The sequence below is a fragment of the Streptomyces clavifer genome, assembly GCF_036345975.1.
Classification (GTDB): Bacteria; Actinomycetota; Actinomycetes; order Streptomycetales; family Streptomycetaceae; genus Streptomyces; species Streptomyces clavifer.
Map to the genome: position 1 here is coordinate 172478 of NZ_CP107793.1, position 57671 is coordinate 230148.

37 protein-coding genes (2 of these 37 running past the window's edge) are annotated in these 57671 nt (G+C 70.0%); 19 read left to right on the forward strand and 18 right to left on the reverse strand.

Translation table 11 applies throughout. From position 1 onward, the window contains the following. The 3 genes in view from OG927_RS00725 to OG927_RS00735 are tightly spaced (at most 2 nt apart) and all read left to right on the forward strand, a layout consistent with a single transcriptional unit that may run on beyond the window. Nucleotides 1-256: the 3' portion of a response regulator transcription factor gene (locus OG927_RS00725; protein ID WP_056790040.1), read on the forward strand. 428 nt of this gene lie to the left of the window's left edge; the window shows 256 of its 684 coding nt (coding positions 429-684); the start codon falls outside the window, past its left edge; its stop codon occupies nucleotides 254-256. A gap of 2 nt (nucleotides 257-258) precedes the next feature. Then, entirely contained in the window at nucleotides 259-1779 is a 1521-nt protein-coding gene (locus OG927_RS00730) for a sensor histidine kinase (RefSeq protein WP_056790037.1), read from the forward strand. Beyond that, nucleotides 1776-2444 carry a hypothetical protein gene (locus OG927_RS00735; RefSeq protein ID WP_330319497.1) on the forward strand — a complete coding sequence of 223 codons (669 nt, stop codon included), beginning with the start codon at nucleotides 1776-1778 and terminating at the stop codon, nucleotides 2442-2444. The genes OG927_RS00730 and OG927_RS00735 overlap by 4 nt, the downstream gene beginning before the upstream one ends. 307 nt (nucleotides 2445-2751) lie before the next feature. Here the strand turns inward: OG927_RS00735 and OG927_RS00740 are convergent, their stop codons facing one another. After that, nucleotides 2752-6096: a S8 family peptidase gene (locus OG927_RS00740; protein ID WP_056790034.1), complete on the reverse strand. Its 3345-nt coding sequence runs from the start codon at nucleotides 6094-6096 to the stop codon at nucleotides 2752-2754. A 326-nt stretch (nucleotides 6097-6422) separates the two neighbouring features. Here OG927_RS00740 and OG927_RS00745 point away from each other — a divergent pair, with 326 nt between their 5' ends. After that, nucleotides 6423-6779, forward strand: a complete 357-nt coding sequence (locus OG927_RS00745; protein WP_056790033.1) for a hypothetical protein — start codon at nucleotides 6423-6425, stop codon at nucleotides 6777-6779. A gap of 32 nt (nucleotides 6780-6811) precedes the next feature. Here OG927_RS00745 and OG927_RS00750 read toward each other — a convergent pair whose 3' ends face one another. After that, the gene (locus OG927_RS00750) at nucleotides 6812-7189 is read right to left on the reverse strand and encodes a hypothetical protein (protein WP_242424420.1); all 378 of its coding nucleotides are present in this window, start codon (nucleotides 7187-7189) and stop codon (nucleotides 6812-6814) included. Between the two features lie 175 nt (nucleotides 7190-7364). On the opposite strand from OG927_RS00750, the gene OG927_RS00755 reads away from it, so the two are divergent. After that, the gene (locus OG927_RS00755; protein ID WP_056790026.1) at nucleotides 7365-7919 is read left to right on the forward strand and encodes a YciI family protein; all 555 of its coding nucleotides are present in this window, start codon (nucleotides 7365-7367) and stop codon (nucleotides 7917-7919) included. Nucleotides 7920-8288: 369 nt separating this feature from the next. On the opposite strand, the gene OG927_RS00760 is transcribed toward OG927_RS00755, so the two are convergent. The 3 genes from OG927_RS00760 to OG927_RS00770 form a co-directional block, all read right to left on the reverse strand. Further along, nucleotides 8289-8894: a GOLPH3/VPS74 family protein gene (locus tag OG927_RS00760; protein WP_124283349.1), complete on the reverse strand. Its 606-nt coding sequence runs from the start codon at nucleotides 8892-8894 to the stop codon at nucleotides 8289-8291. A gap of 265 nt (nucleotides 8895-9159) precedes the next feature. Beyond that, nucleotides 9160-11586, reverse strand: a complete 2427-nt coding sequence (locus OG927_RS00765) for a SpoIIE family protein phosphatase (protein ID WP_056790023.1) — start codon at nucleotides 11584-11586, stop codon at nucleotides 9160-9162. Beyond that, nucleotides 11583-15899 (reverse strand): HAMP domain-containing protein, encoded by a 4317-nt coding sequence (locus OG927_RS00770; protein WP_330319498.1) that lies wholly within the window; start codon nucleotides 15897-15899, stop codon nucleotides 11583-11585. Before OG927_RS00770 ends, OG927_RS00765 begins: the two co-directional genes overlap by 4 nt. 631 nt (nucleotides 15900-16530) lie before the next feature. Here OG927_RS00770 and OG927_RS00775 point away from each other — a divergent pair. Continuing rightward, entirely contained in the window at nucleotides 16531-16860 is a 330-nt protein-coding gene (locus OG927_RS00775) for a hypothetical protein (RefSeq protein ID WP_330319499.1), read from the forward strand. 554 nt (nucleotides 16861-17414) lie between these two features. Here the strand turns inward: OG927_RS00775 and OG927_RS00780 are convergent. The 4 genes from OG927_RS00780 to OG927_RS00795 all read right to left on the reverse strand — a co-directional run bounded on the left by OG927_RS00780 (nucleotide 17415) and on the right by OG927_RS00795 (nucleotide 21503). Next, nucleotides 17415-18662 (reverse strand): DUF6357 family protein, encoded by a 1248-nt coding sequence (locus tag OG927_RS00780; protein WP_056790021.1) that lies wholly within the window; start codon nucleotides 18660-18662, stop codon nucleotides 17415-17417. A gap of 337 nt (nucleotides 18663-18999) precedes the next feature. Beyond that, nucleotides 19000-19653 carry a DUF6357 family protein gene (locus tag OG927_RS00785; protein ID WP_056790018.1) on the reverse strand — a complete coding sequence of 218 codons (654 nt, stop codon included), beginning with the start codon at nucleotides 19651-19653 and terminating at the stop codon, nucleotides 19000-19002. 185 nt (nucleotides 19654-19838) lie between these two features. Beyond that, a complete protein-coding gene (locus OG927_RS00790) occupies nucleotides 19839-20318 on the reverse strand; it encodes a hypothetical protein (protein WP_241192011.1) in 480 nt (159 codons plus the stop codon). A gap of 600 nt (nucleotides 20319-20918) precedes the next feature. Beyond that, the gene (locus OG927_RS00795) at nucleotides 20919-21503 is read right to left on the reverse strand and encodes a hypothetical protein (RefSeq protein ID WP_199862892.1); all 585 of its coding nucleotides are present in this window, start codon (nucleotides 21501-21503) and stop codon (nucleotides 20919-20921) included. A gap of 587 nt (nucleotides 21504-22090) precedes the next feature. On the opposite strand from OG927_RS00795, the gene OG927_RS00800 reads away from it, so the two are divergent. Together OG927_RS00800 and OG927_RS00805 are read left to right on the forward strand one after the other, a co-directional pair. Next, entirely contained in the window at nucleotides 22091-23296 is a 1206-nt protein-coding gene (locus tag OG927_RS00800) for a glycosyltransferase (protein WP_330319500.1), read from the forward strand. A gap of 172 nt (nucleotides 23297-23468) precedes the next feature. Next, nucleotides 23469-23726: a hypothetical protein gene (locus tag OG927_RS00805; RefSeq protein ID WP_206431872.1), complete on the forward strand. Its 258-nt coding sequence runs from the start codon at nucleotides 23469-23471 to the stop codon at nucleotides 23724-23726. A 170-nt stretch (nucleotides 23727-23896) separates the two neighbouring features. Here the strand turns inward: OG927_RS00805 and OG927_RS00810 are convergent, their stop codons facing one another. From OG927_RS00810 to OG927_RS00820, 3 genes are all read right to left on the reverse strand, one after another. Beyond that, on the reverse strand, nucleotides 23897-24787 hold the full coding sequence (locus OG927_RS00810) for a TauD/TfdA dioxygenase family protein (protein ID WP_330319501.1): 891 nt from the start codon (nucleotides 24785-24787) through the stop codon (nucleotides 23897-23899). Between the two features lie 73 nt (nucleotides 24788-24860). Continuing rightward, complete coding sequence (locus OG927_RS00815; RefSeq protein WP_330319502.1) at nucleotides 24861-34334, reverse strand: amino acid adenylation domain-containing protein; 9474 nt, start codon at nucleotides 34332-34334, stop codon at nucleotides 24861-24863. Further along, complete coding sequence (locus tag OG927_RS00820; RefSeq protein ID WP_330319503.1) at nucleotides 34334-38356, reverse strand: non-ribosomal peptide synthetase; 4023 nt, start codon at nucleotides 38354-38356, stop codon at nucleotides 34334-34336. Before OG927_RS00820 ends, OG927_RS00815 begins: the two co-directional genes overlap by 1 nt. Before the next feature lie 423 nt (nucleotides 38357-38779). Between OG927_RS00820 and OG927_RS00825 the strand changes: the two genes are divergently transcribed. Further along, nucleotides 38780-39322, forward strand: coding sequence for a GNAT family N-acetyltransferase (locus OG927_RS00825; RefSeq protein ID WP_056789998.1), 543 nt, complete (start codon nucleotides 38780-38782; stop codon nucleotides 39320-39322). A 445-nt stretch (nucleotides 39323-39767) separates the two neighbouring features. After that, the gene (locus OG927_RS00830; protein ID WP_056789995.1) at nucleotides 39768-40469 is read left to right on the forward strand and encodes a 2-phosphosulfolactate phosphatase; all 702 of its coding nucleotides are present in this window, start codon (nucleotides 39768-39770) and stop codon (nucleotides 40467-40469) included. A gap of 331 nt (nucleotides 40470-40800) precedes the next feature. On the opposite strand, the gene OG927_RS00835 is transcribed toward OG927_RS00830, so the two are convergent. Next, complete coding sequence (locus OG927_RS00835; protein WP_056789992.1) at nucleotides 40801-42378, reverse strand: hypothetical protein; 1578 nt, start codon at nucleotides 42376-42378, stop codon at nucleotides 40801-40803. Nucleotides 42379-43110: 732 nt separating this feature from the next. Between OG927_RS00835 and OG927_RS00840 the strand changes: the two genes are divergently transcribed. Further along, complete coding sequence (locus OG927_RS00840; RefSeq protein WP_056789988.1) at nucleotides 43111-43386, forward strand: GlsB/YeaQ/YmgE family stress response membrane protein; 276 nt, start codon at nucleotides 43111-43113, stop codon at nucleotides 43384-43386. 196 nt (nucleotides 43387-43582) lie between these two features. Here OG927_RS00840 and OG927_RS00845 read toward each other — a convergent pair whose 3' ends face one another. The 3 genes from OG927_RS00845 to OG927_RS00855 all read right to left on the reverse strand — a co-directional run bounded on the left by OG927_RS00845 (nucleotide 43583) and on the right by OG927_RS00855 (nucleotide 46587). Further along, nucleotides 43583-44005, reverse strand: a complete 423-nt coding sequence (locus OG927_RS00845) for a hypothetical protein (protein WP_330319504.1) — start codon at nucleotides 44003-44005, stop codon at nucleotides 43583-43585. A gap of 165 nt (nucleotides 44006-44170) precedes the next feature. Then, a complete protein-coding gene (locus OG927_RS00850) occupies nucleotides 44171-45028 on the reverse strand; it encodes a glycoside hydrolase family 16 protein (RefSeq protein ID WP_330319505.1) in 858 nt (285 codons plus the stop codon). Between the two features lie 503 nt (nucleotides 45029-45531). Further along, on the reverse strand, nucleotides 45532-46587 hold the full coding sequence (locus OG927_RS00855; protein ID WP_330319506.1) for a LacI family DNA-binding transcriptional regulator: 1056 nt from the start codon (nucleotides 46585-46587) through the stop codon (nucleotides 45532-45534). 112 nt (nucleotides 46588-46699) lie between these two features. Between OG927_RS00855 and OG927_RS00860 the strand changes: the two genes are divergently transcribed. From OG927_RS00860 to OG927_RS00875, 4 genes are all read left to right on the forward strand, one after another. After that, complete coding sequence (locus OG927_RS00860) at nucleotides 46700-47551, forward strand: phytanoyl-CoA dioxygenase family protein (RefSeq protein ID WP_330319507.1); 852 nt, start codon at nucleotides 46700-46702, stop codon at nucleotides 47549-47551. A 278-nt stretch (nucleotides 47552-47829) separates the two neighbouring features. Beyond that, on the forward strand, nucleotides 47830-48441 hold the full coding sequence (locus OG927_RS00865) for a hypothetical protein (RefSeq protein WP_330319508.1): 612 nt from the start codon (nucleotides 47830-47832) through the stop codon (nucleotides 48439-48441). A gap of 612 nt (nucleotides 48442-49053) precedes the next feature. Next, nucleotides 49054-49290 carry a hypervirulence associated TUDOR domain-containing protein gene (locus OG927_RS00870; protein ID WP_056789968.1) on the forward strand — a complete coding sequence of 79 codons (237 nt, stop codon included), beginning with the start codon at nucleotides 49054-49056 and terminating at the stop codon, nucleotides 49288-49290. After that, nucleotides 49287-49628: a DUF3140 domain-containing protein gene (locus tag OG927_RS00875; RefSeq protein WP_056789966.1), complete on the forward strand. Its 342-nt coding sequence runs from the start codon at nucleotides 49287-49289 to the stop codon at nucleotides 49626-49628. Before OG927_RS00870 ends, OG927_RS00875 begins: the two co-directional genes overlap by 4 nt. Nucleotides 49629-50129: 501 nt before the next feature. Here OG927_RS00875 and OG927_RS00880 read toward each other — a convergent pair. Beyond that, nucleotides 50130-51074 (reverse strand): SDR family NAD(P)-dependent oxidoreductase, encoded by a 945-nt coding sequence (locus OG927_RS00880; RefSeq protein ID WP_079100706.1) that lies wholly within the window; start codon nucleotides 51072-51074, stop codon nucleotides 50130-50132. Nucleotides 51075-51125: 51 nt separating this feature from the next. On the opposite strand from OG927_RS00880, the gene OG927_RS00885 reads away from it, so the two are divergent. Continuing rightward, a complete protein-coding gene (locus tag OG927_RS00885; RefSeq protein ID WP_330319509.1) occupies nucleotides 51126-51770 on the forward strand; it encodes a TetR/AcrR family transcriptional regulator in 645 nt (214 codons plus the stop codon). A gap of 595 nt (nucleotides 51771-52365) precedes the next feature. Here OG927_RS00885 and OG927_RS00890 read toward each other — a convergent pair. After that, nucleotides 52366-54027, reverse strand: a complete 1662-nt coding sequence (locus tag OG927_RS00890; RefSeq protein ID WP_056789958.1) for a catalase — start codon at nucleotides 54025-54027, stop codon at nucleotides 52366-52368. A gap of 308 nt (nucleotides 54028-54335) precedes the next feature. Here OG927_RS00890 and OG927_RS00895 point away from each other — a divergent pair, with 308 nt between their 5' ends. The 3 genes from OG927_RS00895 to OG927_RS00905 all read left to right on the forward strand — a co-directional run. After that, the gene (locus OG927_RS00895) at nucleotides 54336-54620 is read left to right on the forward strand and encodes a DUF5133 domain-containing protein (RefSeq protein ID WP_124283421.1); all 285 of its coding nucleotides are present in this window, start codon (nucleotides 54336-54338) and stop codon (nucleotides 54618-54620) included. A gap of 524 nt (nucleotides 54621-55144) precedes the next feature. After that, nucleotides 55145-56119 carry a LacI family DNA-binding transcriptional regulator gene (locus tag OG927_RS00900; protein ID WP_056789953.1) on the forward strand — a complete coding sequence of 325 codons (975 nt, stop codon included), beginning with the start codon at nucleotides 55145-55147 and terminating at the stop codon, nucleotides 56117-56119. A 358-nt stretch (nucleotides 56120-56477) separates the two neighbouring features. Next, nucleotides 56478-57671 carry the 5' portion of an ABC transporter substrate-binding protein gene (locus OG927_RS00905; RefSeq protein ID WP_209471217.1) on the forward strand. Its footprint extends 189 nt past the window's final position, so only the first 1194 of its 1383 coding nucleotides appear in the window; the start codon lies at nucleotides 56478-56480; its stop codon lies beyond the right edge, outside the window.

Genomic DNA, 57671 nt, shown 5'->3' on the forward strand with positions numbered 1-57671 from the left:
CGTCTCCACGTCGGGCGAGCGCATCGCCCTCGCGCCCTCCGAGTTGAAGCTGTTGCTGTACCTTTCCGCGGTACCCGAACAGGTCTTCAGCCGCCAGCGGCTCCTGGAAGAGGTCTGGGGGCACAGCTACCACAGTGACGTCCGTCTGGTGGACGCCTGTGTACGCCGGCTGCGCACCAAGATCGAGGATCCGTCCTCCGGTCCTCGGTACATTCAGACCCTGCGGGGCTTCGGCTACCGCTTCGGTCCGCTGTGAGGATGCCTGGAGCGACAGCCGCGTTCGGGCTGCGCACCCGGCTGGTGATCGCGTTCCTGCTGGTGGCCGCGGTCAGCGCCGTCACGACGGCTGCGTTGACCTATCGGGAGGCACGGAGTGCGGTCCTCGTGCGTGCGCAGGACACGGCCGTCGCCTCCTTCCGCGAGGAGGTCGAGCAGTTCGTGCCCAGCCTGCCCCTGGACCCGGATTCGCTGCGGTGGTACCTCTACGACATCGCGGCGCGCGCCAAACCCCACCCATGGATCGTCTTCGCCGAGTACGGCTCGTTGCGCGCCTCCTCGGGTGACCGTCCCGTCTCCGGCGTCCTGACCCAGGAGCTGCGCCGCACCACGCTCACGTCGCCGCACGGCAGCTTCGAGCGGGTCGTCAAGGACGGGAGCGCGTATCTGACGATCGGGATGCCGGTGATGACCCGGGTGGTCGCGGGTGGCGACGCGGTGCCGAGCGGACTGGTCCTCTTCGCTGTGATGCCCATGACGAACGAGGAGGTGGACATCAACGCCCTGGTGACCGCTGCCCGCGACGGCGCACTGCCGGGGCTGGCCGTGGCCCTGGTGCCCGCACTGCTCGCGTCGCGCAGCGTGTTGCGCCCCGTCCGTGAGCTTCGGCGGGCCGCGCGCTCCATGGGCGGTGGGCAGCTCGACACGCGCATCCCGGTACATGGCCGGGACGAGATGGCCGACCTGGCCAGGACGTTCAACGAGTCGGCAGCCCGCCTCGAACGCTCCGTCGAGGAGTTGCGGGAGGCGGGGGCGCGGGCCCGGCGCTTCGCCTCGGACGTCTCGCACGAGTTGCGCACCCCGCTCGCCGGTATGCTCGCCGTCACGGACGTGGTGGACGAGGACGCCGGGACGCTCGCCCCGGACACCGCTCGGGCGGTGCGCCTGATCAGTGCCGAGACCGGCAAACTGGCCGTCCTCGTGGAGGATCTGATGGAGATCTCCCGCTTCGACGCCCGCGCGGCGGAGCTCAACGCCGACGAGGTGGATGCGGCCGAGGCCGTGCGCAGCACCCTGTCCGGCAGGCAGTGGCTCGGCCGGGTCCGTGCCGAGCTGCCTGACGGTTTCCGTATCCGCCTCGACCCTCGCCGGTTCGACGTCATCGTGGCCAACCTGGTCGGCAACGCCCTTCGCCACGGCGCCGAACCGGTTACTGTGCGGCTGTCGGTGCGCGGCGACGTGTTGATCACCGAGGTCCACGACAGCGGCCCCGGGATCGCCCCGGACGCGCTGCCGCACATCTTCGACCGTTTCTACAAGGCGGATGCCGCACGTACCCGCTCCTCCGGCAGTGGCCTGGGGCTCGCGATCACCGTGGAGAACATCCAGCTGCACGGCGGCACGATCAGCGCGGAGAACGCACCCGGCGGTGGCGCGCTGTTCACTGTGGAGCTGCCCTTCGACGGGCCCGCGTCCGGGTGCGGCGCGCCGGGCGGCCCCCTGTCTGCGCAGAGTGGCAGGAGGCCGGCGGCCGGCCGCGCCCGGAAGGAGACCACCGCGTGAGCGAGTGGGTGTTCCGGGCGCGCCGGGCGGTCCGGCTCACCGCGGTGCTGGTGCTCGTCGGCGGGCCGCTCGTGGGCTGCGGTATTCAGGAGACGGACGTGATCGAGGCCGGCAAGCCGGCTGTGGCCGATCTGCTTCCCCCGCGCGAGGGCCGTGTGTTGTTGTTCTTCCTCTCCCCCGACGACGAACTGCGGCCCGTTCCACGGACCGTCGATACACCGTGGCGGGGTGGTTCCCTCGAGGGCTCAGCCGGGCCGGGTGATCCCTCGGCCCTCGCGGACGAGCCGGACGGGCATGACGGCCTTGGCGGCGGTTCGCCCTCGTCGAGTGGGGGGATGAGCGAGAACCTCTCGCCGCTCGCCGCCGTGAGGGCCCTGCTCGCCGGGCCGGACAAGGCCGAACGACGGGCCGGGTTCCGCAACGCTCCCTCACTGCCCCGCGTGGCGGAGGACGCGGACCGGATGGTGAGGGGTGACCGCACCGTCGAGGTCGGGCTGGACCTGCGGGTGGCACGGCTGACCGCCGCCGCCCGCGACCAGATCGTCTGCACGGCCGCGTACGCGGCGCATGCGCAGGGGGCCGTGTCCGTGAGCCTGGTCGGGCAGGAAGGCCGCCTTGCCCCAGCAGAGTGCCCCGTTCGCGCGGTCCCGGTCCCCGCACGCTGAGCCGTGGCGGAAGGCCCGCGAACACCCGATCACCAGGCGCGGAGGGCCCGTGCGCGAGCGGTGTCGCCCGGGCTGCCTTCGGCCTCGCCGGGCCCGGGTACGCAGCCGGCCGATGGACACGGGGAGGGCCCCGCGTCCTGACACCCGGCAGCGTCGACGGGCTTCACGGTGGGCCCGCGCGGGAGGGCAGTGGCCCGCCGGAACCTCCGTTCCGGCGGGCCACTGCCCTCGACTCACCCGGGACCGTGTCCCGCAGGCCGCGGTCGCCCGCACTCGTGCGCCCCCGTCGGTTCCGATTCCGAGCGCCTCACCTGCCGAAGAAGGCGTCGTGGATCGTCACCGTCGACTGGTTGCCGTCGTTGTCGGTGACGACGGCCTTCAGGGATATCGCCTTGCCCTTCTCCGGGGCGCGTACCGTGATCCTGTCCGCCTTGACCGGGGCGGGCAGCCACTTCGTGTCGTCGTACGACACCAGGACCTGCAGGTCCTTCAGGTTGGTGCCGGCCGCCGCACCCTGCACCTCGACGGGGACGGTCTGCTTGCCGCCTGCCGGAACGGTGGAGTCCAGCGCGAGCCGGGGAAGGAAACGGACCGTGGACACCGGGAGCTTGGTCGGGCTGTCGGTGCGGGCCGAGTTGAAGGTCCACGAGGCGTCGATCCGGGTCCCGGTGCGGTTGAACGTCGGGTTCCGGTGAATCGTGGTCGCCACCGTGTACGCAGCGGCTTCCGACGGCAGTGTGAAGGGTTCCTGGTCGATGGCAGCGTCCTTCTGTACGTACAGCCGGCCGTTGCGGTGGATGGTGGTGCTCGCACCCGAGTACCGGGCGACCCCGAAATGGCCCGAGCCGTCACTGACCAGAGGCAACGCGCCGTAGATGTCGTCGCCGTCGCGCACGAGTGCGTCGTCTGCTTTCATCCGCGGCCCCATGACACCGACGTTGAAGTCCTCGGTGTACGTCTCCCCCGCCGCGAACCGCCGCGGCTCGTCGAACTGGTAGGCCGAGTCGAAGCTCCAGTAACCTTCCGGGTCCGTCTCGCCCACGACACCCGCGACGATGTTCCATGCGGCCCCGTCGGCCGTGGACAGATACACATTGCGCGTTCCCGGTGTCGACCGCACCGTGTAGGCGGCCTCGACGCCCCCTCCGTAGTCCAGGATGCCGTGTGCCGCGAGGGCACCGTCGAGGCCGGGTACGGACGACCCGGTCCTCGCCTTCACCAGGGCCATGTCCTTGAGCGTGTAGGTCTTGCTGTAGCCGGTGGCCAGTTCCCGGACCGGGCCGCCGGTGAGGACGTTGTACTCGCTGGTACCCCGCTCCCAGTGCGCGGACCACTGCTGGGCGAGGGCGCCGTCGTCCATCGCGGAACCCTGGTACGCGGTGCGGAGGTTGTCGAAGCTGCTGAACTCGCCCCCCTCGATGATGAACGTCTCGGGTGTGTCCAGCGTGTACATCATTCCGGCGCGCGTGGGGCGTGCGGACGCGTCCGGCACCTCGAAGGAGACGGGCCGGGTGGTCCGGGCATCGAGGGTGACGGTGGTGGGACCGGTCACCGCGAGCTGCGGATTGTTGATCAGGTCGGCGCCCTTCCGCGGGGCCGCAGGGTCGACCAGCATGTCGGCAGCGAGGCTGTAGGTACCGCGCGGCAACCGGACCGTGGTGGTGCCCGACGACAGGTCCGGGAAGAACCGCTGGCCAGCGGCGGACCCGCGGTAGCCCTTCAGGTCGGCCTGCCAGGTAGTGCTGGCTGCGCCGTCCCGTCCGACGGTCTTGAAGGTGACGTCGTACGACTCGCTCTCACGCTCCACCGCCGCAGCGGTGCGCACGGTCTGGCCGTCTCCGGATGCGACGACCGTGGTCGAGTACGAGCCGTCGACCGTACCGCCGAGCCGGGTGTCGGCCGTCAGGTCCACGACGGTGTCGCCGCCCGCCGGGACCGTGATCCGCTGCGCCCCCAGGGTGAAGAAGCCGGTCGGGGCGGGTTGTCCGTCGCCGCTGGTGGGCGCCGCCAGCGACAGGTCCAGCGTCACGTCGGCGGTCCCGTTGTTCCGGTACCTCACCTGCTTGGTGACGGGTGTGTCGTCGGTATGGGGCCACGCCTGGGTTCCCAGGACGACCGAGCCCGGTTCGGAGACGAGCGTCTGGTCGATCGCCTTGTCGACGGTGAGCCGTCCTGCGCCCTGCTGGAACACCGAGTGGGAGCCGTCCTTGGCCGAGCCGGTCAGGACAGCCTTGATCTGGGAACCCGTCCAGGTGGGGTTCTTCTGCTTGAGGATCGCCGCGGCACCCGCGACGTGCGGGGTCGCCATGGACGTGCCGCTCAGACTCACGTATCCGGGAGGGTTCTGCCCCGAGGTGCCGGTCGCAGCGGCCGCCGTGATCTCCACGCCCGGCGCAGTGATGTCGGGTTTCACGGCGCCGTCCCCGGTGCGGGGCCCCACGCTGGAGAAGTCGGCCATCAGGCCGTCGTCGTCGACGGCGCCGACCGTCAGGGCTGCGTCGGCGCTGCCCGGTGACGCGACGGTGCCCCGCCCCGGCCCGCTGTTGCCTGCGGCTATCGCGAACAAGACGCCCTTTTCGGCGGAGAGCTTGTTGACCTGCGCTTCCAGTGGGTCGATCCCGAGGGTATCGGGGCTGCCCAGACTCATGTTGATGACGTCGGCACCCTGCGCGACGGCCCAGTCGACCCCCGCGAGGATGCCGGAGTCGTCACCGACGCCCCGGTCGTCCAGCACCTTGGCGTTGATCAACTGGGCTCCGGGTGCCACTCCCTTGAACCGGGCGTCCTTGGACCCCGCGCCTGCCGCGACCGAGGCGACGTGCGTGCCGTGTCCGACGCGGTCCCGGGCGTCCGGGGAACCGCTGAAGTTCCGCTCCGCCACGACCCGGCCCGTCAGGTCCGGGTGGGTGGCGTCGATCCCGGTGTCCACGACGGCGATCTTGACACCGGATCCGTCGTAGGAGCGGGCCCAGGCCGCCGGGGCGCCGATCTGGGCGGTGCTGCGGTCGAGCGACGCCTTCCGCGAGCCGTCCAGCCAGATCTGCGCGATACCGGAAGTCGTTGCCGCCGAACCGTCGTTCTGCTCACGGGTCAGGGCGTCCCACAGCGAGCCCTTGCTGTCGGTGGCGGCGGCACTGGTGACGGCATCGGCGTCGAGGGCCGACAGGGTCCGGCGGAGAGTGGTGCCGTCGGAGGAACGAACCCCGGCACGGGCGGACTTGGCCGCCGATCCCCGGTAGCCCACGATCACCTTGAGCCCGGCCCGGTTGGCCTTGCGGGCCTCCGGTTCGGCGAGTTCTGTGACGTCGAACAACCGCTGGTCCAGCGTGCCGTCGGCGATCAGCCGCCGGGCGTCACGTGGCACCGCATAGGTGTGGCCGTTCTGGGTCCGAGTGAAGAAGGGCATGTCCTCCCGGCCCTTCGCCCGCTCGATACCGCCGACCCGGCCACGGGAGTCCACGTCGACCCGGTCGCCGGTGATCAAGGTGACGGTGTGCACGGTCCTGCCCGCTGTCCCCAAGTCCTCGGCCTCGACAGGGGATGGCGTGTCCGGGCTGGTGGTCGTCGACGATGCCGGGCCGGTCATGCCCGCCGTCAGGACGACGGCTGCCGCGGCGACGACGGCGTACGCCTTCTTTGATCGTTTACGCAAGATTGTCCCTGCTCAGGAGTGAAGCGGGCGGGCGAAGGCCCAGCCCGCACGGGGACGTGTTCGAATCCGTACGTCCCTGGGCCATGAAGTATTCCGGGGTCGCTCAGACGCACTCAATGATCGTTGTGTAACAGCCGTTCGAGCGTGACTGCGAACACCGGAACCCCTGGTGATCGCCGAGCACGCGATGGGTGGCAGCGATGAGCAGCCGGAGCTCTCCCACCCGGTCGGGTCCGGTGCCATGGTTCGGGTCACGCGCGAACAGTGCGACGGGAGCTCATCGTTCAGGGCGCAAAAGTCCGTTTCGGCAGGGTCGTTGCGTCTCGATGAGGTACACGCCCTGGGCGAGTTCCGTCAGCTGCTGCGGGCGCACAAGGTCGACCAACCGCACGCCCTGGGGGTGGGCCGACACCGGCTGTCGGACCGAGGCCGTCGACCAGGGCGCCGGCCTCGGCATCGACGTCGAGGTCACCCGCCGCGAATCGCGCCAGAAGGGATTCGAGGGCATTTCTCGGCGCCGGGTCGTCGAGAGGACCACGGCCCGGCTCATGAACGACCGTCGCCCCGCCGGCGACTACGAAACCCACCCGCACTGCTCCGAGGCCACGATCCACCTGGCGATGGCCGCCCTCACGAGCCGCGGACTCACCCGCGAACCAACCCGGAACCGGCGAAACAGCTGAACGCCGGCGGAGTCGATTCGCCCTCGTGTGCGTCACAGCAGGCAGGGATACAGGCTCACGCTGTCGCGCTCGACGCTGATCTCGACCCACGTCCCGTCAACCGCAATGGGTGGCGGCGGATCGGCGACGTCGAACAGGATCTGCGAGCCATCCACGTCCAGCACCACCCCGCCGTCACCCGTGAGTCTGAGACGACCTCGGAAGACGACCTGACGGCCGTTCACACTCAACGCGGGCGAGGGAAATTCCGCTGGTCGAGTGTTACCACCCCAGGCCACGTCGTCATCGACGGTCCACTCCACATGACGCTCGCAGCCCACATCCGTCGGGGCTCCGCACCAGAGCGCGACGGCCACACCCGCCTCCGAGCGCACCCGAACCATCGCAGCGCCGCCGGAGATCTGGCGCACTGCTTCTATGTGGACCAACACCCCGCAATCATCCATGCAGGGCCGCCGCACCAAACACCCCCCGTCAACACCACAGAACGCTCTTGGGCTCAGGCCCCATGTCGCCGCTGCCCCGGGCCGGCCGGGGCAGGGAAACCCGCTCGACCTGACCACGTCCGTGTGGAGATCATGGGGCATGGAATTCCTCTGCTACCACCGCGACCGGCCCGGCTCGCTGCCGCTGCGCGACGCACTTCTGGAAGAGCACTGGTCATTCATGGACCGGTACGCGGAGGAGATGATCGCTCGGGGTCCGACCCTCGCCGACGACGGCGACACACCCACCGGAAGCGTGCACATCGTCGACCTGCCCGATCCCGCCGCTGCCCGCGCGTTCGCCTTCGACGAGCCGAATTACCAGGCCGGCGTCTACCGGGACGTGCTGCTGCGACGGTGGCGCAACACGCTGAGGAGCACCATGTGGGACTTCCCCGGCGGCCGGACCGGCGGCAACCGATACCTGGTGCTCGGCCTCGGCACGGGGCCGGCCGCCGACCTCGTGGTACCGCCCGACCACCGGGACCGGTTGATCGCGTACGGGCCACTGCTGTCCGACGACGGCACCACCTGGCTCGGCACGGCCGTGTTGGCCAGGGCACCGGACCCGGACACGGCTCGCGCCATCCTCACACCGGACCGGTACTCCACCATAGAAGTGCACAACTGGCAGTTCGGTGGGCGCCCTTCATAGCCACGGCCTTCACCTGGCGCCACCGCCGAGGACATCCGGATCCCTCGGCCTCCCCGTGCCGCACCGGAATTCACGGCGACATGGACCTGGTGCACACCGGTGGGCTCGTGGGCTCGCGCTGAAGAACCTTCAGTCCGCACGAGAGAGCGGAGACCGCCGTGCAGCGCGCGGCGGGCCCAGGTACCGGGCACGCAGCGCGCGAGCAACGTACACGTTCCTCATTCCGCGCCCGGACGGCGGAGCTCGCGTGCAGTCCTCGTGACCCGGCCGGGGCCGGACCACGGACGTGCGGGGAGGCGTGGTCGGGTCCAACGGCTCACTCCGGCCGTCGGACCCGACCACGCCCCCGAACCCCGGTCCGAGCCGGGTTCACGGTCCGCGCCAGAGATTGGCGAACGCCGAGTTCTCGATGGACCGCCTCTGGCGCACGGCCTCCAGCTCCATCACCGCGTCGTGGACAACGGCCACCACCGTCGTCACCGCCTCATCATCGAGGTCGGACTCGTCCTCGGATCGCTCACCGTCGATCCCCACGACCGCGGCGAGGGCTGCCAGGACGGGTTCCCGCTCCTCCCAGCGCTCGGTTGCCCGGCGGCGTGCCGGCGTATCGGCCGGCTCGACGCGCTCCGGGCCGAAGGGCAACCGGCCGTCCCGCTTCCGCGTCAGCTCACCGGCCTCCTGGAGGGCGGTCTGGTACACAGCCGAGAGGTCTCGGCCCCGGCGCCACAGCCAGTCCTCGATCCGCTCGTGGGGCGCCTGTCGAGCGAGCCCCGCCTCAGCCTCGCTCAGCAGCCCGTCGTCCAGCGCCGCTGGTGCACCCGGCACGACGCGGTCGCCGTCGACGGTGACCGCCCCCGTTGCGATGAGATCGATGAGCTCGGCTCCCGCGAGTGCGAGCGACAGGTCGCCCTGTCCCACGGAAGGCTTCGACCTCGGGTCCATGGCGATGATGAACAGGTCTTTCGCCGTGGTCATGAACGGCTCCCCTCAGAACATCGACAAAGGTTCGTCGCCCCACCGGTCCGGTCCGCATCCGAGCTCGGCCCGGCGGCGACGCGACTGTCCACGATCAGTATCGCCCCGGCCGCCGCGGCCAAGCCCTCGTGCACGCGAGTGAAGGGCTCACCGGGCCGCCGGGCCCGGCCCGCGGCCATGCCGTGACCACGTCCCGTGAGCGGCTGCCGGAGCCGACGTCCGCGGTTCTGCCGGACCATCCGGACGGGCGACTCCCGGAGCGCCTTCACCCCACCCTGACGCCGATGATGCAGGTGTCGTCGTCCGTGTCCGACTCGCTGTGGGTGAGCAAGCGGTCGAGCCTCCGTTCCAGTGAAGGTGCTGCTGCCTTCGCCGTGGTGAGGAGCTGGGACAAGGAGTCCTCGACGCTGGTGTCCCTGCGTTCGATGAGCCCGTCGGTGTACATCAGGAGGGTGTCGGAGGGCTCGAGCTGGATCTCCTCCTCCTGGTACTCGGCCTCTGCGAGGGCACCGAGCAGCAGCCCTCGCAGCAGCGGCAGCTTGAAAGCCTCTTCGCCCCGCACGAGTACGGGGGGAAGATGGCCTGCCCTGGCCCAGCGCAGGATCCGGGTCTCGGGGTCGAACAGCCCGCAGACCGCTGTGGCCGTGACCTGTTCGGTGAGGTGGTGGGCCACGATGTTCAGCCAGGACAGGAGCTGCCCCGGACCCGCCCCCGTGATGGCGAGGCCGCGCATGGCGTTCCGCAGGACGACCATCCCCGTCGCGGCCTTGATGCCGTGGCCGGCGATGTCCCCGACACACAGGAGTATCTGCTTGGAGGGCAGAACGACGGCGTCGTACCAGTCGCCTCCCACCTCGGACTCCGTCTCCGCCGGACGGTAGCGGACGGCGACCTCGAGGCCGGGTGCGTCGAGCGGCGCCTGGGTCGGCGGCATGATGGCGTGCTGCAGCTGCAGCGTCAGCCGATTGCGTTCCGCCGATTCCTGTTCCGAGTGGGCGAGCTGGTCACGGGTCGCGGCCAGAGCCACCTCGGTCCAGTGCTGGGAGGAGATGTCCTGGTAGGCCCCTCGGACCGCGAGCAGGCGGTCGTCCGCACCGAGCACCGGTTCGGCGATCACCCGGATGTGGCGGGTCACCCCGTCGGGCCGCACCAGGCGGAATGCGGTGGAGGCGGGCTTGCGGTGGTAGAGCACCGCGCGCAGGAACCGGCCGATGGCCACGGCGTCGTCGGGGTGCGCGTGGTCGGCGAGGTCGTGGAGGGAGACCGGGTTATCGGTGACGGAACGCCCGTACAGCGAGAAGAGCGGTCCGTTCCAGGTGATGCCCCCGGTGACGAGATTCTCCTCGAATCCGCCGATCCGGCCCAGACGCTGTGCGTGCTGGAGGAGGCTGGCGAGCCGGGCGGTCTCGTCCTCGATGCGCCAGATCAGCAGCACACTGCCGTTGTATCCGGTGATGCTGAGATCGGCGACGGAGGACAGGGGCACGTCGTCGATGAGCGCGGTCAGCGTCATGTGCCGGGCCCGGAAGGGCTCCCCCGTGGCATAGACGCGTGCCGTCTTCTCGAAGAGTTCGCTGTCACCGGCGGCCATGGGGTAGGCCTCAAGCAGGAGAGCCCCGTCGACCGCGCCCCGGGAGCGCCCTGCCGGGTCCAGGAAGTGGCTGTTGACGTGCCGGATCCGGAAGTCGACGAGGGTGCCTTCGTTGTCCAGGTGCGGTGTGAGGACCAGAGCCGGGTCGTACAGGCCTTCGGACAGGTGCACGAGCTCGGCGACGCCGGCCGGTTCCCGGTCGTTCGGATGAGGCCCGCCGACGGGCAGGCTCTCAAGGGTGTGGGCGCACAGCTCGGCCAGCGCCTCGATCTGGCGGACGACGGCAGGGGGGTGGTCGGGCAGGTGCTGGGGCCAGCAGATCTCCAGCACCCCGTGCATGCGGCCCCCGGTCCCGGCGGGAAGGGCGACACGGCCGCTCTGCGGATTCTGCCGGTGGCCGATGGACGGGACGCCGGCCTCGGCCAGTGAGGGGACCCGGACCGTCCGCAAATCGGTGAGCGCCTGGCGTGCCACGGTCGCCACACCGGGCGGTACGTAGCGCCAGCGCTCGGCCTCGCCGACGGCGAAACCGGCGTGGCCGCACAAGGTGAGCGAGGCGTCAGGACCCGCGGCCCAGACGGCCACTGCCGTGGCGCCCAGAGGCGCGAGTGCGTGCTGGAGCAGGGATTCGGCGACGGCCTGGGTGTCGCTCGCGGCCAGCGCGGCGCACTCGGCGGTGCGCAGGCGCACGGCGACGGAACTGCCGTGGTGATCCGCCTCCTCGTCCTCGGAGCTGCCGTTCGTCTGCCGGACGAAGTCCTCCGCGGCCCGGGCCACGTGATCGCGTGCGGCCTCGTTGATGATGTCGGCGGCGAGTTCGAGCGGGGACAGGCCGGCCTGGTCGGCCAGCTCGGTGAGCTGGCGTGCCGCCTGGGCCGGACCGCATCCGAGCCGCTCGATGAGAATGCCCTTGGCCAGCTCGATCAGGGCCCGCCCGTCAGCCTCGGCATGCGCCTCGCGCACCTCGGCCCGCAGGCGCTGCACCGTGGCGGCGAGGCGTCCCACGGCGGAGACCGGGCCTTCGGACGCGGCAGGCACGAGGGCGCCGGACTGCTCCCCGCGGCCCACCGCGCCCGCACCGACCGCTTCGCTCCGGGTCATGACACCACCGGCGCTTCGTCGGACTGGACGGTCAGCCACTGGCGAACGCAGGCGATGAGGTCGTTGGCGTCCAGCGGCTTGGTGACGTAGTCGCTGGCCCCGGCCGCGAGGCTCTTCTCCCGGTCTCCGGGCATGGCCTTCGCGGTGACGCTGATGATCGGGAGAGCGGCGTGTTCGGGCAGCTCCCGTATCTTCAGCGTCGCGGTGTAGCCGTCCATCTCCGGCATCATCACGTCCATCAGGATGAGGTCGATGTCCGGGCGCTTGCGGAGTGCCTCGATCCCCTTGAGGCCGTTCTCGGCGTGCAGGACGTTGACACCGTGCATCTCCAGGATGCCGCTGAGCGCGTAGAGGTTGCGCGCGTCGTCGTCGACGACGAGGACGGTCCGGCCGTGGAGGCTGTCGTCGATGGCTTCGGGGACCGCAGGGCCCATCTCCTCGCCGCGCACCAGGGGGACGACGGCGCCCGGCTGCTCGGCCGACAGATGGAGGGCGATGCGTTCGCGGAGCTCGTCCAGGCTGGAGAGGAGTTCCAGCGGGCGGACCCGGCCCCTGGCCTGGAGTTCCCGCTCGTGGGCGGCGTCCATACGGCGGTTGTTGTGCGCGAGCACGGGAACGGTCTTCAGGGCGGGGTCTCCGTCGACCGCGTCCAGGAACCCGCGCGCGCCGTCGTCGGCCATGTCGAGTTCGAGGACCACGCAGTGGAACGGTGCCGCGGCCAGGGCACTCGCTGCGTCCTGGGGGCCGACCGCGGCGATCACCTCGATGTCCTCGCTCCCGTGGCTGCCGGTCAGTTCGGCCACCGCGCTCTCGGCGACGAGGGACAGCAGGCCGCGCGGGCGCTCCTCTATGACCAGGAGTCGGCGCGGCTTGCGCGGTGCGGGCTCCACGGGTCCGGACTGCCTGCGGCTTTCGCGCGCCTCGTCGTCGGGGGCCGGAGCCACGGCAGAGGTGAGTTCGGCCGCGGCCTGGTCCTGGAAGTCGGCGCGTGCGACCGGCAGGTACAGGGTGAACGTGCTGCCCTCGCCAGGGGCGCTGCGTGCGGTCAGGGCGCCGCCGAGCAGATGGGCGATCTCCCGGCTGATGGACAGCCCCAGCCCCGTGCCTCCGTACTTACGGCTGGTGGTGCCGTCGGCCTGCTGAAACGCGCCGAAGATCGTTTCGAGCTGCTGCTCGGCGATGCCGATGCCGGTGTCCTGCACGCGGAAGGCGACGACCGCTCCTCCACGGTGCACCGCGCCGGGGAGCTCGCGGTCGGCCGCGGGCTCGATGCGCAGTTCCACGCTGCCGCGTTCGGTGAACTTCACCGCGTTGGAGATCAGGTTCCGCAGGACCTGCCGGAGCCGGGAGTCGTCGGTGAGCAGGTCGACCGGCACACCGGGGGCGGTGGTGATGGTGAACGCCAGGCTCTTCTGCGTGGTCATGGGCCGGAACGTGGCCTCGACGTAGTCCAGGAGCTGCCGCAGCGTGAAGCGCTCGGGGTTGAGGTCCATCTTTCCGGCCTCGACCTTGGAAAGGTCGAGGATGTCATTGATCAGCTGGAGCAGGTCGCTGCCCGCCGAGTGGATGATCCCGGCGTACTCGACCTGCTTGACCGTGAGGTTGCGGGTCGGGTTCTGGGCCAGCAACTGGGCGAGGATCAGCAGGCTGTTGAGCGGGGTGCGCAGTTCATGGCTCATATTGGCCAGGAACTCCGACTTGTAGGTGGAAGCGAGCGACAGCTGCTGGGCCCTCTCCTCCAGTTCCTGGCGCGCCTGCTCGATCTCCAGGTTCTTCCCCTCGATGTCGCTGTTCTGGGCTGCCAGCAGCGCCGCCTTCTCCTCGAGTTCCGCATTGGACCGCTGGAGCTCGTCCTGCTGCACCTGCAGTTCTTCGGAGCGTGACTGGAGCTCGCCGGTGAGCCGCTGTGACTCCCCGAGGAGTTCGTCCGTGCGCGCGTTGGCGACGATGGTGTTGACGTTGACGCCCACCATCTCCATCAGTTGCTCGAGGAAGTCGCGGTGGACGGTCGTGAACGGGGTGAAGGAGGCCAGTTCGATGACGCCCAGCACTTGGTCGTCGACGACGATCGGCAGCACGATCAGGCTGCCGGGGGGCATCGGCCCGAGTCCGGAGGAGATGCTGATGTAGTCGCCGGGGACGCCGTCCGCGGCGATCGTACGGCGGCTGTGGGCAGCCTGGCCGACGAGGGACTCCCCCATGCGGAAGCGGCCGTGCTCCAAACTGCCGACGGGCCGGCCGTACGAACCCACGACGCGCAGTTCCGTGCCCTCGGGAGTCTCCTCGGCGAGGTAGAAGGCACCGTACTGGGCGGCTACGAGCGGGGTGAGCTCGTCCATGACCAGCTCACCGACGATGTCCAGGTCGCGGTGCCCCTGCATCAGGCCGGAGATGCGGGCGAGATTGGACTTCAGCCAGTCCTGTTCCAGGTTGGCCCGGGTCGTCTCGCGCAGGGATCCGACCATCGAGTTGATGTTGTCCTTCAGTTCCGCGACCTCGCCGGAAGCGTCGACCGTGATGGAACGGGTCAGGTCGCCTTCGGCGACCGCACTCGCCACCTCGGCGATGGCCCGCACCTGGCGGGTGAGGTTGCCGGCGAGTTCGTTCACGTTCTCGGTGAGGCGCTTCCACGTGCCGGACACGCCCTCGACCTCGGCCTGGCCGCCCAGACGGCCCTCACTGCCCACCTCGCGGGCGACGCGCGTCACCTCGGCCGCGAAGGAGGACAGCTGATCGACCATGGTGTTGATGGTCGTCTTCAGTTCCAGGATCTCGCCGCGGGCATCGACATCGATCTTCTTGGACAGATCGCCGTTGGCGACCGCGGTGGTGACGAGGGCGATGTTGCGGACCTGGCCGGTCAGGTTGTTCGCCATCGAGTTGACGTTGTCCGTGAGGTCCTTCCACGTGCCCGCGACGTTCGGGACGCGGGCTTGACCGCCCAGCCGCCCTTCGGTCCCGACTTCGCGCGCCACCCGGGTCACCTCGTCGGCGAACGCGGACAGGGTGTCCACCATGGTGTTGATGACCTCGGCGAGCGCCGCGATCTCGCCCTCGGCGTCCACGGTGATCTTCCGGGACAGGTCGCCCCGGGCGACCGCGGTGGCCACTTGGGCGATGGAACGCACCTGTCCCGTCAGGTTGGAGGCCATCACGTTGACGTTGTCGGTGAGGTCCTTCCAGGTACCCGAAGCCCCACGGACGGTCGCCTGCCCGCCCAGCTTGCCCTCGGTCCCCACCTCGCGTGCCACACGCGTCGCTTCGTCCGCGAAGGCGGAGAGCTGGTCGACCATCGTGTTGATGGTCTCCTTCAGCTCCAGGATCTCCCCCCGGGCCGTGACGCCGATCTTCTGCGACAGGTCACCCTCGGCCACGGCGGTAGCCACCTGGGCGATGGAACGGACCTGCGCCGTGAGGTTGCCGGCCATGAAGTTGACCGAATCGGTCAGGTCCCGCCAGGTACCCGAGACACCCTTCACATCCGCCTGCCCGCCGAGAATGCCCTCGGTGCCGACGTCCCGTGCCATACGGGTCACCTCGTCGGCGAAGGAGGAGAGCTGGTCGACCATCGTGTTGATGGTGTCCTTCAGCTCCAGGATCTCGCCGCGGGCGGTGACCGTGATCTTCTGCGACAGGTCGCCCTGGGCCACGGCAGTCGTCACCTGGGCGATGTTGCGGACCTGCGCCGTGAGGTTGCCGGCCATGAAGTTGACCGAATCGGTCAGGTCCCGCCAGGTACCCGAGACACCCTTCACATCCGCCTGCCCGCCGAGATTGCCCTCGGTGCCGACCTCGCGGGCCACGCGGGTCACCTCGTCGGCGAAAGCGGACAGCTGGTCGACCATCGTGTTGATGGTCTTCTTGAGTTCGAGGATCTCGCCCCGGGCATCGACATCGATCTTCTGCGAGAGGTCGCCCCTGGCCACCGCGGTGGCCACGTGGGCGATGTCGCGGACCTGGGTGGTGAGGTTGCCCGCCATGGCGTTGACGGAGTCCGTCAGGTCGGCCCAGGTGCCGGATACGCCGGGCACCTCTGCCTGGCCACCGAGCGTCCCCTCGGTGCCGACCTCCCGAGCCACGCGGGTCACCTCGGACGTGAACAGGGAGAGCTGGTCGACCATGCCGTTGAACACGGTGGCGATTTCGCCGAGCAGTCCCTCGGCCCCGTCCGGCAGACGCGTACCGAAGTCTCCGTCGCGCACTGCTGTGAGCCCTGCCAGCAGCTGGCGCAGTTCCGGCTCGCCCACCTTCCCCGCTCCCCGGGCACGAGGGCGCTGCACCGGCCGCTTGTTCTCAGCTGTCGTCTCTGCCATGGCCAAATCCTCAATAGGCTCGCCCGGCATCCGCCTCAAAGCGGCATGCCACCCAAAGGGCCCGTATTGCGCGCCCTCCCCCTCCGACGTCCCCCACGTCGGCAAAAAGTTGCCGTTAGGCAACTGTGAAGCAGAGTACCCCGGTGTCGGCCCGAGAAGTCATCCCCCTCCGGTCGGTGCGAGGCGCTGCCCGTCGTGGAGGCGGCCTTGCACGGGGCATGCCCGGCTCGTGTCAGCTCGGAGGGGCAGGCCCGGAGAAGAGACAGAACCATGGAGTGGACTCCTCGACGAGGTGGTGGAGGCGAGGCCTGTGGCGATCAGGGTCCAGTAAATCCGGACGACGTGGTCGAAGGAGTCCCGAAGCGGGGACGCCGCGGCTCGGAGGAACGCCGCGTCGGCAGGCTCCGCCCTCCCCTGCGAGAGGGCTCCCCTCGCGCACGTCATCCGGATGCATGAGCGCGATGGTTCGAGCCGATTGAGAGCCTCGGAGTCCTGAGCGATGCCGATGTCCAGCTCCGAGAAGCAGCTGTTGGCCTGCGGGTGTCCCCTCGGGCGCAGCCGAGGTGCGCTCCGCCGCCGAGGAAGCAATATCAGCGCGACTTCGGCCTGACCGTTGTGTCAGCCTTCGGTCATGCCTGAGCTGCGGGAACACGCCGGACGTCACTACGCTGTCCAGCACATCTACTCCCTGTCCGAAAACTCCTGGTGCCTGGAGCTGAGCGAGGCCGTCCCCATGGACACCGAGCCCTCGTCCCCCCTCGTGCACCGGAACGGCAGGATCTTCCTCGCGGCATTCGTCCCCGACGAGGATCCGGACCTGGAACCGACTCTCCGCATCGACAGCCAAGGCGAGCGAGTCGTCCCCTACGACATCATGTGCTGGTTCATGGAGCAGGTGGCCGAGCAGGTCGCACGTTGCCGGACCGCGTTCTCGCATGGAGATCTTGACGTCATGGAATGATCCTGAAGTGGCCGGCGTGATACAGCCTCTGAGCCGATGGGCCCCTCCACCGGGTTGCACGAGCGGTGCTGTGCGAAGCGCATGACCGCATCCCGGCTCGAAGAGCGGCGGCCGAGCCTGATTCGCAGGCGCGCTGTGCGGTACGTGCAAGGGCCTCGGTGAGCTGTGTTTCCCCACCAGGCCCGGTACGGTCGGCGAGCTTGTCGAGGTCGGCACCCAGCCCGATGAGGAGCTCGTCCGCGTCGAAGCCGCGGGCGCAGGTGAGCGATATCCCTCGGAGCATGCCCGGAACAGCGGCTGACCTGCCTGTGGCGCTGTGTTCACCGACCCAGGCGATTCCGTCACTCATACGGTCTCCACTTACAGCGGCTCGGACGATTTCGTCCAGTCCGGTGTCGACGGTGCAGTAGGCGAAGCAGTGCACGATGCCGTCGAGCCGGAGAACATCGCGCCGAGGAAGGAGCCCTACCCACCAGCAAGGTGGGGGCTGATAGATATCCGTCCCCACCTCGCGCAGGTCCTTACGACGACGCGTGCTCGGGCTACCGCTGGGGCTACTGGGTATGACGTCGCCGGCGCGCGCGCTCGAGCTCAGCGGCGTCCGACATCCAAGAGCCGTGCTGTTCGAGGCCGGCGCAGCCGCTGCGGACGAAGGTGCTCACCAGGTTCCGGTACCCGCCGATCCCGTCGACCAGGCTGTACTCGACCCGGTACTCCGGCTCCGAACCGCCTTCCCCCTCGCGCACCGTCGTGACCCGGGCTATGGAGTCCGCGTAGAAGTGGAGCTGGATCCCTTCTCCCAGCGCCTCGTCCTCGATGGTGAACACTTCGTTGTCCCCGGCAGAGCGATCGCCGACGAACTCCCAGAATTCCGCGGTGGCAGTGCGGGGGCTGTCCGGGAGCCACTTCTTCTCGACGCCCTTGTCGTCGGTGAACGACAGGGCCCTCTTCCTCGCGGCGCGGTCGCCGGCAGCCCCCTCGTCGTCCTCCATGGGCGTGCTCCTGGAGCGGTCCGCGGCCTCCGAGCACATCAGGAAGCTCACGGTACGCACCGCGTCGTCGACGAGCTCAGGGTGTGCGCCGCGCACGGCTGCGTCGACTGTCGCCGCCATTCGATCCCAGTCGCGCTTGTCCGTGGCGCGCTTTCCCCTTCGCGGATCGCGGGCGATCCGCGTCCCGGCGCACGCCTGCTCCGCGGTGGCGATCACACGCATGACCTCGGGCAGCAGCGCCGGGGCGACGGCGTCGGGCATGCGCCTCGGAATCGTCGCGCCGTGCAGGTACTGGCCCGTGTACGTCAGGATCGCGGCGTCGAGTGGACCGAGTACCACTCCGCGCTCGGCGCGACGGCGGTCCGCGTGGTAGTTCTGAGCTCGTTTCCCGTTGGACGTCTCTGTCGCCGCGCGCATCGCCGCGCAGACCTGACCACGCTCGAGCAGATCGATGTCAGCCCCATGGGCAATGAGCCGACCCCTGTCCCACGGGGTGCGCTGGAAGAATGAGTCGACGTCCGCGGGCTCGGAGAGGAGGATCGGGTCCAGGAGCGCGACGGCAGCGTTCTCGTCGAGCAGGCCCCGGGTTCCGGCGGCGTCGCACAGCGGAAGTACCGCACTCCACAGCAGCAGGTGTCTGGCCAGGTCCGCCCGGATCACCGCAAGGTGGGCTTCCTCGATCGAGAACGTGAACGTGCGAGGCTCATGGTTGGCGTCGGCCCCGGCACCGAGCATGAGCCGCAGTTCACCGTCCTCGCGGATCACGTTCGGGATCCAGCCACTCCTACGCGTGAAAACGATGTCTCTCATGGGGTCAGTCTTACCCATCGGACAAGACTGGCGAGCCCTGCCTGCACCGATCTGACCGGCCGCATTCGTCTGCGCCCACGCTGCCCGGAGTGAACAGGTTCGTCAGGGGGCGGGAGCAAGTCGGACGCTGAACCTGAACGCCGTCATGTTCCGGTACAGAACAAGCCCGGTCCGGCACCGGTCTCGTCGAGAAGCGACCGGATGGGGACCGTCGACTGCGGGCCACCAGAGGGATACGGAAGTGGACTCGTGGGCAAGTCTCTTCCAGGACAGCGCCTGCTGCACGCGGTTGGGCTCGGGTCCCGGCGATCATCGCGGCACCGTCCCCAGCATCTGTTCATGACCACCGTTCGAATTCGACGTCGAGGCGCTTGTCGGTGCGCACCCAGACTTCACCCCCGGCGGCTTCGGCCGGGGCGTCGACTCGTTCGATACCGAGGAATTCGATCAAGTTGAGCAGTTCGGCTCGTTCAGCTCGGGCATCGCCGACGCCATGCGAGTCGAAGAAGACGTAACACTCGTTGCTCGGGTCTACGGCGCCCGAATCCGCCCATATCCGAGCAACTTCTTGGATTGCCGCGGCTTCGGTCGTGATCGTGGCAGCGCGGGTGGCACCGCGGGTCTCCGGTGACGCGTCGAGGTCGGCGAGGTCCGAGAACCACTGGCCGAAGTAGTCCAGGCCGGCATATCCGTTCTCGAAGAACAGCATCGCGCTCGGCAGGTAGCGATTTGCTCTATCGACCTGGAGGTATTCCGACCGAGGATTATCCGCCACTTCGGTCCGGCCGATCACACCTTGACCGGGCATGAGCACCAAGCTTTGACCCGCCGAGTCATCTTCGATGGTGTAGGTGCCAGAATGTCGCTCCCGGAAGAACGCAGAGAATGCCACGTAGGCTTCCTGCGGATCGCCCACAGACACCCGCTGATCGTTGCCGTCGCCGACAGCGAAGACGAACTGCTTCGGTCCGGGGTTGTACGGGCGAGCCATATGTGTCCTTCGTTTACATGTGATACCTCCACCAGCCTAGTCGAATCAGATTTGATCAAGCCAGGCACCAGCAGGCTCATAAAAGCGCCGGGCCAACCACGGGCCCTTGACGAGCGCCGGGCCGACAGCCGGCAGGGGTGACTGCTCGCGGCCTGGCGATTCCGGGCCTCTTCGCCGGCCGTAGGTCATTCGATCCCGAGGGGTCCGACGCCCAGGTCCTCACGCATGCAGCGGCGCATCTCAGCCATGGCGGCGCGGCGCTGCTGGATGAAGGCCCTGTCCTCGGCGGAACCGACTACGACCCCGCGGGCATAGGCGTCGCGCATCCGACGCAGGCTGTGAAACGCCTCGTTCCCGGCCGCGACGACGAGCGGCGGTCCCACGAGCCAGAGTTGCTCGCTGACCATGTGCAATCCGGTTCCACGGAAGGCTTCGCGCACTGCCGCATCACGCGCCGACTCGGACATGTGATCGCCCAGGGCAACAGCCCGTATCTCTTCCCCCGCGTCTTTGAGGGTGGAGGCGTACTCGGTGTACACGGCGCGCCGGACTTCCAGCGCGTGACGTGCTTCCTCCCGCCGCCACCTGTTGCGATCGGCGATCAGGGTGGCAGCGATGCCGATGGCAGCACCTGTCAGCGTGGAAAGCAGAGGCATCCATTCCATGCGCCACATGCTGTCTCAACTACTGCTCCGACACCAGCGACCCTCACCATCCACCATGGTGATCACGAACCCTTTGCCGCGTGCCAGGCCGACGGACCCCACCGGGAGTCAGTGTGCCGGGTGGTCACCACACCCCGTCGCGCCCCGCCGCGCCCTCGGTACTCTCGCGCAGGACCAGCCCGTGGGCCACGACGCGGGCCGCCCGACGTGGCGAGCCACGCGAAGCGCTGGGCACTCTTCACCTGCTTGTCCGCCGGTGAGTTCCGTCCAACAGCCCTGTTGCCCGGTCATGTTCAGTGCTTCTTCCGTTCGGGTCGACGGCTCCGGCCCGGGTGGCACCGAACCGTCCCCGGCAGAGACCGGGTGGGGCTGTCACATCTCCGGTCGGTACGGCTGCGCCCGCACAGAGGTTGGCCGCAGGCGGCTGCCGTCGCGCCGGGGCCGCACATGCCCTCGGGTGGCAGCCAGTCCTCGCGCGGCTCCCCGTCGAGGAGAGCTTTGCGGACGGTGGGCTGTGGTGCCCCGGTCGTCCGGCCGGCGCGGCCGGTCCTGCTCACGCACCGGCGCGGGCGGGGAGAACACAGTGGTGCGACCGGGTGGTCAGCCCGCGGCCGTGTTGTAGTTGACTATTCGCTCCACCATGTGAGCGACCGCACCGGTCAGAGGACTGTCCACGCCCTTGCTCACCACGTCGGGCAGGCGGTGCGCCTCCTCCTCGGAGACCGCGACCATGCCCCAGAACGCGTTGAAGCCCGAAGCGTGCGCCGGCTTGTCCTCGGCTGCCCCTACTGTCAGGACACCGCCCCTCTCGACCAGACCGAGCGCGCCCATCTGCTGCAGCATGACGGGATCCCGCTCTTCGACCGCCACCACGCTCCAGCCCGACACATCGGTCCGTCGCAATGCGGCGAGAAGGACACCGGCACTACCAACGCCTGAGACAACGATGTCAGGCAGCACGAGGGCTACTGGGCCCTGCGTCATCGGCAGGGCGGACCGGATGGCTCCGTCGAGCCCCGGTTCGAGCGACTCGTCCTGGTAGACGAACACCATCTGAAAGGTCTCGGCATAGCGCGCGAGGTAACTCACCGTGTCCAGCTTGTGTGTCCTGAACACGACCACCAGGCGCACGTTGAGTCCGCTCTCGGCCAGTTCGACAACGGACTTCAGGCTTCGGTCCAGCACAGTGACCCCAGGAGCGAGACAGTGCAGCTCCTTCGAGTAGGGCGCACCGAAGCGCGTTCCGAATCCGGCGCAGGGCAAGATGATCGAAACATCGGGGACGGGCACGGACGATCTGCGCATTGACCGGCTCTCAGGTTGTGTTGACGATCGGGAACCTTGCATGGCTCACCGGGTTCGGGCAGCCGAGGCCGACGCCGTGCAGTCGCTCCGGACGACGCGCCGGCTCTCACCGTAGTCACCGAAGACGGCTCCACGCGAGAGGAAGCGGTGATCAACGAGATCTCGGCGAGGGGCCTGGACGGTTTGCTCGCTGCAGCCCGGATCGGAGCTCTGCCGTCGCCGCACCCCGGGCGGCTTGTGCACCGGCGACTCCCCCCGCCCGCAGCTGCGTTCACCTGCGCCCGTGCGGAGCAAGGCCCGCCATGGGCCGGGGCATCGGGTGCCGGCGCGGCGTTCACCACCGGGCGACGTACACTGCTGCCGCTCACCGGCAACGGCCTGATCTGGCACCGTTCATGAGGATCACTCAGAACCTGTGCGGGCGCAAGCTCATGCCTACGGGAAGACGGAACGGAAGAGGACGCCGAATGCGAGTGCTGCTGTCCACATACGGGACTCGTGGCGATGTCGAACCGCTGGTGGCGCTCGCGGTGCGGCTACAGGAGCTCGGCGCGGAGGTGCGGATGTGCGCCCCGCCGGACGAGGAGTTCGCGGAGCGGCTGGCCGGTCTCGGTGTGCGGCTGGTGCCGGTCGGGCCACCCGTACGGGAGTTGATGCGCGGGACGACTCTGCCGACGGCGGCGGAGCTGTCCCGGTACCGGACCGAGATGGTCGACACGCAGTTCGACGTCTTCCCGGAAGCGGCTGACGGATGTGACGTGCTGGTGGCGGCAGGCCTCGCGCAGATCGCCGCGCGGTCCGTGGCAGAGGCTGCGGGCATCCATTACGTATATGCCGGCTATTCGGCGGTCAACCTGCCGTCGCCGCACCATGCGCCACCACCGCGGCCCGGCTGGCCGGAGCCTGAGGTGAACGACAACCGCACGCTGTGGGAGCTGGACGCCCGCAACGTCAACGCGCAGTTCGCCGAGCCGCTCAACAGCCACCGGACGTCGCTGGGTCTGCCACCGGTGGACAACGTCCGCGACCATGTACTCACCGACCGGCCGTGGCTGGCGGCGGACCCGGTCCTGGGACCGTGGCGGGAGACCCCGGGCATCGACGTGACACAGACGGGTGCGTGGTACCTGCCCAACGAACACCCCCTCCCTGCCGCTTTGCTGACGTTCCTGGACGCGGGCGCGCCGCCGGTCTACGTGGGCTTCGGCAGCTTGCGCCCGTCGCAGGACATCGTCCGCAAGACCGTCGAGGTGATCCGCGCACGGGGGCAACGCGTGCTCGTCTCGCGTGGCTGGGCGGAGCTGGATCTGGTGGACGACGGAGACGACTGCTTCGCCGTCGGCGAGGTCAACCATCAGCGTCTGTTCGCCAGGGTGGCCGCTGTGGTCCACCACGGTGGCGCGGGCACGACGGTGACGGCCGCACGGGCGGGTGTGCCGCAAGTGGTGGTGCCTCTCCAGCTGGCGGACAACCCGTACTGGGCCGGCCAGGTGGCAGACCTGGGTATCGGTGCGGCGATCGATGGTCAGGCGCCGACCGCCGAGGCTATCTCCGTCGCCTTCGGGGCGGCCCTGTCACCCGGGGCCCGGGCGCGGGCCGGAGCTCTGGGCGGCCGGATCCACACCGACGGAGCGGAGGTGGCGGCGGGACTGCTGCTCGACTCCCTCCGGTGAGCTAGGCCTGCCCGGTCCTCCGGCCGCCATGCCTCCGTCCGCGGCAACGCAGTCGACGGCTCACCGTCCTCAGCTCCGCCGCGGAGATGAGTGGGAGCGCTCATGCCCGGGCAGTACCCGCCTTCGATGACGAAGGTCACCAAGCAGGGGGAGCGGGGCCTTTCATTTTCCCGTGGGCCGGGCCGGCGCCCGCAGAGTCACCTCGGGCAGCACCGAGAAGCAGCTCGCCGGACTGGTCACGGCGCCCCTGCGCCGCCCGGGACTCCATGTGCACGGGGCCGCGCCGCTCGATCCGGCCGACGGCCGCGCCTTCCAGACGGCCGGGCACGAACGCCCGCGCCCTCCAGACGGCCCGGGACGAACGACCGTCACCACCGTGTGGCGGACGACCGCCTCCCGTCCGGACGAGGCCTCCGCACTCTCCGCCTGACAGGCAGGGGTCCTCAAGGGGTGAGGGTGCGCGGGCCATCCGTCGGGGCCGGCGTACCGGCCCCGGCAGGCCCTGACCGCCTACACCTCGGGCTCGCCGATGACACACGGTCCCCCGGCGGGCCCGTCGTCGGCAGGCCGGATGGGGCGGCACTCTACGCCGCCACCGGGTCAGGCGGTGGTACCTCGCTGGGGACGGGTGCCGTTGATGGCGACGCGTTGGCCGTAGCGGCCGTGGGGGAAGTAGTCCCAGACCGCGTGGTGCTGTACGCAGCGGTTGTCCCAGAACACCAGAGTGCGCGGCTGCCAGCGTATGCGGCACTGGAGCAGGGGTGTGCGGGCTATGTGCGCGTAGAGCATCTGGAGGAGCGCATCGCTCTCCGGCCTCGCCAGCTGGGTGATGTGCGAGGTGTAGGGGCCGTTGACGAAGAGCAGCTTGCGTCCGGTCTCCGGGTGCAGGACGACCACGGGGTGCTCGGTGCGGGGGACGTCGTACTCCGCCGGTGGGGTCTGTCCGGCGGTGGCCCAGGGCAGGGAGCCGTCGTGCAGGGCGGTGAGCCCGTCCAGGAAGGAGCGCATGGCCGGGGAGAGGAGTTCGTAGGCCACGTGCATGTTGGCGAAGAGGGTGTCCCCGCCGCTGCCCCCTTCGGGGGTCTCCGTGATGTACAGCATGGAGCCGAGCGAGGGCTCCGGGTCGGCGGTGCCGTCGGCGTGCCAGCCGTTGCCCGCGATGGCCCGGGATTCCTTGGTGGCCCTGATCTCCAGGATGTGCGGGTCGGAGTCTTCGGCCGCGAGTGCCACCGGGTGCAGTTCGCCGAAGCGGGCGGCGAACCGCTTGTGCTGCTCGGGGGTGATGTCCTGGTCGCGGAAGACCAGCACGTGGTGGGCGAGGAACGCACGCCTCAGTTCGGCTTCCTGGCTGGACGACAGTTCACGGGACAGGTCGAGGCCCGTCACCTCGGCGCCCAGCAGCGGAGTCACGGGCGTGACGGAGATCGTCTCGTACGGCTCGGTCGAACGGGTCGTCAGGCGTTCGACCGCCTGGAGTGCGTACTCCTCCATGGAGGTACCTCTTCTGCTCGTGGTCGATGTCACTCGTGCGTGACGCGATGGGTGCGAACGGTGGTGGTGACGGTCAGCGCGGGGTCCGGAGTGCCGTGTCGGCGTCGGTCCGGTGCCCGCCCCCCGCTTCTTCCCCGGGAGCGGCCGCGTCCTGCAGGATGACGGCGGCCACGGACTCCACGTGGGGCGGGGCGACGAGCGTGTAGTGGTCCGCGTCGATGCGGTGTGCGCGTACCGGCGACGGTAGGTGGGCGTCCCACTCTTCGTTCGGCACGGGTTCCGGGGCGAGCGACGGCACGTCCGGGACGGTGCGTTCCGCGATCCACAGGGAGCTCGGGGTGCGGCTCAGGCATGGCAGCCGATGGCCGGCCATGGCCACCAGGTTGATACGGCAGCACCGGGCCAGGCGTTCGGCGTAGTCTCGTCCGCTCTCGCTCAACCCACCCGCACGGTTGCCGCCGAGTTCGCGGGCGAAGACCGCGTCCATCTGCTGATCGTCGTAGGCCGCGACCGCCGCGACCGCGCCGGGCGGTGGCGGGTCCAGCAGGTAGAGGCCGGCCACGGGTCGGTCGTGCTCCTCCGCATGGGCGGCCATCGACAGGGCCATCCAGGCACCGAAGGACCAACCGGCCAGGAACAGTCGCCCGTCGGTTCCGGCGAGCTCGGCGCGGATCGCGTCCAGGTAGTGTGCGGCGCGGTCGGCGAGTTTCACGCCGGGCCGGTCCGGCGCCGCGCGCAGTGCGGGGTCCGCGATCAGGCACACGGTGAGCCGGTCGCCCAGGGCGGACACGAGCGGGCGGTAGGCCTGGATGTCGCCGCCGACCGGATGGACGAGACAGAGCACGTCCGAACCGGCGACGCCTCGCTGCCACACCTCGACCTGCACCGAGGGATCCGGGGTGGCGGATCGTTCGGCGTCCGCGGCGGTGGCGTCGACGAGGTCGGCGATCTCGGCCACGCTGACCCGGTGGCTGAAGCGGGAGAGGTCGAGGTCTGTGCCGAAGCGCTGCTTGATCTGGTCCACGAGTTCGAGCAGCATCAGTGAATCCGCACCGAGGTCGTACAGCGACACGTCCGTCCCGACGTCGTCCACACCGAGCAACCAGGCGACGACGTCGCCGAGTTGCGCGACCCGGTCGCGGCCCGGAGGCAGGTGCGGTGTCGGCTGCGCTCCCTCCGCTGGGCCTCGTGCCGTCTCCACGCCGGCGGTCGGGGGGCGTTCGTAGAAGCTACGGGCCTGGGAGAGGTCGGTGGTGTTGACCCAGAGGTGTGGGAGTTGCAGCCGCATGGCCTGCTCGAACACGGCCGCGCCTTCGTCGGAGGTCAGGCCGGTCAGAAGGTGCCTCCGGTGCTGTTCGTCGTGGCCGAGCGCGCTCCGGGCCATTCCGGCCTCGCGCCAGATGTCCCAGCCGATGCCCGTGCGGACGGTGCGGCTCGTGCCGTTGCCCGCCCGGTAATGGGCGAATGCGTCCAGGCATCCGTTGGCCGCGGCGTAGTCGAACTGTCCGACGCCGCCGAACAAGGAGGCCATGGACGAGCAGTAGACGGCGTGGCCCGGGTCGTACGCGTCGATGAGCCGCTCCATGAGCAGGGCGCCACGCAGTTTGGCGTCCGTCCCCGCGCGGGCGGATTCCGCTTCGCGCAACGCGATCAGCCCTCCGGCGGCCGTTCCGGCCGCGTGCACGATGCCGGCCAGGCCACTGTCCAGGTGCGGTGCCAGGCGAGCCGCGATATCACCCGTCTCCTCTGCGGCGAGGTCAGCCCGCACCAGCGTGATCCGGTGGCTCCATGGTGTCAGGGCCGGCGGGAGCAGGGCGTTGCGGGACAGCAGGACGAGTCGGCTCTCCGGACGCCGGAGGATTCGGGCGGCGATGACGGCACCGATGCCGCCGGTGCCGCCGAGGACCAGGTATGTGCCAGTCCCCCACGCCCACGCTTCACGGGAGTGGTCCGCTTCTGTCCTGAGCGTGGAGTCCGGGGCCGCCACGGGGTGGATGGCGCGGTGCCACCAGAAGGAGTCGCGCAAGGCGACGACGGACGTCTCCGGCGGGGCGTCGAGGAGGAGGTCGGGCAGGAACGCCGACCAAGCGGTGGGATCGGGGCCGGGCAGGTCCAACCAGCGGAGCTCAGCGCCCAGTTCCTGGTTCGGTACCTGTGTCGCGGCTGCCAGCAGACCGGCCTCCGGGCGCCGGACCGGGCCCGTGACCGGCTGGGCGCCGCAGGACAGCAGCCACACCCGGGGCCGGTCCCGTTCCCGGCCGTGCGTCCGCACGACGTCCGCGACAGCCCGGGACAGGGCGGCGACAGTGTCGAGGCAGGCCCACCGCGCCGTGTCGAGGGACCGCTCGCCGACGTCTCCGTCGATGGCCAGGGGCAGCGCGTGCAGCCAGTCGACGGCGGTGCCCGCCGGGCCCGGTGCGCTCGCCTCGGCCAGCACGGCCGCCAGGTGCCCGGCGTCGGCGGGGTCCGCCTCGTAGTGGTCGTCGTCGATCCGGATGAGGTCCTTGCCGGGCGCCAGCCACACCACTCGTGCGTAGCGTCGCTCCAGTTCCCGCCACGCCGCCGGGTCCGTCCGCCCGCCTGCGACGATGACGGCGGTCCGCGTCACGGCCGACTCGTCGGTCCGGGCCCTGCGGAGCCGCGTCCACTGCGGCTGGTGCATCCACCGGTCGGCAGGGAGCCGCTGGGGGTCCGGGGTACGGCCGGGCACCGGCGCAGGTGTCGGAGTCGGTGGTGTCGCAGAGGTGTACGCCGGTGTCCGCGGCGCGGGGCTCTCGCGCGGGAAGTCGTAGTCCGCCAGGTCGAACGCGGGCGGTGGGAAGTCCCAGGGCGCGGGTGCCGGGCCGGGCGTCCAGTTGACGGTGTGACCGGCGGTCCGTGCCGTGGCCAGCTCCTGCGCCTCGCTGCCGGATGCCGGGATGCCGGTCGGCTGCACGGCCTGCGGGTCGACGGCACGCAGCCAGGCGACGGCCGTTTCGGCATCCTCGCATACGGCGGCGGCCCGGTACGCCCGTACGGGCCGGCCCGCCTGGAGGTGGCGCAGCACCTGGGCGTATCGGCTCGGGTGGGTGCCGAGGTAGGCGGCGATCCGGTGGGCGTCCGCGCACAGGGCGGCGGGCGACTCGGCGGACAGTACGAGGCAGGGCTGGGGCAACCGGACAGGTTCGTCGCGCGGCTGCGGTGTCGTGTCCGTACCGGCCGGACTCTCCACCAGCAGGTGGGCGTTGGTCCCGCCGATGCCGAAGCTGCTCACGCCCGCGACGCGCGGCGTGGCGTGGGGCCAGGGCTGTGCCGCCACCGGTATCCGGAACGGGCCCGCGTCGATGGCCGGGTTCAGGCGGTCGAAGTCGGCGGTCGGCGGAATGGTGCCGTGGTGCACGGCCAGCACCGCCCTCACCAGTCCTACCACACCGGCGGCCGCGCCCAGGTGCCCGATCTGGCTCTTGACGGAGGAGAGGGCGAGTCCCGCGTCGTCGGCCAGTCCGTATCCGGCACGCAGGGCGGCGGCTTCGACCGGATCGCCCAGGCGGGTGCCGGTTCCGTGGGCCTCCACGTAGCCGACTTCGGCGGCGGCACGGCCGCTGCGGCGCAGGGCGGTGCTCACCGCGGCTCGCTGTCCGGCCAGCGAGGGCGCGCTGTAACTCATCTTGTCCGCGCCGTCGTTGTTCACGGCGGATCCAGTGATCACGGCGTAGACGGTGTCGCCGTCGCGGCGGGCAGCGGCGAGCGGTTTGAGTACGACGACGCCGACACCGCTGGCGCCGACGGTCCCGGCGGCGTCCGCGCTGAACGGACGGCAGTGGCCGTCCGGGGAGAAGATGTGGTTCGGCCGGTGGGTGTACCCGTCCGTCAACTCACGGTCCACGAGGACGCCGCCGACGAGCATCACGTCGGCGTCGTCCTGCCGCAGCAGGCCGGCGGCGAGGTGGACGCCGACGAGGGAGCTGGAGCAGGCGGACTGGACGGTGAGCGCCGGTCCCCGCAGGCCGAGGTGGTAGGCGGCCCGGGTGGACAGGAAGTCCTTCTCGTGGTGCAGGGCGAGCCGGAAGGAGTCGGGCAGTGCGGCGGGGTCGGCCTCCCGCAGCAGGCTCTGGAAGTAGGTGTTCTCGCCGCACGCGGCGAGAAGTCCGACGCGTCCGGCGCCGGCGTCGGCGATGCCGGCGTGTGCGAGCGCCTGTACGCAGGCCATCAGCAGGTGCCGCTGCTGCGGGTCCATGAGCCGGGCCTCGTGCGGGCTGATGCCGAAGTGGCCGGGATCGAAGGCGACGAGCCCGTCCATCTGGCTGCGGGCGCCCACCAGTCCGTCCGCCGTCGGGAAGTCCTCGATCCCCCGCCCGCCGGAGGTGACGAGGTCCCAGAAGGCGGCGAGGTCGACGGCGCCGGGCAGGCGGACGGCCATGCCGATGACGGCGACGGGCTCGTCTGCGGGGGCGGGGCGTGTGCGACCGCTGTCCGGGACAGCCGGGACCGGCGTGGAGCGGTCCGGGCCGGGGGTGGCGGGTGGCACGGCCGACGTAGGGGTTCCAGGGGTATCGCCATCGTCGGCCGCCTGTGCACCGCGCTCCTCGATCAGGCGCGCCAGGGAGTGGATCGTCACGTGCTCGAACAGCTCCGGCACGCCGAAGTGCAGATCGCCCTCGCCGGCGCAGCGCAGTTGGAAGCGCATCAGGTCCAGGCTGGTGGCTCCCGCTTCGAAGAAGCGCTGCCGCACACCGGGGCTTCGGCCGGTGGCCGCCAGGAACAGGTCGGTGAGCCTTCGTTCCAGCGCGGAGCGTGCCGGGGCGGCCTCGTCGCGGGAGCGCAGTTCGTGCCCGGGGGCGGACAGGGCACCCTGGCGGTCCACCTTTCCGCTGGGTGTGCGGGGCAGCCGGGTCAGGCGACGGAAGCGGCTGATGCGGGCGTGCGGCGGGAGCAGTGCGCTCAGGTGGCGGTCGAGCTCGGTGATGTCGGGGTCCTGGTCGGCCTGGAGGCAGGCCACCAGGGAGCCGTGCGTCTCCGTGACGACCGCGTTGGTCACTCCGGGGTACTGCAGCAGCGCGGCTTCGACCGCGCCCAGTTCCAGGCGGTGTCCGCTGATCTTGACCTGGTCGTCGATCCGGCCCGCGTAGTGCAGCAGGCCCTGGCGGTCGAAACGGGCGAGGTCGCCGCTGCGGTAGAAGGTGCCGGCCTCGGGGTCGTCCACGAAACGGGTGCGGTTCAGCCCGGTGTCGTCCAGGTAGCAACGCCCGGCCATGGGGCCGCCGAGCCACAGGTGGCCGGTGGCTCCCGGAGGAACGGCGTGGCCGTCCTTGTCCACCACCCGGAGCAGGGCGCCCGAGACGGGCCGTCCGATGGCTGGACGCAGTGGCCATCGGGCCGGGTCACCCTCCAGGCACAGGCCGCTGACCACGTGTGTCTCCGTGGGGCCGTAGTGGTTGAAGAGGCGTGCCGCGGGCAGTCCGGCGAACCAGCGGCGGATCGCGTCGGTGCAGACCAACTGCTCACCCGCGGTGATGACATCGCGTAGCCGGGAGGGGTGGCGGCCCGTCCGTACGCCGTGTTCCGCGAGGAGTTGCAATGCGACGTAGGGGAGGAAGAGGCGCTCGACGCCTGTGCTCTCCAACTGGTCCAGGAGAGTGGGCATGTCCTGCCGCCAGGCGGGGTCGACGAGGCGCAGGAGTCCGCCGGAGCACAGGGTGGTGAAGATCTCCTGGAAGGAGACGTCGAAGGACAGCATGGAGAACTGCTGGGTGACGGCGGGGGCGGCCAGTCCGCCGTGGTCGCGCTGCCAGGACAGCAGGTTGCACAGGGTCCGGTCGGGCACCTGCACACCCTTGGGTGTTCCGGTGGAGCCGGAGGTGAACAGCGTGTACAGGGGGCGCAGCGCCCGGTGTCCTGGGGCGGGCTCCGCAGCCGGGGGGTCCGCCTGACACACGAGCGGGTGGCGAGGCAGGCTCGCGGGTGCGAGGGTGTCGAGCGCGTCGACGCGCTCCGGTGCCACCAGGACACACACGGGGGCGGCCTGGGCGATCACTTGGCGCAGCAGGGACGGCGGGTACGACGGGTCGAGTGGCACGGCGGTGAGGTTGAGCCGGGCCGCGGCCAGGAGTGACACGACGTGCTCGACCGAGGGCTCCAGGTACAGGGCTACTGCCGCCGGGGCGGCCGGATCCTCGGGCAGGTAGGGGCGCAGCCGCTCCGCCAGCACGGCCGCCTGTGCGTCGAGTTCGGCGTAGCTGAGGGTGGTGCGGCCCGTCGCGACAGCGGGGGCGTCGGGGGTGCGCCGCACCTGGTGTTCGAAACCCTCGGCCACGGTGGTGAACCCCGGTGCGGGTTCGGGTCCTCGGCCGTGCTCGGGGAGCGTACGGCGGTACGGGGCCACCAGGTCGCGCAGGCGGACGTCGGCGCCCTCGGCCATCAGGTCGATGGCCTGTCCGAGGAGTCGGGCTGCTGCCCTCACCTCCTCCTCCTCCACGTCCTCCCGGTACTCCCACAGGCAGTCGAGTCCGGAGGCGTGCTCGACGACCGAGAGCGTGATCCGGCACTTGGCTCCGAGCGGGCTGGGCCAGAGCGGGCCGACGGTGCAGCCGGGTAGGCGCAGGGCCGAGAAGTCGGTGTTCTCCTGGACGAACAGGTAGTCGAAGAGGTCGCCTCGGGCGCCGGCCGGCCGGTCCGCCACCACGTCGGCGAGGAGGACTTCCTGTCCTCGCAGGACCTCCTCGGACATCGCCGCGTGCCGGCCGAGCAGGACGCGCAGCGGGGCCTCCGGCTCCATGTCCAGGGGCAGCAGCACGGTGTTCGCGAGCATGCCGACCGTGTCCGCGAACTCGGGGCGGGGGCGGTTCGCGACCGGTGCGGCCACCAGGGGCCGGGTCTGGCCGGTCACGCCGTACAGGCTCCAGGCGTACGCGGACAGCAGCAGCTGGAAGCGGGTCTGGCCGTGCTCTGCGGCGAGCCGGTCGAGTGCACCGCGCCGTGCCGTGTCGAGGGTGGCACGCAGCAGCCGGGCCGAGGGCCGGGCGGGCGCGGGGGGCTCCGTTGCGGCGGGCGCGGCCTCGGCGCCCTGTTCGTAGTGCGCGCGCAGGCGGGTGCGCTGTTCGTCGTAGGCCGGGGTCGCGCGCCAGGTCCGCTGCCAGTGGGCGAATTGCGCGACGGTCGTGGCCGGGCCCTGCGTGGGAGAGGGTTCGGCACCCTCGTCGCCGTCGTACGCCGCGTCGTACGCCTTGCTGAGGTCGTGCAGGAGGATACCGAGCGAGCAGCCGTCCACAGCGATGTGGTGCAGGTGCAGCAGCAGGGTCCCTCCGTCCGCAGCGCCTCGGGCCGGGTCAGCGGGCACGGACGGCAGCCAGGTGGCCCGGCACATGTGCGGGGAGCGCAGGTCGAAGCGGTGGGAGAAGAAGCGGGCGGCCGGGGCCTGCCACGGCTCGTCGGCACCGGTCTCCCGGGGCTGCCACGGGTCGTAGGGGGCCGCCACCTCCTGCAGTAGTCCCTGCGCGGTCGGGAGGAGGCGGGTGCGCAGCGAGGTGTGGCGCTCCACCAGGGTCCGTACCGCCCGCCGGAGCGCGGGGAGGCGCACGGTCCCGCGTATCGCGAAGGCGAGTGGGACGTCGTAGGCCGCGTCCTCGGGGTCACGTTCGTGCAGGACCCACAGGCGTTCCTGCTCGCTGGAGGCGGGCGCGGTGGGGCCGGGGGCGGCGACGGGGACGGGCGGATGGATGTCACCGGCGGCGTCGGGGGCGTGCACGGCGTCGGCGAGGGCGGCGAAGTCGGCCCGTAGGACGAGGTCCTGGGGGACGTCCACGCCGAAACGGCGCTGGATGTCGAACCGCAGGCGCAGCGCCTTGAGCGAGTCCCCGCCGCTGGGTATCCAGCGGTCGGCCGGGTGCAGCTCCGCGACACCGAGCACTTCTGCGGCGAGGTCGAGGATCTCCCGCTGGGCGGCGGTGGCCGGCTGGTCGCCGCGGTGTTCGCCACGCCAGGGTGTCTGGGCCCGTGCGGTGTCGAGCAGGGCGGCCTCGTCCGCCTTGCCGTTGGCGTTCAGGGGGATCCGTTCCACCCGGTGCGTGCGGTGGGGGCGCATGTACGCCGGGAGGGTGTCGGCGAGATGCTGCTCGTAGGCCCCGTAGGAGAGGTCGCCCCCCAGCACGAGGAACGCGATCAGTTCGTGCTGGTCGGCGTCCTCGCGCCGGCTGCACACGTGGGCCTGGCGCACGGCGGGGTGGGCCAGCAGGTGCCGTTCCACCTCCCCCGGCTCGATACGGAAGCCGCGCACCTTGACCTGGCGGTCGGCGCGGCCGAGGTAGGTGACACGGCCCTCCTCGTCCGCCCGTACGAGGTCACCGGTGCGGTACCAGCGCTCCTCGCCGCCCTCCGCTCGTGGCAGGAGTACGAAGCGCCGCTCGGTCTCCTCGGGAAGATTGCGGTAGCCGAGGGCCAGCGCCTCGCCGGCGAGCAGGAGTTCGGCTGTCTCACCGGGTTCGGCGACACGCCGGTCAGGGGTGCGCAGGAGGATTCCGGTACCGGGCAGGGCGGTACCGATGGGGACGGTGTCGGCGACGGACTCCCGGGCGATGGGGTGGCACAGGGCGAACGTGGTGGCCTCGGTGGGTCCGTAGGCGTTGAACAGGACCGTGGCACTGCCCGGGTTGGTCTCGTACCAGCGGCGCACGACGTGGGCGTTGAGCTGCTCGCCGCCGATCAGCACCCGCCCGGCGGTGGCGAAGCAGTCGGGCACCGCCGCCACGACGGCGTTGAACAGGGACACGGTGATGAACATCGAGTCGATGCGCAGGTCCCGGAGGGCGGCGGCGAACAGCGTGGGGCTCTGCACCACCTCGTCGTGGAGGACGACACAGACGCCGCCGGTCAGCAGCGGGGTCCAGACCTCGAAGCTCAGTGCGTCGAAGGCGGGGTTGGACAGGCAGCCGTAGCGCGTGTCCTGACCCTCCATCACATACCGTGCGCGGGCCAGCCGGAGCACGCCCGCGTCGGTGACCTCGACGCCCTTGGGAAGGCCAGTGGTCCCCGACGTGTAGAAGACGAAGGCGGCCTCGGAAGGGGCGCCCTGGCTCGGTCCGCCGGGCGTGGCCACGTCGGCGGGTTCGTCGTCGCCTCCCGTCAGCCGGTCCACGTCGAGTGCGGGGAGGGAGGCCGGCAGGTCGATTCCGTCCGACGCCGCGTGCACGACAGCCACCGCTGCGGAGTCGCCGAGTATGTGCCGGCGGCGCCGGTCGGGGCTGAGACGGTCCAGCGGTACGACGGTCGCCCCGGCACGGCGGATGCCGAGCATGACGCAGACGAGCTGCCACGAACGGGGAAGGCAGACGGCGACCGCCTGACCAGGACGTACGCCGGCGGCGCGCAGGCCGGACGCCACCCGGCCGCTGAGGCGGTCGAGTCCGGCGTAGTCGATGACGACCGTTCCGTCCTCGACTGCGGGGGCGCCGGGGGTGCGCCGGGCCTGGGCGAGCACGGCCTCGGCCAGGGTGGAGGCCGGCGGAAGCGGGTGGACGGCCGGGGAGGGGGAGTACGCGCGTGCGTCGGCAGGCTGGAGGGGGCGGTCGTGCATCACGCCTCCCGGGCCGGAAGGACGTTGCCGGTGACCGACGGAGCTGCGTGGTGCGCGAGTTCGGCGGCGATGATGTCCGCCACGTGTGGCACCTCGGCGCTTTCCAGTATCTCCCAGTGGTCGCAGTCCATGGTCTCGATCCGGAGGTCGGCGCAGCGGCGCCGCCAGAAGTCGCGCACCTCCGCGTGGAAGGGGGTGTCCTCGCGCCCGGGCACCGCTTGGGCGAGGACGACACGTGCACCGGAGGTGGCCGGGACGTGGTCCCGGGCGGTCATCCGGTTGTGGTTGTAGATGTGGAAGTACCGTTCCACCTGGGCGTCCTCGATACCGGGGTACATGCCGTTGAACCGCACCAGTTTGTCGCGGAACTCGGCCATGTCCACGGGTGCGATGGCGGCGCGGGCGGCCGGGTCGTCGGTGGCCTGGGTGTCGAGCAGGACGACGCTGACGTCGGTACGGCCGCGCAGGGCGAGCCTGCGCCCCATCTCGTGGGCGACGAGTCCGCCGTAGGACAGGCCGGTCAGCACGAGCGGCCCTGGGCCCAGGGGCTCCAGGAGCCGCAGGTACGTCTCCGCCATCGCCTCGACGTCCGGCAGGTGGTTCTCGCCTGCGTTCAGCCCTGAGGACTGGATGCCGTGCAGGGCGACGGACTCGGGCAGCAGTCGGGTCAGCGGCAGGTAGCAGAAGGCCGTGCCTCCGGCGGGGTGTACGCAGATCACGCGCGCGCCGGTGCCACCCCGGAACTCGATGACGTTGCCGGTGGCGTCGGGTGCCCCTTCCTCGCGCAGCACTGCGCCGAGTGCCTCGATGGTGGGCCGGAGGATGATCTCGGCCACCGGTATGGACCGGCCGAACGTTTCGGCGATGCGGTGCGCCATCTTGATCGCGGACAGGGAGGTACCCCCCATCTCGAAGAAGTCGTCGCTGATGCCGATGTCCGGGGCGAGCAGGATCTCCCCCCATATCCGGTACAGGCCGTGCTCTATGTGGTCGCGCGGGCTGGCCGCGTTGACCCCGCGGGACGCCTGGGAGCGCGCGAGCAGGAGCAGCGCCTCCCGGTCGGGTTTCCCGCTGCGGTTGAGCGGCAGGGCCGGCAGGTCCACGAAGGCGGCCGGGACCATGTAGTCGGGCAGCAGGCGGCCGATCGCGGTGCGCCAGTCGTGGGTGGTGCGCTGTGCCGCCTCGCCCCTCCCGACACAGGCGACGAGCCGGGGCTGTCCGTCGGCGTCCGGGTCGGCCAGGACGACTGCCTCACGGACACCGGGGAGCGTGCCCAGCGCGGCCTCGATCTCAGCGGGTTCGATCCGGAACCCGCGCAGTTTCACCTGGTCGTCGGCGCGGCCCGCGTAATGGGCCTGGCCGTCGGGGAGGCGGCGGGCGAGGTCTCCGGTGCGGTAGACGCGTTCGCCGGGGAGGAACGGGTCGGGCAGGAAGCGTTCCTCGGTGAGGTCGGGGCGGTTGAGGTAGCCCCGGGCGAGGCAGTCACCGCCCAGGTAGACCTCGCCGACCACGCCGGGCGGCACCGGTCGCAGATCCGGGTCGAGCACGTACAGCCGGGTGTTGCCGAGCGGACGCCCCACCGGGCACTGCCGCTCCAGCGGACCGGGCTCGTAGTAGGCGGTGCTGTAGAGCGTCGCCTCGGTGGGTCCGTAGCCGAAACAGATCCGCAGACCGGGCAGATGCCGGGTCAGGCGGTGGAGGGCGGCCTCGGTGAGCGACTCGACGCCGGTGAGCAGAGTACGCAGCCGGAGTCCCGCCAGCCGCCGGGCGGGGTCCTCGTCGATCCACTTCACGTACGCGGGTGGCAGGAAGGCCTGGGTGATGCCGTGCTCGCGCATCCACGTCATGAGGGCAGCCGGATCACCGCGCAACTCCTCGGGGACGATGTGCAGCGTTCCGCCGGTGATCAGCGGGAGCAGCAGTTCGTGGACCGAGGCGTCGAACCCGATGCTGGACCAGGCGGAGCCGGGCTCGCCGGGTCCGGAGCACATTCGGGACTGCCAGTTGGCGAACAGGTTGAGCACGCTGCGGTGCTCCACGGCGACGCCTTTGGGCCGTCCGGTGGAGCCGGAGGTGAAGATCACGTAAGCGAGCCGGTCAGGGGCGTGGCCGATGCCGGCCGTCGCCCGCTCGTCGGTTCCCTCGGCCTCGACTGCGGCCAGGTCCAGCCACTGACCGGGGCGTCCGTCCTCGGCACGGTCGCTCAGCACCAGGGGGCAGTCCGCGTCCTCGGTCATGGCGGTGAGCCGGTCGTACGGCTGCCCGGGGTCGAGGGGGAGGTAGGCGGCACCGGCCTTGAGGATGCCGAGGATGCCGACGGCCAGCGCGGTCGTGCGGCTGACGTGCAGGCCGACCACGTCGCCGGGGCCCACGGAGCGGGCGGTGAGGGCGTGGGCGAGGCGGCCGGCCCGGCGGTCGAGGGCCGCGTAGTCGAGGGTGTCGTCGGTGCCGACGACGGCCGTGTGGTGCGGCCGGGCGCGCACCTGAGCCTCGAAGAGCTCCACGAGCCCGGTGGCCGCCAGGACGGATGACGGCGTCACCGAGCCTGCGGGTGCACGGGGTGCGGGCTCCAGCACGCCTCCGGTGGCATCCCAGTCGCGCAGCAGGCGCAGCCGTTCCTCGTCGTCCATCAGCTCAAGCTCCCCGATGGTCCGCTCGGGTGCGCGTGCCATGTCCCGCAGCAGGTGTTCGAGGTGTCCGGCCCAGCGCCGCGCCGTCGCCGGGTCGTACAGCGAGGTGGCGTAGTCCAGGTGGCCCTGGACGCGGTCCCCGGCATCGACCGCCACCAGCGACAGCTCGAAGCGGGCGGGAGCGTGACCGATCGGCAGGGGGTGCACCCGCACTCCGGGCAGGTCGAGGAGGTCGTGCCGGTCCGGCTGCCAGGCGAACATCGTCTGGAAGAGGGGGGTGTGGGCGGCGCTGCGAGGCGGGTTGACCAGCTCCACCATCCGCTCGAAGGGCAGGTCCTGGTTCCGGAGCGCTTCGCGTACGACGGCGCGGGTCCGCGTCAGCGCCTCGGTCACCGTGGGTGACCCGGACAGGTCGACCCGCAGGGGCAGCGAGTTGACGAGAAAACCGATCAGGCCTGCGGCGGCGGGTCCGCGACGGTTGGCGACCGGGCTGCCGACAACGATGTCGCTGCGTCCGGAGAGCCGTGAGAGCAGGATCGCCCATCCGGTCAGAACGGTCACGAAGAGCGTGGCTCCGTGCCTGCGTGCCATGGCACGCAGCTCGTCGGTGGTCGCGGGATCGACCGTGAACTCGATCCGGCCGCCCTCGTACGCCTGCTCGGCGGGGCGCGTGCGGTCGGCGGGGAGCTCCAGCACGGCGGGGGTACCGGCGAGAACACCTTGCCAGTAGGACTCCTGGCCGGCCAGAGCACCGCCAGTGACGGCGTCGTGCTGGACCTGCGCGTGGTCGGCGTACTGCATGGCGAGCGGAGGCAGCGGGTCGGCCCCGCCGGATGTCCGGGCCGCGTAGAGCCGGCCGAGTTCACGCATCATGACGCTCATCGAGTGTCCGTCGTACACGGTGTGATGGAACGTCAGCATGAGTACCTGGCTCCCTGCCCCCAGAGTGACCAGGTGGCCGCGCCCCAGCGGGCCGGCGGCCAGGTCGAAGGGGGTGCCTGCCTCCTCCGACCGGAGCGCTTCGAGGCGCGCGTCGGGATCAGCACTGTTCGTCAGATCGACGAGAGCCAGGGAGAATCCGGCGCCGGGCGGGTCGATGTGCTGCCACACCTCCCCGTCGTGCTCCACGAGGCGTGTCCGGAGCATCTCATGACGTTCCGTCAGCAAGTCGAGGCAGCGGGCCAGGGCGTCGCAGTCGAGCGGCCCGTCGAGCCGGAAGGCGAGCGGCTCGTTGTACGCGGCGTTCCCACTGGGGAGTTGGGCCAGGAACCAGAGGCGCTTCTGGGCGAACGAGGCCGGCCTGATCGACGCCGGGGCACCGGGATCGCGTCGCCCGACCGGCTTCGGAGCCGCCGGCGTGGGGGGACTGACATGGCGTGAGGCGTGTGGCACCGGGGGGCTGCCTTCCCGACTGTGTGCGTACGTGAGGGGGGACCGCGCGACCCCGCGCCCCGCTGCGTGGTGTGAGCTCGAGCCGCGAAGCCGCTGGTGCACAGGATCGACCTCATGCCGACCGTGTGGCGGGTGCTACCCCGCTCGCACCGGCCTCACGACCGAACAGAGGCGATCAGGGCTGCCGTCCCGCGATGATTGATCATGCTGATCCGGCCTGTCAACAGTTCACTGACGGGCCGAGGGGAGGAGATCCGATCACTTGGGTGGATCGTCGCATTCCGAAGTTCCCTCGGACACCGACACCCTCCAGGCACAGCACGCGGGCATCCGCGCGCTCCCCGCTTCATCGCCGGGCGTCGCGGAAGCCTCCGCCCGCCCCGGCTATTCTGGCTCGTCCTGAGCAAGCCAGGAGGGCCCACCATGCACAGCGACCCGCCATCCCTGCCCGAGCGGATCAACCTCTCCGGCGAGGGACTCGTTCTGCGCGACTGGACGGAGGGCGACCTTGCCGCGATGCGGGAGCTGTTCGACCACCCCGACATCGCGTACTGGACACCCATCGTCTCGCCGTTCGACGAAGCCGCCGCCCACGCCCGGTTGGACCGCGCACGACAGCTCCGGAAGGACGGCACGACCATCCTGCTGGCCATCACCACCGACGGCGGCGCACCGCTCGGCGAGGTCATGCTCCGGCGCGCCCCCGAAGGCACGGAGCTCGGCTACGCGGTAGGCCCGGCGTACCGGGGCCGAGGGCTCGCGACGCGGGCGGTACGGCTGATGGCGACGTACGCCTTCGAACAGCTGGGCGCGGCGCAGGTCATCCTGGAGCTGGAGGCGGACAACGCCGCGAGCGTCGCCGTGGCGACCGGGGCGGGCTTCAGGCTGCTCGACGTGCCGCTGATCACGGGCGAGGAGAAGGGCCGGCCGTACGCGCTGGAGACGTGGGGCCTGGACCGCCCCTGACCCTGGCTCCGTCACGACCACCCGGCGGCCCGCTCCGGAGCCCGGGGACCAGCGGGAAGACGGGGGTTCCGCCCCGGGTGCCTTGCCGCAGCAGCCGGGCCCTGTGCGGAAGCGGGTCACAGGGTCACCCCGGCGCCGCCGACAGCCGACCTGGCGCCGCACCCTGAGTCGTCCCCCGTCACGGCCCGGCAGCACACCAGAAGGACGAGGCGCGCCGAAATCCCGCTCACCCCTCGATCAATTGTCACGACCTATGGATCACTGAAGTGACGTCCTGACGCTCCGGTGCCATCGGAGCTCGCCGCACGGCGGCATATCGAGAACAGCCAGTGTCGTTGCACCCTGCCTTCATGACACGGGCCCCGAGATGTCACATTCCGCCACCATCGATGTGAAGTGCATCTCAGCCCGGGTCACTCGAGTCGGCATGCGCGATCATGACGGAATGGATGCTCGCTTCCTCGGCACCGCCGAGTTGACCGACGCCCCGTCCGTGGCGGTCGTAGTCGACGTCATGCGTGCTTTCACGGTGGCTGCCTGGGCCTTTGCCCAAGGGGCGGACAGCATCGTTCTTGCGGAGTCGCTGGACGAAGCCATGGTCCTCAAGGCCACCCACCCGGATTGGGTGGCACTCAAGGACGGTCCACCCGCGGCGGGGTTCGACACCGTCAACTCGCCGGGTCTGCTGAGGTCGATCGACCTCGGCGGACGCACCGTCGTGCAGAAGACCACGGCAGGGACAGTCGGCGCCCTCGCGGTCAAGGAGGCGTCGCTGGTGTTGTGCGCCGGCTTCGTGGTGGCGGAGGCAACGGCTCGGGTCCTGCGGACGCAGCAGTGTGAAAGCGTCACATTCGTGGTCACCGGCGACGGAGGGCAAGCAGACGAAGATCTGGCGTGCGCCGAGTACATCGCCGGGAGGGCAACCGGCGCCGGGACGCCCGCAGCCGATTTCCTCCGCCGCGCCGGCACGTCGCGCGCGGCCGCCGAGCTGAGGGACGGGGCGCGCCAAGGGGCCCATCCTGACGACGTCGCCCTCTGTCTTGAACTCGACCGGTTCCCCTTCGCCATGGTGGCGACCTTGGAGGAGTCGCTCATGGTCCTCCGTCCGCACGCCGTGCCCGCACCGGCAGACGAGGCTGCAATCTGACTGCAGGTGCGGCTTGCCACGCGCCACCGTGCGAGAGGCGGCATCCGGTCGAGTACGCGGCATCAACCGCATCTCGCGATGACAGGGGACCGAGGTGGCGGTGGGCAACCGACGGGCAGGGTGCGGGCAGCGGCTCCGCTGAGTCGAATGAGCTCCTCGTGCCGGGGCGGGAGGAGGACCAGGTCTGGGGCGAGGAAGCCTGTGAGCCCGTCGATCACGATCGCCATCAGGCAGGACAACGGCTCCGCACGGCACGCAGCGCGTACCACGGCAGGCCGGACCGCAGTGCGTCCTCGCCCGCTCGCCCAGCCACAGCGGTGATGCCTCCGGATCAGCCCGAGGCCAGCTGCTCCCCGATCTCCTTGATCCAATGTGCGGTCTTCGCCGGGTCGTTGAGGGTCTCGGCCCACGCCTCCGGCTCCAGCTTGTGCTTGGCGGGGCCGGATTTGAGAGCGATGAGCAGGGCCCTGGCGGACTCCCGCATCTCGGCCGTCGTGTTGCCGCTCCCGGAGATGTCGGGGCCCGCCGCCAAGGCGTAGATCTCGCGCGCCATGGCCTGGCGTTCGCCCTTCGACACCTTCTTCCAGAACTTCAGGGCATGCTTCAGTGACTCCTTGCGGGACGCGGCCTCCTCAGGGGTCTCGCCCTTCGGCGCCCAGCGCTCGGGGTGGTGGACCTCCTCGTAGCGCTTCGTGGCGGCGCGGAGCGCCTTGTACATGGTGACGCCGAGGACGAGGCCGGCCCCGGCCCCTGCGAGGCCCCATCCGACCGGGTTGCTCGCGAGCCCGACTGTTCCCGCCGCTACCGCCGTCACAACGCCCGCCGCGGCCTTGGTGGACTCGCCGCCACCGCCGATCGTCTCCTTGCCCATCTTGGCGATCTGCTTCTTCTTCGCGTACCCCTGCACCGTGCTCAGCATCTCCACGTCCTTCTCGGCGCGCTGGAGGCTCTCGGCGGCGTCACGGGCTTCACCCATCGCCTCCCAAGCGGCGTCGACGGCCTCGGAGACGAGCTCCAGCCGACCCGGGCCCTCATGCCCCCAGTAGGCGTCCAGCGCGACGTAGGCCTCCGCTGCGGCCCAGTTGGCCTGCTCCCGCGACTCGTTCAGCCGGGCCAGTGACCCCGCGTGGACGAGATGGGGGTCTCCCAGGCTCTTGACCTGCTTGTACTTGCGGGCCGCTCCCCCGACGCGAAAGGCGGACCGCATACCCTTGATCGCACCGATGGAAGCACTGGCGATACCGCTCGCCTCGGATGCCACGGCAGCGTCCGCCGCTTTCTGCATCTTGGTCACCTCCTTGGCAATGGCAGCGCTGTAGCTTCCCGAGCCGGCCGCACCGACGACCGTGTCGGCACCCTTGGTCTTGGCCTTCTTCTTCGCCGTGTGGTGGTTGGCTCCGGTCTCGTACTTCTTGGCGTCCTTCATGTTCTTGTACGCGTCCATGCCGCTGACCACGGTGCCGGCGGCCTCCGTCAGGAGGTTCCCCGACGCTGCGGAGGTCCCCGAGGCGGCGGCGGAGTGCTTGAGGCCCTCGTTGGCCGCGACGGCGGCCTGCTGGGTGAGCCCCGCGTTGCTGGGAGTCTGGAATCCCTTGATGAAGGTGTCGATGGGCTCGAGATTCTTCTTGAACCTGTCGAGGAGCCCGGCGAGCCGGTCGCGATAGTCCTTCTTCTTCGCCGGGGCGGACGTGCTGCCGCTCTCCGCCGCCCTCCCACCCGAGGTGTCCCGGGCACGCTGCACCGCCGCGGTCGTGGCCCGGTTGCCGGCGCGGGACTGCATCTCGAGGAGGGCGTGCTCCGTCGAGCGTGCGGACGTATTCCCGATCCTGCTCCCTTCCCGACGCTGCCGGGCCGACGTCAGGACTGCTACGGACTGCCGTGGGGACGTGCGCTGGATCGGAGTGCTCATGGATATACCTCGCTAGTACCGGACCGGCCGAGGCGAAGGTAGCCAGGCCTAGCCAACGGCAGGGGTGCAGCGGGGAAATTCCGCACGGATGCTGTAGGACGCGTTGTGGTGGACGCGATCGGTCGTCACACCACCTGATCGCGGTGCATTGCGTAGGGGCGGCCACCGGGCGTCCTCGCGCAGGATGAGGGATCTCCCGGTCCCCAGGGTCCGGACGTGGGCCAGCGGCCGACGAGGTGTTCGCGGATGCCACAACCGCTGCACGCCGTCCCTCTTCGGGGCGAAGCCGTCCGCACCGGTTCGGCTCGCGGTGTCGTGGCCATGGTCGTGGTCGTCGATGACGTGCTCGACCCGATCGCGCCGTGTGAGGTGGTGGCGAACAAGCGCATCAGTAGCAGTCGGCCGAGACATGCGAACCCGGCACGTCCGGTGCCGCCGGGGTCAGCCGGCACCCAGCAGACGGGGAAGGTGCACACCGAGGTGCGCGCAGCACGTCGCCCCAGGGCCGCTCGTTCGGATCATGCTCGGCTCTCAGCACCGGTCCGCGCCGCGGACACGCCTCGTCGGTAGTGACGAGCAGCGCTGACCTGGCGCCGGGAGGCAGGCGCAGGCGTGACACGGCCGCGCCGCCGGCGGTCGTCCGCTTTGCTGCCGCTCTGAGTGTTTGGAAACCTCAGGCCGGTAAAGACGGCACCTAACACCAACTTTATACACAGAGGTAGGAGACGCATCATGGGCATTCTGGCCTGGATCATCATCGGACTGCTCGCCGGCCTTATCGCCAAGGCCCTGATGCCGGGCAAGGACCCCGGCGGCATCATCATCACGATGCTCATCGGCATCGCGGGAGGCCTCCTCGGCGGCTGGCTCGGCAAGGTCATCTTCGGCGTCGACTCCATCGACGGCTTCTTCGACCTCTCGACATGGATCGCCGCTATCGCAGGCTCCATCATTCTTCTCGCCCTGTACCGGGTCATCACCGGGAACCGGCATTCCCGTCGCGCCTGACCCGGCGGCCCGCACCATCTCAAGTGGCTCCCCCTCACACCGGAGGGCGGAGCCACTTGCGGTTCGGCGGATCCGTGTACCACCTGCAACCGCATGATGGAACAGCTCTGCCGGCGTCTCGGCCGACGATCCGACGAGGCTGTGGTCTTCGCGCCGCCCGCCTTCGCGCCGCCCGCCCCGGCGACGGCCGCACAGCTCACTCCCTCGGCTTCACCGGAGGCCGCACCCACGAGGCAAAGCGCTGACCAGGGGTTGCGTCGTCCCGCCAGTAGCGAAGAACGGTTTCATGCACGACCTCGAACCGTTCCGCGGCAATGAGACAGGAGACGGGCGCCCGACCGCCCGCATCCGCTTCGAAAGCGACAGGCACGGGCGGCTCCTCGCCGAGCTGACGAACAACGCGCACCAGTTCCTGGCTCGTCGCCACCCGGAAGACAGGGTCGTGAAACATCACCGGACAACTGACGAAGGCCGGATCGCTGAAGACCAGCTCCAAGCCGTGGTGATAGGTGAGGTCGTTTCCGGCCGCAAGACGGAACTGACCGGCATTCCAGGCCAGGACCTCCCAGTCCCACCAGGCCCCCTCAGGGAGTTGGACACCGGCCTGCTCGCGTTTCATTCCGCCTTCAGCCCTCCACTCCGTGCCTGCGGGATCGACGGGCCACACGACAGGGAATCGGAGTCCGGAAGTCGACTTCTCACACCCCTGTGGTCATCGGACAGGCCCGCAGAACGGACCCCGGAGCGCACCTCCGGACCGACCTTGCCCATGAGCGGTGGAGCATCACGCGCGGCCCGTGCCGTAGAAGCGGACGTAGTCGACCGTCATCTTCGCGGGCGACGGCGTCGAGGAGTCGGGAGAGCCGGGCCAGTCGCCTCCCACGGCGACGTTGAGCAGCAGGTGCATGTCCTGTTCGAAGACCCAGTCGCGTGGCGTCGGCAGCTTCGACGGAGTCAGGGTGAGATACGGCTCCCCGTCCACGGACCATGTGATGCGGTGAGGCTCCTTGTCGACGGCGTAGGTGTGGAACGCCTGCGACGCGTCGGCCGGAAGAGTGGCGGAGCCTCCGATCCCGTTCTCGTTGAAGTAGGTCGGCCCGTGGGCGGTGCCGTAGACCGTTCGCGGTTCACCGCCGACCACCTCACAGATGTCGATCTCCCCCTGCCCCGGCCATTCGACGCCGTTGTCGCCCAGCATCCAGATCGCGGGGAGCAGCCCCGTTCCCGTGGGCATCTTCGCGCGGACCTCCACACGACCACGGGTGAGCGCGACCTTTCCCTCGGTGGTCAGGCGGGCCGACGTCCAGGTGCAGAACTCCTGTGTGTAGCAGGGCAGCTCGGATTCGGCGGGAGCCGGCCTCGCCGAGATCACCAGGTTTCCCGTGCCGTCGAGGGCCGAGTTGGCCACGTCATCCGTGTAGAACTGCAGCTCGTTGTTGCCCCACCCCTCGGCGTCCCGGTTTCCGGTTTCGGTGTTCCAGGACTCCTCCGACGGACGGGCGGCCGCCGATCCGTCGAACTCGTCCCGCCAGAAGGGCCTTTCCTCGGCCGAGGGAGAGTGCGTGTCGGCCGGAGCGGCCGAACATCCGCACAGCAGTCCGCCCAGCGCCAACAGGAGTGCCGGGAGCCGTCGATTGATCACGCGAGCTGCTCCTGAGGGGTCGTGCGGAATGCGGTGCGTACGGTCTGCCCGTCCGGCGCGTGGTGCCGGGGCCGGGCAGGCCAAGAGCCTCACACCGTAAGAATTTTACGAAGCAACACCATTCGAGGCGACGGCGGGTGTGCGGTACGGGGGACGGGGCGCCCCGCCGGCGACGAGTACGGCCATCACTGCCCGTAGCCAGGATCGGCTCATCGGCGCTGTACGCACTGGCGGGGACGTCGGCCCGGCCGTCCGGCGAAGCCTGCTGGAGGGCCGTCCCGTGACGGCAAGCGTGCTCTGCCGTTGCCGGGGTGCGGCCGGTAGACGGGCGAGACGGCGCGCGCATGCACCCTGCCTGCGTGGTGGTGAGCTGCCCAGCCGGTCCCCCCGGCGCCTCAAGGCCCGTCAAGTCCCGTCCGGCGAGCCGAGAGGTCACCTACCGGTGGCGCCGAAGGAGGCACGGGCCGGATCGCAGCAGCGCTTCTGTGTTCCCGGCAGCAGCACTACAGGATCAGACGGCTGCCGCGATGTTCGTCGACAGGGGGGCGCGCGGGACCACTGCTCGCGCGCTTCTCCAGGTGGTGTGAGATCACTACGTCCTGTGGTGGCACCGCTGACGCGGGGCTGTAGATGCGGTCGGCAAGGCACTGCAGGGCACGCTCGGCGATCTGCCGTTTGTCCGGCACGACCGTGGTCAGAGGCGGATTGGCGTACCTTCCGTCCTCGGTTCCGTCGAACCCCACCACGGCGAGGTCCTGCGGGACGCGTACGCCTCGCTCGTGGGCGATGTGCAGTGCTCCCAGGGCCAGTTCGTCGCTGAAGGCGAAAACCGCGTCCGGGCGCGTGTCGGCCTCCAGGAGAGCGGCCATTGCCGAGGCCCCGTCAGCTCGGTGCAGAGCCGTCACGGCCTTCTCCAAGTGGGGGTCCGGAAGCAGCCCGGCGCGTCGCAGTGCCTGGTGATAGCCCGCCAGGCGCTGCCTGGCTGTCTCGTTGTGCAGGTGGGGCTGCACACCGATCGCGGCGATGCGCCTGCGCCCCGACTCGATCAGATGAGTCGTCGCCTCATCAGCCGCGAGAACGTTGTCGACGGCGACGCGATCCGCCAGTCCCCGGGGCGGCTGCTCCCCCAGGAGGACGACCGGGACGTCCCTGGACCGGTCGCTCAGTTCCTCCGGACCGAGCGACCAGGGACTGATGACGAGACCATCCACCAGACGGCTGCCGACGCCCTCCAGGAGGCGCTTCTCAGCGTGCGGGTCTCCGAAGGTCTGGTCGATGACAACGGTCCACGAGCGCTGTTGGGCGGCCTCGACGATCAGACTGGCGAGTTCGCCGAAATAGGGCGAGTGCAGTTCCGGAATGGCCAGGCCGATCAGGCCGGTGCGACCGGCCCGCAGACTGCGGGCGGCCATGTTCGGGCGATACCCGAGCTCATCGAGGGCGGCCTGGACCCGCGCCCGCGTCTCCGCGGCCACCGGGGCCGAGCCGCTGACCACATTCGACACGGTTCGTGTCGATACCCCCGCGAGGGCGGCGACGTCCTTCAGGCGGCTGCTCACGCGCCCCATCCTCGCACGTGGCACCGCTGGCCACCAAGATTCCGCACGACTATTGCAACGTCGCATTCAACGTTGCAATATGGCTGCACCTTCTAGCGCAAGGAGCCACACCATGGGCGTACACACCTTTCCCGGCATCTCCGCCGAGAGTCTGGACATCGACGTGTCAGCGGACATCGACACTCTCTACAGGGACGGCATCACAGCGCGAAAAGGGGCGTTCGCGACAGAGTGGGTCAACCGGCTCGGCGAGGACGTGAACCGAGCCTTCCAGGAGGCGCTTGCCCGCCCGGGCGGGGCTGTCGGACGCGGCCCGAACCGTTACTACGTGGAGGTGCACCCCGAGCAGATCCGGGGATTCGTGGAGCTGGTCGACCACCCGTGGGTGCGCTCGCTGTGCACCGCGGCACTGGGGCCGGACTACCGGATCGTGGAACTCGGGTTCGACGTGCCGCTGGAGGGCGCGGTGAATCAGCCCTGGCACCGCGACTTTCCCATCCCGGAGGAGACGCGCCGTGAGCGGCGCCTGACCTCCCTCGCCGTCAACGTGACGACGGTGGACACGGGCGAGGACATGGGCCCGTTCGAGATCGCGCCCGGAACCCAGTGGGACGACAGCCCCGAGTTCGGGCACGGCATGTTCCCGCCCAAGTCGCTCTACGGCCGGTACGAGGAGCGGGCCGTCCGCAAGTACCCGCAGCGCGGCGACATCTCGGCCCGGTCAGCGCTGACCATCCATCGCGGCACCACCAACCACTCCGCACAACCCCGCCCCGTGCTCGTCCTCGGGGTGGACGGGCCGGAGGCGCACAACGGGGACCGGCACGACACCGCCGTGACCCGCAGCTACTGGGAGACACTCCCCGACCGGGTGCGTCGGCACCTCGACTGCCCCATCGTGGACGAGTTGACGCCCATGACGCAGAAACACACCATCGAGGGCCTGGTCATGGGCGACGCATGAACCCCCCGGCAGCGCCGATGCCCCACACCCTGCTCCACCTGCACGAAGGCCTCGGCCGGTCGTCGCCCACTCGGGGACGCTCGCAGCCCCCTCCCGGTCGGCGCCGCGACGGGTGCTCCGGGTCCGCCCGGAACACGCATCACCGACGCGGGACCCGTACCCGTCGGAATGCGCTCACGCTCTCCCGTCCGAGAGCCCCCAGGACGCGTTGTCACTGGTGAATGCCATGATCGTGGTCGCAGCGCACACGCTGATTTCACGATCCCGGGACGGCTCGCATGGACACGTGGCAAGAGCTTGCGGCACTGGTGGAGGCGCGGTTGGAGCAGGCATCGTCCGCTGAGCGCGGCGTCTTTGCCACTGGCGTCGCGGAACGCCTCATGCGTGGGCACGAGGCGCTGCCCGCGGACGAGCAGGCGCCGTTCACCGTGAGCCTTCGCCCTCTGCTGAACTCTGTGTGGGAGGGCGTTCTCGGCGACCCGACGGCCTACCCGGCCGTGAAGCGCGGTGTGGCCCAGTACATGCTCAGTGAGTACTGCCACAACGACGGCCAGGACGGGCCCGACGATGCGGACGAGTCGGCCGCCGCGGCTACGTTGCATGCCGCGCACGCCTACCTGTTCGGTTGCCGCGACTTCGCGAACTGGACCAGTCAGCGAGCGGTGGAGGCGGTTGATCAACAGCTCGAGTACGCGGCCGAACGGGAAGACGTCGAGCTCGCGCATGATCCGGACGAGGCACTGGCTTCCGAATTGCGCCGGCAGCTGCGGGATCTCGACCTCGTCGCGAACTACGCGAAGGAGCTTCGCCATAACGGAACCCGACTGCTCGTCGACACCTCGATCCGTCTCCGTACGGAGCTGAGGAGCCCTCTCTCCAGCCAGGCATGATTCCTGGTCGGGCCTCCCGAACCGCTCAGGCCGGCCACGTCACGCCAGTGACCCGGCGCGGCGGGACGCAACGAAGGGAGAGGTGAGCAACAGGAACACGACACGCTGGTCGAATCAGCCAACCCGAGCATTGCATGACTACCGCACGGCAGATGGTCTGCACGTGTTCCGCTTCCCGACGGAGAGCCGGCAGTCCCGCGGCAGGCCGAACGGAACCGGTCGGCCGTAGGCGATCGCGTGCACGTCTCCCCCAGGATCGCCCATTCGCGCCCGTCTGCCCGCCTTCCTCCCCGTGCGTTGCGGGCCGCGTCCCACGACTGAGCCGGTGTGTCCCGCCGGTCCGTGACCTCACCCGTCCGACAGGCGCCCGTCCTGGATGGCCGCAGGGCGGCCCGTGCGGCACCATCGCCGCAGAGCTGCCAAGACCGGGCGTCGCACGGCCGGGGCGGAGACCAGGACCACCGTACGGGTGGGGTACGCCGCCGACCTCCCCTTCTCCCGACACCACGCGCCTCCGGCATGCGCCGGGGCCGAACGGCGGTGATGCTGGCGGAGCCGGGCGAGTGCCGGGCGGAACCGGCCCGAGGTGCCGGTGAGAGAGAGGACGTTGCCATGGCCGACAAGCGGAAGAACAAGAAGCTCTCCAAGGGCGACGACGTGACGTGGAAGAGCCATGGGCAGGACGTCGAAGGCACAGTGACACGGAAAGTCGACGAGCGGACCGAGGCCGCCGGCCGAACCGTGGACGCCTCCAAGGACGAACCGCAGTACGAGGTGGAGAGCGACAAGACGGGCAAGTCCGCGGTACACAAGCCCGGCTCACTCCGCAAGAAGGGTGGCGGTTCATGAGCGGCAAGCACGACGAGGAGCGGCAGGAAACCCTTGATCAGTTCGGCGAGGCGGTCAACATGACGGCTGGCGAGCTCGAGAAGTGGCTCAAGACTGACGAGTCGCGCGAGGTGGGTCAGAAGGATGGCGGTGGCGAGTCGACGGGCCACGCTTCGGGCCGCCGGATCGTGGAGTTGCTGCGCACCAGGAAGGCGGACCTCGGCGACGGCGATCTCGCCCACATGCGCAAGGTCAGCGGCTACGTCCGACGGCACGTCGAACAGCGGCCCGAGGGAGATGTCACGGACACCCGGTGGCGCTACTCCCTGATGAACTGGGGTCACGACCCCGGGAAGTAGCCTGTCGCCCCCTCCCCGTTACCGGCCGGGCGGCGGCCCGCACACCGTGCTCGTACACGGCGCGGCTTGTGGCACAGATGTGCGGTTCCTCGCCGGAGGTTCTTTCCGGTTCGGACGGCTGTGTGCGACCGCGCATGTCCGGGAGACCCGATCTGGTGAACGACCTGGTCCAACCGGCAAGCAGCGATCATGGTGCCGAAGCAGCGACAGCCGGAACAACGTCGGAGCGAGACAGGGACTGACCAGGGGCGCCCCCCTCGGCAGGGCGCGTGGTCGGCGAGGTACGGGAAGAACCCCGCGTCGCGCGGCTCGCCCCCTCAGCGTCCGCTGTCGCACGGCGCGTGCCTGCTTGCATGGCCTCCGAACCCCGGATGCCTCGCGCACCACCACGAGGCAGGAACGGCTCCAGCCGATCTCGCTGAGCACGTCCTGGGCCCGGTGCCGGGATGGCTCCCCGACACCGGGCCCGGTGGCTCTCGCCGATCCCGTCGTGTGCGCCCCTCACCCAGCGGGTTCGCCATGCCTGTCCGGCTGTGTACAGAGGCCCAGGAACGGAGATCGACGCTCCGCGTTGGCGCCGCCACCGCCCTTCGGGTAGTGGCGACGCAGGTTGGCGGCGGTGACGCGGTCGAGCGTGCGGTCGGGCAGTATCCGGGCCAGCCGGGTGACCAGCGCGGCATCACGGCCGATCGTGTAGCGGGTGCGCGGCCTACGGGTCGTCACGGCCTTCGCGATGACCCGGGCGGCGGCGTCGGCGGTCACACCCGACGACGTACCCGTGGCCATCAGCGTGTTGGTCGCCTCGACCAGGCTCCCGTAGCGCTCATCCTGCTCCGGCGTCATATTGGCGGCCAGATCGTTCGCCGTCGTGATCCCGCGGGCGGCCATCTCCGTGCGGACGCCGCCCGGCTCGACCACGACCACGTGCACGCCCAGCGGTGCGACCTCCCGGCGGAGCGAGTCGCTGACCGCCTCCAGAGCGAACTTCGCGCCTGCGTACGCGCCGTAGGTGGCCATGGCGACCTTGCCGCCGACCGAGCTGATGTTGATCACGCGCCCCTTGCTGCGCAGCAGCGCGGGCAGGAGTGCCTGGGTGACGGCGATGTGGCCGAACAGATTGACCTCGAACACCCATCGCCACTGCGCCATCGGCAAGGACTCGACCGGTGCGTTCACCTGTATGCCGGCGTTGTTGACGAGCGCGTGCAGGGCGCGTGGGTCGCGGGCGACCCGTGCCGCGAGTGCCTCCACGTGGTCGGACTTGGTGATGTCGAGGATGACCGGCTCGATGCCGGCCGATCGTATGGCGTCCGCATCGCGGTCGCGCCGTACCCCGGCCAGGACGTGGAATCCCTGGCCAGCCAGTTCACGTGCGGCTGACGCGCCCATGCCCGTGGAGGCCCCGGTTACGACGATGAGCTTCTCGTTTTCAGATGACGTTGTCACCTGAATGACAGTAGCAGTTCGGATGACACCGTCAACTGTAAGATGGGCGTCATGGTCACCCGTGCGGAGTCCGCCGCCCTCACCCGCCGCGCTCTGCTCGACGCGGCGGGTGAGCTCCTCGACCTCGGCGGCCCCGAAGCGGTCACCTTGCGCGAGGTGGGCGCGCGGGCAGGCATGACACGAGGCGCGCCGTACCGTCACTTCGCGGACAAGGACAGTTTGCTGACCGCCGTCGCGACCGAGGGCTGGGATCGGATCAGCGACCAGGTGCGCGCCCTGCGGACCGATCCGGCGCTCTCGGCCTCCGAGAGGCTGTGCGGCGCTCTTCACGCTCTCATCGGTGTCGGCCGGGGCCAGCCACACCTGTACCAACTGCTGTTCAGACGGCGCGGGGACCGTCCTGGGCAACGCAGCGAAGGGCTCGATCGCGTCCGGCGCCTCTGCGCACCGGCGGATGACACAGCTGCGGCCGTCCGCGCGACCGAACGCTTCCAGGACGAGTTCCTGGCCGTCGTCGCCGCCCTCGTGGGCGCACAGAACGCACGGCACTACGGCGCCCTGCTGCTGACCAGCGCCCACGGCATCGCAGGCATGGAGCTCAGCGGCCACCTCGCCACAGACGTGTGGCGCACCAGCGCCGACGAGCTCGTGGACACCGTCGTCCGCATGGTCGCGAACGTCGGCGAAACGGCATAGCGCCACCCCCGCGGCTCGTTGTCGCCCCCTACGTCGCCCGTGCGCGATCCGAGCCGCCTACGAGGGCACTGTCCCGGACGCCGCCGTCCTGTCGTCCTGAGCAGGGGGCGGCAACCACGTCGGTCGGGACCGACATCGGCCCCGGAGCCGTGTGCCTCGGCCCTGCTCAGGATCCGTTCATGAATCCGCGGGATGGTCCGACGGTCGACCGCCGACGAGCCCGCCACCCTCGGCGCTTCGGAGCCGGCGCGCGCGACCGCGTTGGGAAGCAGGGTTCACGAAGTCGGCGCACCGGATCCTCGCGGACACGGCCGGTCGGGGCGCCGCGCCCGGAGGGATCGGGCCACCCTCTTCGGACAAGGACGCGCACGCGCACACGTGGAGGGACCGGACGCGCCGTGCCCAGGTGACGGATCCTGGTATCGGCCGGGCCGTCACAGCCGTCCACGGGCCGCCCGGGCTCCTTCCGGGCCCGGACGGCCCGCCTCCATCGATGAGGGCGGTCAAGCGCCCGGGCCGTGCGGGACGGCCCGGTCCCGGCGGCACACGGCGGCGCTCCACGTGGCACTGCGCGTGTGGGCGCAGCGCGCGGGGTTCAGCGGCTGACGGTGTGTCGCTTGTTGGGGACGCAATGCGTCATGGTGAGGCCGGTGACGTCACGGGGCGGATTGTCGCCGAGGCGGGCGAGCCGCTTGCGCTCCTCGTCATCGAGGTTCTGCGTGAGGAGCGGTGACAGGTGTGCGACGTCCCCGGCGCCGATGCCCAGACCCTCACCGACGCGCAGGCCGAGCTCGTTCTCCGCCATCAGGCAGTGCCAGACCATTCGCTCCTGGACCGGGCGGGTGCACTGGGCGAACAGGTCAGTGAAGTTCTTGACCAGGTCGTCGCGCTCCCACTGCTCCATCAGCTGATAGCGCTGGCCGGCCTGCAGATAGTCGTTCGTGCGCGGAATTCTGGCCCGGGTGAGACGGCCGTGGATCTCTGGTCCCTGCTCGTCATGTGTGGGGTACGAGCCCTCTCTCAGACCTCCGGTGATCGACGGTTCGTAGTTGACCTCGGGGTTCTCGCCGCCATGGCCGTTGTCGTACGCCATCAGACCGTCCCGCTGGTTGGTCGCCACGCGGGCGTGCTTGGCCTGGTTGACGGGAAGCTGCAGGTAGTTCGGGCCCACCCGGTACCGCTGCGTGTCGCTGTACGAGAAGGTCCGGCCGACCAGCATCTTGTCGTCCGAGAAATCGAGCCCGTCGACCAGCACACCCGTTCCGAAGGATGCCTGCTCGTTCTCCGCGAAGTAGTTGTCCGGAACCCGGTTCAGGACCATCCGTCCCACCGGCCGGGGCGGGAAGTCCTGCTCCGGCCAGGTCTTGGTGTCGTCCAAGGGGTCGAAGTCGAGCTCCGGGTGTTCGTCGTCGGACATCATCTGGACGAGGAGCTCCCACTCGGGGAAGTCGTCACGCCCGATGGCCTCGTAGAGGTCCTTCGTCGCGTGCCCGAGATCGGACGCCTGCACGTTCGCCGCGTCCTCCTCGGTCATGCTGCTGACGCCCTGCTTCGGCATCCAGTGGTACTTGACGAGCACGGTGTCGCCGTCGGCGTTCACCCATTTGTAGGTGTTGACGCCGAACCCCTGCATGTGGCGGTAGTCGGCCGGGATACCGCGCGGGCTGAACAGGTTCACCAGCATGTGCATGCTCTCCGGGGTCTGCGACATGAAGTCGAAGATCCGGGCGGGCTTCTGCTCGTGGCTCACGGGATCGGGCTTGAGGGCGTGGATCACGTCGGGGAACTTGAGGGCGTCGCGGATGAAGAAGACCCCGAGGTTGTTGCCGACCAGGTCCCAGTTGCCGTCCTCGGTGTAGAACTTCACCGCGAACCCCCGCGGGTCACGGGCGGCCTCGGAGGAGTCCCTGCCCCCGATCACGGTGGAGAACCGCACGGCTACGTCCGTGCGCTTCCCCGCTTCCTGGAACAGCTTGGCACGCGTGTACTTTCCGATCGGTTCGTCGCCCCACTTCCCGTACGCCTCGAAGAAGCCGTACGTGGTCACTCCACGGGCGTGTACGACGCGCTCCGGGATGCGCTCCCGGTCGAAATGACTGATCTTCTCCAGGAACTGGTAGTTCTCCAAGGTCGCGGGACCTCGGGCTCCCACCGTGCGCTGGTTCTGGTTGTCGTATACCTGATGCCCCTGCCGGTTGGTCAGCACCGGCCGCCCGGTGGTGTCCTCGCCGGACGCTCCCTTTTCCGCACCGCTCACAGTCCGTCCCTTTTCTCTTTCGAGGTCATGTGGACCGACTGATTCCCCGATCAGTGCGACGGGTAGTCGAAAAGTGACAATATCCGCCATACGCCGCGCCAGAACGGTCCGACTGGCTGCCGAACCCGCCGTCGGACGATGCAGGCACGCGCTGCGGCCGGTCCGACTCGCCCCGCTCACGGGCCACGGCAGCGCAGACCCCTGTCCGGCCTGCGCGCGCGCGGGCACGCCCCGTGTGACGAGGGCGGTGCGGGGTACGCGGCTCAGCGAGTGACTCACACGTGCATAACGGCGAAACGGAGACGACGGTGCTGCTGGCCCACCCCGCGGTCCTGCGCAACCTCATCGAGCAGTACGAGACTCTTCGTATTCTGCAGGCGGAGAACGGAGACGAAGAGGTTCGCCGGCGGCTGGACGACATCGTCTACACGCTCTGCGTCTCCACCGGCACCAGTGACGTCGACGCCGCTCTGATCGCCGCCCGCCACCGGCTGCCCGGCGCCCGCCCGGAAGACGACTCGCTGCGCACTGCGGTGGAGAGCGCCGCCGGAACGACCGGCGCCGACGAGTTGCACGGGCCGGCGCCGGTCTGACAGCGGAAGGCCCCCAACCTTGCGCTCGCGACCAGCCAGCCATCCTGTTGCAGTAGCGACGGCTCGTCCGTAACGACGGCTCGTCCGTCGGCCTTCGGGTCGTCCGTCGACCTTCGGATCGTCCGGTCTTCGGGGGGGGTGATCCACGGACGCCGGACAAGTCCTTATAGCCGAGGCCGGGGCTGCCGGTGCTGCCTGCGCGTCCCCCGTCGGAGACCGTTGCGCCTACACGGCGCGCAGGCCGTCAAGCCCGTGGCGCCAGACATCCGGGGGGCCGGGCTCCAGGGCGCTCTCCGACCCGTGCTGACCTCGTTCCGGAACTCGGGCCGGGCGACCCGACCGGCCGCCGCAAGCCCGCCCTGAGCCGCGCTCACCGTGATCAGCGCCGTAGCACCGGACCGGACCCGGGGCACATCCACCACCCGGAACCCTTCTGAACCGGGCGCGTGACCTGCGGTATCGCCGTGTGAAGTAAGGTGACGAGCCGTACGAAGGGTGGATGTGCATTGGTAGTTCGGGTCACCATGGCCGATGTCGCCCGCGCTGCAGGAGTTTCGACTGCGACCGTGTCCTACGTTCTCTCCGGTAAACGGGCGGTCGCGGAGGAGACCCGGCGGGCGGTCGAAGCGGCCATCGCCGAGCTCGGGTTCTCCGTCAACACGGTGGCGCGGAGCCTGCGAACGGGCCGTTCGAGCATCGTGGCACTGATTGTGCCCGACCTGTCCAACCCCTTCTACGCCCAGCTCGCGGCCTCCCTCCAGGAGGAACTGAGAACGCTCGGTCTCCACGTCATGGTCTGTGACACGAAGGCGGACCGGGACGAGGAGCGGGCGTATCTGCGCGAGGCGGTCCAGCAGCGGTTCGCGGGTGTCGTGATCACTCCGTTCCGGCTTGTGGCCAAGGACTTCCTGCCCCTGTCCGAGGCCGGTGTCCCCGCGGTCGTCAGTGCCGACCTGCCCTTCGGCGAGATGGACCTGGTGACACCGGACGCGAGGGCCGCCATGCGTGCGGCGCTGACAGAGGTGACGCGGGCAGGACGCCGCCGCATCGCCATGATCGCCGGCCCCCGGGACGCCACCGGCGGTGACCCGCGACTGGAGCTGCTGCGAGCACTGGCCGTCCAGTTCGGCATCACGCTCCCTGGCCGGCTGATCGTGCGCGGTGAGCATACCCGGGAGGCGGGGGCAGCGGGCTTCGCGTATCTGATGGGGATGAAGCATCGGCCGGACGCGGTCTTCTGCGCGAACGACGTCGTCGCGATCGGCGCGATGGACAAAGCAGAGGAACTGGGTGTCGGCATTCCCGGTGACGTGGCACTGGTCGGCCATGACGACGCGTCGTTCGCGTCGCTGGTGCGTCCCCGTCTGACCACGGTCAGGTATCCGGCTGCCGACGTGGGAAGGGCTGCGGCGCGGCTTCTCGTCGAGCGTGCCGATGGTCGAGTGGCGCGGAGGACCGTGCGGGTCAAGGCGGAGTTCATCTCGCGCGGAACCATCTGATTCCGGTCCTTCCCTCGACCCGCCCATCCTCCGATCGCACCGTAGGCACCCGACCCGTCCAATGACGGCGAACTGCCCTCTCGGACCTCCGCCGAACAGAACACTCACGAACTGAATCGTTTTAGACGTAATCGATTACGTCTTTTCCTGCATCGGGCGGACAGTCGACATCCTGGCGGAGTATGCGCAGCTCAAGCGCCATGTCCGGCGGTCAACCCCTCACTCCAGCGCATCACGAACAGGTCGCGGTGTCGGGCAAAGTTTGCCGGAGGTGTTGACTTTCGTTGATCTCTGTAGTGAAAGTAGCCGCCGTCACCCACTCAGGCGTGACACCCCCGGCTCAAAGGAGAGCGATCTCATGGCAGTTCGCAAGCGCGTTTCGGTCACCCGTCGCAGGTCCGTCGTCCGAGGCGGCGTGGCCGGGGGCGTGGTTCTCGTCCTTGCGGCACTGACCGCGTGCAGCGGCGGTTCGGACGACAAGGCCGACGCGGCAGCGGGCGCCGCATGCGAACCCGCCTCGGGCAAGGTCTCTCTCGACTACTGGTCGTGGGTGCCGGGCATGCAGAAGGCCGTCGACGTCTGGAACGGCGAGAACCCCGACATCCAGGTCAAGCTGAAGACGACGCCGTCAGGAAACGCCGGTTCGTACCAGAACCTGTCCAACGCCCTGAAGGCCGGCAAGGCCCCCGACCTCGGACAGATCGAGTACGACTCGCTCGCCAGCTTCCGCCTCAAGGGCGGACTCATCGACATCGCGAAGTGCGACGGCGTCGAGGAAGCCGGCTCGAAGTTCGTCGACTGGACCTGGTCACAGGTGGACTTCGGCGCCGGGGGCGAGGACGGTGTGTGGGCGGTGCCCCAGGACACCGGCCCGATGGCGCTCTTCTACCGCAAGGACGTCTTCGACAAGCTCGGCCTGGCCGCGCCGACGACCTGGGAGGAGTACGAAGCCGCAGCCCGGAAGATCAAGGCGGCGAACAAGAGTCAGTACATCACCCACTTCTCGCAGACCGACCCGAACTGGTTCACCGGCCTGCTGTGGCAGAACAAAGCCCCCATGTTCGAGCGCAACGGCGACAAGTGGAAAGTGACCGTCGACCGGCCCGAGAGTCGCGAAGTGGCCGACTACTGGCAGAAGCTCATCGACGACAAGCTCGTCGCCACCGATCTCCAGGGCTTCTCCCCCGCCCTGTACAAGTCCTGGAACGACGGTGAGGTCGTCACATGGATCAGCGCGGCGTGGGGGTACAGCACCATTCGCGACAACGCCAAGGCAACCGCCGGCAAGTGGGCCGTCGCACCCATGCCGCAGTGGGAGAAGGGCCAGAAGCAGGCGGGCAACTGGGGTGGTTCGACCACCGCCGTCCTCAAGGACAGCCAACACCCGGCCGAGGCGGCGAAGTTCGCGCTGTGGCTCAACACCGACGCCAAGGCACTGGAGATCCTCAACCAGGAGGGCGGTCTCTACCCCGCAGCCAAGAGCGGTCTGGAACTGCCCGCGCTGAAGGAGCCGGTCGACTTCTACGGCAAGCAGCCGATCTTCGACGTGTTC

What these genes read in the sequence shown, in the direction of transcription:
- OG927_RS00730 (WP_056790037.1), top strand. Translation starts at nt 259, where the DNA reads ATGCCTGGAGCGACAGCCGCGTTCGGGCTGCGCACCCGGCTGGTGATC.
- OG927_RS00745 (WP_056790033.1), top strand. Translation starts at nt 6,423, where the DNA reads ATGAGGTACACGCCCTGGGCGAGTTCCGTCAGCTGCTGCGGGCGCACA.
- OG927_RS00755 (WP_056790026.1), top strand. Translation starts at nt 7,365, where the DNA reads ATGGAATTCCTCTGCTACCACCGCGACCGGCCCGGCTCGCTGCCGCTG.
- OG927_RS00760 (WP_124283349.1), bottom strand. Translation starts at nt 8,894, where the DNA reads ATGACCACGGCGAAAGACCTGTTCATCATCGCCATGGACCCGAGGTCG.
- OG927_RS00765 (WP_056790023.1), bottom strand. Translation starts at nt 11,586, where the DNA reads ATGACCCGGAGCGAAGCGGTCGGTGCGGGCGCGGTGGGCCGCGGGGAG.
- OG927_RS00770 (WP_330319498.1), bottom strand. Translation starts at nt 15,899, where the DNA reads ATGGCAGAGACGACAGCTGAGAACAAGCGGCCGGTGCAGCGCCCTCGT.
- OG927_RS00775 (WP_330319499.1), top strand. Translation starts at nt 16,531, where the DNA reads ATGCCTGAGCTGCGGGAACACGCCGGACGTCACTACGCTGTCCAGCAC.
- OG927_RS00780 (WP_056790021.1), bottom strand. Translation starts at nt 18,662, where the DNA reads ATGAGAGACATCGTTTTCACGCGTAGGAGTGGCTGGATCCCGAACGTG.
- OG927_RS00785 (WP_056790018.1), bottom strand. Translation starts at nt 19,653, where the DNA reads ATGGCTCGCCCGTACAACCCCGGACCGAAGCAGTTCGTCTTCGCTGTC.
- OG927_RS00790 (WP_241192011.1), bottom strand. Translation starts at nt 20,318, where the DNA reads ATGGAATGGATGCCTCTGCTTTCCACGCTGACAGGTGCTGCCATCGGC.
- OG927_RS00800 (WP_330319500.1), top strand. Translation starts at nt 22,091, where the DNA reads ATGCGAGTGCTGCTGTCCACATACGGGACTCGTGGCGATGTCGAACCG.
- OG927_RS00810 (WP_330319501.1), bottom strand. Translation starts at nt 24,787, where the DNA reads ATGGAGGAGTACGCACTCCAGGCGGTCGAACGCCTGACGACCCGTTCG.
- OG927_RS00815 (WP_330319502.1), bottom strand. Translation starts at nt 34,334, where the DNA reads ATGCACGACCGCCCCCTCCAGCCTGCCGACGCACGCGCGTACTCCCCC.
- OG927_RS00825 (WP_056789998.1), top strand. Translation starts at nt 38,780, where the DNA reads ATGCACAGCGACCCGCCATCCCTGCCCGAGCGGATCAACCTCTCCGGC.
- OG927_RS00830 (WP_056789995.1), top strand. Translation starts at nt 39,768, where the DNA reads ATGGATGCTCGCTTCCTCGGCACCGCCGAGTTGACCGACGCCCCGTCC.
- OG927_RS00835 (WP_056789992.1), bottom strand. Translation starts at nt 42,378, where the DNA reads ATGAGCACTCCGATCCAGCGCACGTCCCCACGGCAGTCCGTAGCAGTC.
- OG927_RS00840 (WP_056789988.1), top strand. Translation starts at nt 43,111, where the DNA reads ATGGGCATTCTGGCCTGGATCATCATCGGACTGCTCGCCGGCCTTATC.
- OG927_RS00845 (WP_330319504.1), bottom strand. Translation starts at nt 44,005, where the DNA reads ATGAAACGCGAGCAGGCCGGTGTCCAACTCCCTGAGGGGGCCTGGTGG.
- OG927_RS00860 (WP_330319507.1), top strand. Translation starts at nt 46,700, where the DNA reads ATGGGCGTACACACCTTTCCCGGCATCTCCGCCGAGAGTCTGGACATC.
- OG927_RS00865 (WP_330319508.1), top strand. Translation starts at nt 47,830, where the DNA reads ATGGACACGTGGCAAGAGCTTGCGGCACTGGTGGAGGCGCGGTTGGAG.
- OG927_RS00870 (WP_056789968.1), top strand. Translation starts at nt 49,054, where the DNA reads ATGGCCGACAAGCGGAAGAACAAGAAGCTCTCCAAGGGCGACGACGTG.
- OG927_RS00875 (WP_056789966.1), top strand. Translation starts at nt 49,287, where the DNA reads ATGAGCGGCAAGCACGACGAGGAGCGGCAGGAAACCCTTGATCAGTTC.
- OG927_RS00885 (WP_330319509.1), top strand. Translation starts at nt 51,126, where the DNA reads ATGGTCACCCGTGCGGAGTCCGCCGCCCTCACCCGCCGCGCTCTGCTC.
- OG927_RS00900 (WP_056789953.1), top strand. Translation starts at nt 55,145, where the DNA reads ATGGCCGATGTCGCCCGCGCTGCAGGAGTTTCGACTGCGACCGTGTCC.